The sequence below is a fragment of the Mycobacterium sp. IDR2000157661 genome (genome assembly GCF_022317005.1).
GTDB lineage: Bacteria > Actinomycetota > Actinomycetes > Mycobacteriales > Mycobacteriaceae > Mycobacterium.
Genome location: NZ_CP081006.1, coordinates 1,827,827 through 1,883,223 on the forward strand (window position 1 = coordinate 1,827,827; position 55,397 = coordinate 1,883,223).

General features: G+C 68.5%; 58 protein-coding genes and 2 pseudogenes (2 of these 60 running past the window's edge). 29 read left to right on the forward strand and 31 right to left on the reverse strand.

Going from position 1 to position 55,397, the window contains the following annotated elements:
- Together K3G64_RS09805 and K3G64_RS09810 are read right to left on the reverse strand one after the other, a co-directional pair.
- Positions 1-68, reverse strand: partial view of an NDMA-dependent alcohol dehydrogenase gene (locus K3G64_RS09805; RefSeq protein ID WP_238949467.1) — the start only. The gene continues 1,057 nt to the left of window position 1, outside the view; 68 of the gene's 1,125 nt are visible here — the first part of the coding sequence; its start codon is at positions 66-68; its stop codon lies beyond the left edge, outside the window.
- Positions 69-217: 149 nt separating this feature from the next.
- A complete protein-coding gene (locus tag K3G64_RS09810) occupies positions 218-1,210 on the reverse strand; it encodes a sigma-70 family RNA polymerase sigma factor (protein ID WP_370647134.1) in 993 nt (330 codons plus the stop codon).
- Positions 1,211-1,292: 82 nt separating this feature from the next.
- Here K3G64_RS09810 and K3G64_RS09815 point away from each other — a divergent pair, with 82 nt between their 5' ends.
- Genes K3G64_RS09815 through K3G64_RS09830 form a run of 4 tightly spaced genes read left to right on the forward strand, consistent with a single transcriptional unit; the run spans position 1,293 to position 4,372 of the window.
- Positions 1,293-2,132, forward strand: a complete 840-nt coding sequence (locus K3G64_RS09815) for an alpha/beta hydrolase (RefSeq protein ID WP_238949470.1) — start codon at positions 1,293-1,295, stop codon at positions 2,130-2,132.
- Positions 2,129-3,115, forward strand: coding sequence for a hypothetical protein (locus K3G64_RS09820; RefSeq protein ID WP_238949477.1), 987 nt, complete (start codon positions 2,129-2,131; stop codon positions 3,113-3,115). Before K3G64_RS09815 ends, K3G64_RS09820 begins: the two co-directional genes overlap by 4 nt.
- Positions 3,116-3,131: 16 nt before the next feature.
- Positions 3,132-3,881 carry a DUF2786 domain-containing protein gene (locus K3G64_RS09825; RefSeq protein ID WP_238949479.1) on the forward strand — a complete coding sequence of 250 codons (750 nt, stop codon included), beginning with the start codon at positions 3,132-3,134 and terminating at the stop codon, positions 3,879-3,881.
- Complete coding sequence (locus K3G64_RS09830) at positions 3,878-4,372, forward strand: TIGR04338 family metallohydrolase (RefSeq protein ID WP_238949480.1); 495 nt, start codon at positions 3,878-3,880, stop codon at positions 4,370-4,372. The genes K3G64_RS09825 and K3G64_RS09830 overlap by 4 nt, the downstream gene beginning before the upstream one ends.
- Here the strand turns inward: K3G64_RS09830 and K3G64_RS09835 are convergent.
- From K3G64_RS09835 to K3G64_RS09855, 5 genes are all read right to left on the reverse strand, one after another.
- Positions 4,369-4,701, reverse strand: coding sequence for a YbaB/EbfC family nucleoid-associated protein (locus K3G64_RS09835; protein ID WP_238949482.1), 333 nt, complete (start codon positions 4,699-4,701; stop codon positions 4,369-4,371). The two genes, K3G64_RS09830 and K3G64_RS09835, sit on opposite strands and share 4 nt — an antisense overlap.
- Positions 4,698-6,251 carry a PPE domain-containing protein gene (locus K3G64_RS09840; protein WP_238949484.1) on the reverse strand — a complete coding sequence of 518 codons (1,554 nt, stop codon included), beginning with the start codon at positions 6,249-6,251 and terminating at the stop codon, positions 4,698-4,700. The genes K3G64_RS09835 and K3G64_RS09840 overlap by 4 nt, the downstream gene beginning before the upstream one ends.
- A gap of 2 nt (positions 6,252-6,253) precedes the next feature.
- Positions 6,254-7,651 (reverse strand): type VII secretion protein EccE, encoded by a 1,398-nt coding sequence (gene eccE / locus K3G64_RS09845; RefSeq protein WP_238949486.1) that lies wholly within the window; start codon positions 7,649-7,651, stop codon positions 6,254-6,256.
- Complete coding sequence (gene mycP / locus K3G64_RS09850) at positions 7,648-9,006, reverse strand: type VII secretion-associated serine protease mycosin (protein WP_305071281.1); 1,359 nt, start codon at positions 9,004-9,006, stop codon at positions 7,648-7,650. Before mycP ends, eccE begins: the two co-directional genes overlap by 4 nt.
- Positions 9,007-9,236: 230 nt before the next feature.
- Positions 9,237-9,662, reverse strand: a complete 426-nt coding sequence (locus K3G64_RS09855; RefSeq protein ID WP_238949487.1) for a DUF3224 domain-containing protein — start codon at positions 9,660-9,662, stop codon at positions 9,237-9,239.
- A 222-nt stretch (positions 9,663-9,884) separates the two neighbouring features.
- On the opposite strand from K3G64_RS09855, the gene K3G64_RS09860 reads away from it, so the two are divergent.
- Genes K3G64_RS09860 through K3G64_RS09870 form a run of 3 tightly spaced genes read left to right on the forward strand, consistent with a single transcriptional unit; the run spans position 9,885 to position 12,911 of the window.
- Positions 9,885-11,120: a glycosyltransferase family 4 protein gene (locus K3G64_RS09860; RefSeq protein ID WP_238950572.1), complete on the forward strand. Its 1,236-nt coding sequence runs from the start codon at positions 9,885-9,887 to the stop codon at positions 11,118-11,120.
- Positions 11,114-11,845: a class I SAM-dependent methyltransferase gene (locus tag K3G64_RS09865; protein ID WP_238949489.1), complete on the forward strand. Its 732-nt coding sequence runs from the start codon at positions 11,114-11,116 to the stop codon at positions 11,843-11,845. Before K3G64_RS09860 ends, K3G64_RS09865 begins: the two co-directional genes overlap by 7 nt.
- Positions 11,832-12,911, forward strand: coding sequence for a prenyltransferase (locus K3G64_RS09870; protein WP_238949494.1), 1,080 nt, complete (start codon positions 11,832-11,834; stop codon positions 12,909-12,911). The genes K3G64_RS09865 and K3G64_RS09870 overlap by 14 nt, the downstream gene beginning before the upstream one ends.
- A gap of 7 nt (positions 12,912-12,918) precedes the next feature.
- On the opposite strand, the gene K3G64_RS09875 is transcribed toward K3G64_RS09870, so the two are convergent.
- Positions 12,919-13,566 carry a class I SAM-dependent methyltransferase gene (locus K3G64_RS09875; RefSeq protein WP_238949495.1) on the reverse strand — a complete coding sequence of 216 codons (648 nt, stop codon included), beginning with the start codon at positions 13,564-13,566 and terminating at the stop codon, positions 12,919-12,921.
- 64 nt (positions 13,567-13,630) lie between these two features.
- Between K3G64_RS09875 and K3G64_RS09880 the strand changes: the two genes are divergently transcribed.
- Entirely contained in the window at positions 13,631-14,200 is a 570-nt protein-coding gene (locus K3G64_RS09880; RefSeq protein WP_238949497.1) for a TetR/AcrR family transcriptional regulator, read from the forward strand.
- 6 nt (positions 14,201-14,206) lie between these two features.
- Here K3G64_RS09880 and K3G64_RS09885 read toward each other — a convergent pair whose 3' ends face one another.
- The gene (locus K3G64_RS09885) at positions 14,207-14,815 is read right to left on the reverse strand and encodes a TetR/AcrR family transcriptional regulator (RefSeq protein ID WP_238949499.1); all 609 of its coding nucleotides are present in this window, start codon (positions 14,813-14,815) and stop codon (positions 14,207-14,209) included.
- 100 nt (positions 14,816-14,915) lie between these two features.
- On the opposite strand from K3G64_RS09885, the gene K3G64_RS09890 reads away from it, so the two are divergent.
- Together K3G64_RS09890 and K3G64_RS09895 are read left to right on the forward strand one after the other, a co-directional pair.
- A complete protein-coding gene (locus tag K3G64_RS09890) occupies positions 14,916-16,295 on the forward strand; it encodes a cytochrome P450 (RefSeq protein WP_238949500.1) in 1,380 nt (459 codons plus the stop codon).
- A gap of 9 nt (positions 16,296-16,304) precedes the next feature.
- Positions 16,305-17,645, forward strand: coding sequence for a cytochrome P450 (locus tag K3G64_RS09895; protein WP_238949501.1), 1,341 nt, complete (start codon positions 16,305-16,307; stop codon positions 17,643-17,645).
- Here K3G64_RS09895 and msrA read toward each other — a convergent pair.
- Both msrA and msrB read right to left on the reverse strand, forming a co-directional pair.
- Complete coding sequence (gene msrA / locus K3G64_RS09900) at positions 17,642-18,157, reverse strand: peptide-methionine (S)-S-oxide reductase MsrA (RefSeq protein ID WP_238949504.1); 516 nt, start codon at positions 18,155-18,157, stop codon at positions 17,642-17,644. The two genes, K3G64_RS09895 and msrA, sit on opposite strands and share 4 nt — an antisense overlap.
- Positions 18,154-18,639, reverse strand: a complete 486-nt coding sequence (gene msrB / locus K3G64_RS09905; RefSeq protein WP_238949505.1) for a peptide-methionine (R)-S-oxide reductase MsrB — start codon at positions 18,637-18,639, stop codon at positions 18,154-18,156. The genes msrA and msrB overlap by 4 nt, the downstream gene beginning before the upstream one ends.
- A 59-nt stretch (positions 18,640-18,698) precedes the next feature.
- Between msrB and K3G64_RS09910 the strand changes: the two genes are divergently transcribed.
- Genes K3G64_RS09910 through K3G64_RS09920 form a run of 3 tightly spaced genes read left to right on the forward strand, consistent with a single transcriptional unit; the run spans position 18,699 to position 20,645 of the window.
- Complete coding sequence (locus tag K3G64_RS09910) at positions 18,699-19,103, forward strand: hypothetical protein (RefSeq protein WP_238949507.1); 405 nt, start codon at positions 18,699-18,701, stop codon at positions 19,101-19,103.
- A 40-nt stretch (positions 19,104-19,143) separates the two neighbouring features.
- Positions 19,144-19,650, forward strand: coding sequence for a nuclear transport factor 2 family protein (locus tag K3G64_RS09915; protein WP_238949508.1), 507 nt, complete (start codon positions 19,144-19,146; stop codon positions 19,648-19,650).
- Positions 19,647-20,645, forward strand: coding sequence for an NAD-dependent epimerase/dehydratase family protein (locus K3G64_RS09920; RefSeq protein ID WP_238949510.1), 999 nt, complete (start codon positions 19,647-19,649; stop codon positions 20,643-20,645). Before K3G64_RS09915 ends, K3G64_RS09920 begins: the two co-directional genes overlap by 4 nt.
- A gap of 60 nt (positions 20,646-20,705) precedes the next feature.
- Here the strand turns inward: K3G64_RS09920 and K3G64_RS09925 are convergent, their stop codons facing one another.
- Together K3G64_RS09925 and K3G64_RS09930 are read right to left on the reverse strand one after the other, a co-directional pair.
- Positions 20,706-21,362, reverse strand: coding sequence for an enoyl-CoA hydratase-related protein (locus K3G64_RS09925; RefSeq protein ID WP_238949512.1), 657 nt, complete (start codon positions 21,360-21,362; stop codon positions 20,706-20,708).
- Between the two features lie 223 nt (positions 21,363-21,585).
- The gene (locus K3G64_RS09930; protein ID WP_238949514.1) at positions 21,586-22,068 is read right to left on the reverse strand and encodes an SRPBCC family protein; all 483 of its coding nucleotides are present in this window, start codon (positions 22,066-22,068) and stop codon (positions 21,586-21,588) included.
- 86 nt (positions 22,069-22,154) lie between these two features.
- Between K3G64_RS09930 and K3G64_RS09935 the strand changes: the two genes are divergently transcribed.
- From K3G64_RS09935 to K3G64_RS09945, 3 genes are all read left to right on the forward strand, one after another.
- Positions 22,155-22,532, forward strand: coding sequence for a DUF427 domain-containing protein (locus K3G64_RS09935; RefSeq protein WP_238949516.1), 378 nt, complete (start codon positions 22,155-22,157; stop codon positions 22,530-22,532).
- 9 nt (positions 22,533-22,541) lie between these two features.
- On the forward strand, positions 22,542-23,450 hold the full coding sequence (locus tag K3G64_RS09940) for a DNA-3-methyladenine glycosylase family protein (protein WP_238949518.1): 909 nt from the start codon (positions 22,542-22,544) through the stop codon (positions 23,448-23,450).
- A gap of 150 nt (positions 23,451-23,600) precedes the next feature.
- The gene (locus K3G64_RS09945; protein ID WP_238949523.1) at positions 23,601-24,140 is read left to right on the forward strand and encodes a Dps family protein; all 540 of its coding nucleotides are present in this window, start codon (positions 23,601-23,603) and stop codon (positions 24,138-24,140) included.
- 6 nt (positions 24,141-24,146) lie between these two features.
- On the opposite strand, the gene K3G64_RS09950 is transcribed toward K3G64_RS09945, so the two are convergent.
- Positions 24,147-24,950 carry a PaaI family thioesterase gene (locus K3G64_RS09950; RefSeq protein ID WP_238949524.1) on the reverse strand — a complete coding sequence of 268 codons (804 nt, stop codon included), beginning with the start codon at positions 24,948-24,950 and terminating at the stop codon, positions 24,147-24,149.
- Between the two features lie 503 nt (positions 24,951-25,453).
- Between K3G64_RS09950 and gltB the strand changes: the two genes are divergently transcribed.
- From gltB to K3G64_RS09965, 3 genes are all read left to right on the forward strand, one after another.
- Positions 25,454-30,070 (forward strand): glutamate synthase large subunit, encoded by a 4,617-nt coding sequence (gene gltB, locus K3G64_RS09955; protein WP_238949525.1) that lies wholly within the window; start codon positions 25,454-25,456, stop codon positions 30,068-30,070.
- Complete coding sequence (locus K3G64_RS09960; protein WP_238949526.1) at positions 30,063-31,529, forward strand: glutamate synthase subunit beta; 1,467 nt, start codon at positions 30,063-30,065, stop codon at positions 31,527-31,529. The genes gltB and K3G64_RS09960 overlap by 8 nt, the downstream gene beginning before the upstream one ends.
- A gap of 126 nt (positions 31,530-31,655) precedes the next feature.
- Positions 31,656-32,444: a polysaccharide deacetylase family protein gene (locus K3G64_RS09965; RefSeq protein WP_370647181.1), complete on the forward strand. Its 789-nt coding sequence runs from the start codon at positions 31,656-31,658 to the stop codon at positions 32,442-32,444.
- A gap of 401 nt (positions 32,445-32,845) precedes the next feature.
- Here the strand turns inward: K3G64_RS09965 and K3G64_RS09970 are convergent, their stop codons facing one another.
- On the reverse strand, positions 32,846-33,694 hold the full coding sequence (locus K3G64_RS09970) for an LLM class F420-dependent oxidoreductase (protein ID WP_238949529.1): 849 nt from the start codon (positions 33,692-33,694) through the stop codon (positions 32,846-32,848).
- Between the two features lie 37 nt (positions 33,695-33,731).
- The gene (locus K3G64_RS09975) at positions 33,732-35,228 is read right to left on the reverse strand and encodes a potassium/proton antiporter (RefSeq protein WP_238949531.1); all 1,497 of its coding nucleotides are present in this window, start codon (positions 35,226-35,228) and stop codon (positions 33,732-33,734) included.
- Between the two features lie 186 nt (positions 35,229-35,414).
- Here K3G64_RS09975 and K3G64_RS09980 point away from each other — a divergent pair, with 186 nt between their 5' ends.
- The 4 genes and pseudogenes from K3G64_RS09980 to K3G64_RS25670 form a co-directional block, all read left to right on the forward strand.
- A complete protein-coding gene (locus tag K3G64_RS09980) occupies positions 35,415-36,095 on the forward strand; it encodes a potassium channel family protein (protein ID WP_238950573.1) in 681 nt (226 codons plus the stop codon).
- A 30-nt stretch (positions 36,096-36,125) separates the two neighbouring features.
- Entirely contained in the window at positions 36,126-36,719 is a 594-nt protein-coding gene (locus tag K3G64_RS09985) for a TIGR03086 family metal-binding protein (RefSeq protein ID WP_238949533.1), read from the forward strand.
- A 173-nt stretch (positions 36,720-36,892) separates the two neighbouring features.
- Positions 36,893-37,897, forward strand: a complete 1,005-nt coding sequence (locus K3G64_RS09990; RefSeq protein WP_238949534.1) for a PHP domain-containing protein — start codon at positions 36,893-36,895, stop codon at positions 37,895-37,897.
- 262 nt (positions 37,898-38,159) lie between these two features.
- A pseudogene (locus K3G64_RS25670) lies at positions 38,160-38,286 on the forward strand (hypothetical protein); the annotation flags it as partial.
- A gap of 158 nt (positions 38,287-38,444) precedes the next feature.
- On the opposite strand, the gene dinB reads toward K3G64_RS25670, so the two are convergent.
- Together dinB and K3G64_RS10005 are read right to left on the reverse strand one after the other, a co-directional pair.
- A complete protein-coding gene (gene dinB, locus K3G64_RS10000; protein ID WP_238949536.1) occupies positions 38,445-39,653 on the reverse strand; it encodes a DNA polymerase IV in 1,209 nt (402 codons plus the stop codon).
- A gap of 20 nt (positions 39,654-39,673) precedes the next feature.
- On the reverse strand, positions 39,674-40,321 hold the full coding sequence (locus K3G64_RS10005) for a TetR/AcrR family transcriptional regulator (protein ID WP_238949537.1): 648 nt from the start codon (positions 40,319-40,321) through the stop codon (positions 39,674-39,676).
- Between the two features lie 79 nt (positions 40,322-40,400).
- Here K3G64_RS10005 and K3G64_RS10010 point away from each other — a divergent pair, with 79 nt between their 5' ends.
- Positions 40,401-41,876: a flavin-containing monooxygenase gene (locus tag K3G64_RS10010; protein ID WP_238949538.1), complete on the forward strand. Its 1,476-nt coding sequence runs from the start codon at positions 40,401-40,403 to the stop codon at positions 41,874-41,876.
- Between the two features lie 3 nt (positions 41,877-41,879).
- Here K3G64_RS10010 and rraA read toward each other — a convergent pair whose 3' ends face one another.
- The 6 genes and pseudogenes from rraA to K3G64_RS10040 all read right to left on the reverse strand — a co-directional run bounded on the left by rraA (position 41,880) and on the right by K3G64_RS10040 (position 45,870).
- Positions 41,880-42,359, reverse strand: a complete 480-nt coding sequence (gene rraA, locus K3G64_RS10015) for a ribonuclease E activity regulator RraA (RefSeq protein ID WP_238949539.1) — start codon at positions 42,357-42,359, stop codon at positions 41,880-41,882.
- A 9-nt stretch (positions 42,360-42,368) separates the two neighbouring features.
- Positions 42,369-43,124 (reverse strand): MerR family transcriptional regulator, encoded by a 756-nt coding sequence (locus K3G64_RS10020; RefSeq protein ID WP_238949540.1) that lies wholly within the window; start codon positions 43,122-43,124, stop codon positions 42,369-42,371.
- Between the two features lie 308 nt (positions 43,125-43,432).
- A pseudogene (locus K3G64_RS25675) lies at positions 43,433-43,580 on the reverse strand (hypothetical protein); the annotation flags it as partial.
- A 183-nt stretch (positions 43,581-43,763) separates the two neighbouring features.
- Positions 43,764-44,678, reverse strand: a complete 915-nt coding sequence (locus tag K3G64_RS10030) for a copper resistance D family protein (protein ID WP_238949543.1) — start codon at positions 44,676-44,678, stop codon at positions 43,764-43,766.
- Between the two features lie 5 nt (positions 44,679-44,683).
- Positions 44,684-45,202, reverse strand: coding sequence for a copper resistance CopC family protein (locus K3G64_RS10035; protein WP_238949544.1), 519 nt, complete (start codon positions 45,200-45,202; stop codon positions 44,684-44,686).
- An 11-nt stretch (positions 45,203-45,213) separates the two neighbouring features.
- On the reverse strand, positions 45,214-45,870 hold the full coding sequence (locus K3G64_RS10040; RefSeq protein WP_238949545.1) for a DUF6474 family protein: 657 nt from the start codon (positions 45,868-45,870) through the stop codon (positions 45,214-45,216).
- 277 nt (positions 45,871-46,147) lie between these two features.
- Here K3G64_RS10040 and K3G64_RS10045 point away from each other — a divergent pair, with 277 nt between their 5' ends.
- Together K3G64_RS10045 and K3G64_RS10050 are read left to right on the forward strand one after the other, a co-directional pair.
- Positions 46,148-46,639, forward strand: a complete 492-nt coding sequence (locus K3G64_RS10045) for a DUF955 domain-containing protein (protein ID WP_238949549.1) — start codon at positions 46,148-46,150, stop codon at positions 46,637-46,639.
- Entirely contained in the window at positions 46,636-47,787 is a 1,152-nt protein-coding gene (locus K3G64_RS10050; protein WP_238949552.1) for a hypothetical protein, read from the forward strand. Before K3G64_RS10045 ends, K3G64_RS10050 begins: the two co-directional genes overlap by 4 nt.
- A gap of 30 nt (positions 47,788-47,817) precedes the next feature.
- Here K3G64_RS10050 and K3G64_RS10055 read toward each other — a convergent pair whose 3' ends face one another.
- The 4 genes from K3G64_RS10055 to K3G64_RS10070 form a co-directional block, all read right to left on the reverse strand.
- On the reverse strand, positions 47,818-48,216 hold the full coding sequence (locus tag K3G64_RS10055; protein ID WP_238949554.1) for a helix-turn-helix domain-containing protein: 399 nt from the start codon (positions 48,214-48,216) through the stop codon (positions 47,818-47,820).
- 442 nt (positions 48,217-48,658) lie between these two features.
- Positions 48,659-49,351, reverse strand: a complete 693-nt coding sequence (locus K3G64_RS10060; RefSeq protein WP_238950574.1) for a TMEM165/GDT1 family protein — start codon at positions 49,349-49,351, stop codon at positions 48,659-48,661.
- A gap of 283 nt (positions 49,352-49,634) precedes the next feature.
- Positions 49,635-50,168 carry a peptidase gene (locus K3G64_RS10065; RefSeq protein ID WP_238949555.1) on the reverse strand — a complete coding sequence of 178 codons (534 nt, stop codon included), beginning with the start codon at positions 50,166-50,168 and terminating at the stop codon, positions 49,635-49,637.
- 125 nt (positions 50,169-50,293) lie between these two features.
- Positions 50,294-50,635: a S26 family signal peptidase gene (locus tag K3G64_RS10070; RefSeq protein WP_370647135.1), complete on the reverse strand. Its 342-nt coding sequence runs from the start codon at positions 50,633-50,635 to the stop codon at positions 50,294-50,296.
- Positions 50,636-50,658: 23 nt separating this feature from the next.
- Between K3G64_RS10070 and sodN the strand changes: the two genes are divergently transcribed.
- Complete coding sequence (gene sodN, locus K3G64_RS10075) at positions 50,659-51,081, forward strand: superoxide dismutase, Ni (protein WP_238949557.1); 423 nt, start codon at positions 50,659-50,661, stop codon at positions 51,079-51,081.
- Between the two features lie 61 nt (positions 51,082-51,142).
- Here sodN and K3G64_RS10080 read toward each other — a convergent pair whose 3' ends face one another.
- The gene (locus tag K3G64_RS10080; RefSeq protein WP_238951055.1) at positions 51,143-51,298 is read right to left on the reverse strand and encodes a hypothetical protein; all 156 of its coding nucleotides are present in this window, start codon (positions 51,296-51,298) and stop codon (positions 51,143-51,145) included.
- A 475-nt stretch (positions 51,299-51,773) separates the two neighbouring features.
- On the opposite strand from K3G64_RS10080, the gene K3G64_RS10085 reads away from it, so the two are divergent.
- Complete coding sequence (locus K3G64_RS10085) at positions 51,774-52,805, forward strand: DUF4328 domain-containing protein (protein WP_238949559.1); 1,032 nt, start codon at positions 51,774-51,776, stop codon at positions 52,803-52,805.
- Positions 52,806-52,809: 4 nt separating this feature from the next.
- Positions 52,810-53,658, forward strand: a complete 849-nt coding sequence (locus K3G64_RS10090) for a glycerophosphodiester phosphodiesterase (protein ID WP_238949561.1) — start codon at positions 52,810-52,812, stop codon at positions 53,656-53,658.
- Between the two features lie 9 nt (positions 53,659-53,667).
- Here K3G64_RS10090 and K3G64_RS10095 read toward each other — a convergent pair whose 3' ends face one another.
- Together K3G64_RS10095 and K3G64_RS10100 are read right to left on the reverse strand one after the other, a co-directional pair.
- Positions 53,668-54,927 carry an LCP family protein gene (locus tag K3G64_RS10095; RefSeq protein ID WP_238949563.1) on the reverse strand — a complete coding sequence of 420 codons (1,260 nt, stop codon included), beginning with the start codon at positions 54,925-54,927 and terminating at the stop codon, positions 53,668-53,670.
- A gap of 31 nt (positions 54,928-54,958) precedes the next feature.
- Positions 54,959-55,397: the 3' portion of a CPBP family intramembrane glutamic endopeptidase gene (locus K3G64_RS10100; protein WP_238949564.1), read on the reverse strand. The gene runs 323 nt beyond the window's last position; the window shows 439 of its 762 coding nt (coding positions 324-762); its start codon lies off the right edge, out of view; it ends in the stop codon at positions 54,959-54,961.

Sequence of the window (55,397 nt, forward strand, 5' to 3'; positions counted from 1 at the left end):
CCGATGTCGATCTCGTCGACGCGGAACGGCGAGTTCAGCTCCCACAGCAGGGCACCCTTGGTCTTCATGACCGGCGATCATAGAACACGTTCCAGAAGCGGGGCCAACCAGCGCGTTGAGCAGCGACGACAGCGACTACTGTGCGTCGATCGTCGGGCTGTGTGACGCCTGTGGACGAATAGCGTGTCAGAACGCGACACCCGGGCGCTAGAGGGGCCTACAGCGAGGCCGGCAGGCCGTACTTCTCGAACGAGGTCATGTGAAACGCCACCACATGGGTGATCCCGTCGGCGCCGACGGCCAGCACGTGCATCTGGAACGGCTCGTGCACACCCGTCTCGCGGTTCAGCATGTACAGCGCGCCGGCGGGCTGACCATTGGCGGTGGTCCGGATGAACCGCATGTCGCCCGGGCCCCCGGCCGGGCAGTGCGTCTTCGACAGCAGCACGATGTTCTCCGGGCCTTGATACCAACCGTCGAACGGCGGCATCTCCCACACCGCGTCGGCGGTGAACAACTCGACCAGCTTGTCGATGTCGTAGCTCTCGAACGCTTCGATGTAGCGGCTCAGCCGGTCCTGGGCCTCGGGAGACTCCGGCGGCTTGAGGTCGTCGTCCTCGCTGGGGCCGACGGCGTCGAGCTGCGCGCGTGCCCGCTGCAGCAGGCTGTTCACCGCGGCCGTCGACGTGCCGATCGCCTCGGCCACCTCGGCGGCCTTCCACTGCAACACCTCGCGCAACACCAGCACCGCCCGCTGCCGAGCCGAGAGGTGCTGCAACGCCGCGACGAACGCCAACCGCACCGACTCCCGCGACCCGACGATGACAGCTGGATCAGCCGGGTCGTCGGCCTGATCCGGCAGCGGCTCCAGCCACGGCACCTCGTCACGCGCGGTGATGTCGTCGATCGGATCCGAACTCGGCGCGCCGAGACCCGTCGGCAGCGGCCGGCGCTGGCGGCCCTCGAGTGCGGTCAGACAGGTGTTGGTGGCGATCCGGTACAGCCACGTGCGCAGCGAGGACTTGCCCTGGAACCCCTGGTACGACTTCCAGGCGCGCAGATACGTCTCCTGCACCAGATCCTCGGCGTCGTGCGCGGAACCGGTCATCCGGTAGCAGTGCGCCAGCAGTTCGCGGCGGTACTGCTGGGCGTCGGCCAGGAAGGCATTCTCGGCGCGCCTGTCGTCAAGGTCGTGGGCCAGAACCGTCACGTCGCCGAGCTTAACCAGTAGGAGTGACAAGCCGGGGCCAACCGACGCCGGTGAATCCGTACCCGCCCGATACTCTCCCTGGGTGGTCACAACCCGCAGCGAACGCAGCTTCGACGGCGTCGGCGGGGTTCGCATCGTCTACGACGTGTGGACCCCGGACACCGAGCCCCGTGGCGTGGTGGTGCTCTGCCACGGCTACGCCGAGCACGCCCGCCGCTACGACCATGTCGCCGAGCGGTTCGGCGAGGCCGGCCTGCTCACCTACGCCCTCGATCTGCGCGGCCACGGCCGCTCCGGTGGCAAACGCGTATACCTGCGCCAGATCGGCGAGTACATCGGTGACTTCCACGGCCTCGTCGGCGTCGCCGCCGCCGATCACCCCGACCTGCCTCGCGTCGTCCTGGGCCACAGCATGGGCGGCGGCGTGGTCTTCACCTACGGCGTCGAGCACCCCGAGGACTACACCGCGATGGTGCTGTCGGGGCCTGCGGTGTACGCGCAGGACGCGGTCTCGTCGTTCATGATCGGGGTCGCCAAACTGGTCGGCAGCATCCTGCCGGGTCTGCCGGTCGAGCAGTTGCCGACCGAGGCGGTGTCCCGCGACCAGGAGGTCGTCGCGGCCTACATGGCCGATCCGATGGTGCACCACGGCAAGCTGCCCGCCGGGATCGCCAAGGCGTTGATCAGTGTCGGCGAGACGATGCCGAAACGCGCCGGGTCGCTGAGCGCGCCGCTGCTGGTTGTGCACGGCGACCAGGACAAGTTGATCCCCGTCGCGGGTAGTCGCCGCCTGCTCGAGTGCGCGGGCTCGACCGACGCACACCTGAAGGTCTACCCCGGGCTCTACCACGAGGTGTTCAACGAGCCCGAGCGGGCGCTGGTGCTCGACGACGTCACCTCCTGGATCGCGACCAAGCTTTGAAAACCCTTGCTGCGCTGCTCTGTTCGTTGCTCCTGGTGGCCGGATGCGCGAGGAGCGACGGTGTGCGGTGGGTCGACGAGGAGGTCACCTTCACCGACTCGCAAGCCGGGGCGGGGTTGACCGTTCACGGCACCTACCGCCACCGGGAAGGCGGCTCAGGGCCCGCCGCCCTGCTGATCTCCGAGAGCGGTGCCACCGACCGCGACGGTGACAACGCCGTCGCGGGCCCCGTCGGCAACATGCGCCAGCTGGCCGAGCTGCTGTCCGACCGCGGGGTCGCCAGCCTGCGCTACGACAAGATCGGCACCGGTCAGACCGGACTGGGCCCGTACGCGCAGCGGCCGACCGAGGTCGTCAGCGCTGTCTACACCTCCAATGCCGCAGCGGCCCTGCGCTATCTGGCCGACCAGCCCGGCACGGAAAACGCCGAGATCTCTGTCTACGCGCTCGGCGAGGGCACGGTGCACGCGATGACCCTCGCCACCTCCGCGGACCTGCCGAAAGTCCACGCGCTGGGCCTGTTCCAGCCGCTTCCCGGCCGCTACCTCGACATCATCACGAACCGGGTGCGGGCCAACGCCAGCCCCGAGGCGCTGACGACCTGGCTGGCCGCCGTCGAGCAGGTCCGCCGCACCGGCACCGTCGCGCCGAATCTGCCCGAGGGCCTGGGCGCGCTGCTGAACCCCGGCAACGTCAACGCGGTGGTCGAAGCGGACAAGATCGACCCGGTGGCGGTGGCCGCCGAACTGCCCGCCGGCATGCCGGTGCTGGTGACGTGTTCGGACTCCGACGCCCAGGCCACCTGCGACACGGTGCGCCCGCTGGTCGAAGCCCTCCGGCACACGGACCTCACGCTGGTGGAACTCGAGGGTGTCAACCACGTGCTGCGCGACGACCCGACCGACAACGTCGCCAACTACGCGTCCCGAGACCCGCTTTCTCCACAGGTCGTCCAGGCGCTGGACGGGTTTGTCGCCGAGTAGCCATAGTCTGGCCGGCATGAGTGACGACAAGATGCTGGCGCGCATCGCCGCCCTGCTGCGCCAGGCCGAGGGCACCGACAACCCGCACGAGGCCGACGCGTTCATGGCGGCCGCGCAACGGCTCGCCACCGCGACGTCCATCGATCTCGCCGTCGCGCGTTCGCATACCGACCAGCGCGCCAGGGGGCAGCTGCCGGTGCAGCGCACCATCACGATCGGCGACGCGGGCACCCGCGGCCTGCGCACCTACGTGCAGTTGTTCACCGTGATCGCGCACGCCAACGACGTCAAGTGCGACGTCGCATCCAACTCGACGTTCGTCTACGCCTACGGCTTCGGTGAGGACATCGACGCCAGCCACGCGCTCTACGCCAGCCTGGTGATGCAGATGGTCAAGGCGTCGCAGAACTACATCGCCTCGGGCGCACACCGCCCGACGCCCACCATCACCGCGCGGATCAACTTCCAACTGGCCTTCGGCGCGCGTATCGGGCAGCGGCTCGCGCAGGCCCGCGAGGAGGCTCGCCGCGACGCCACCAATGGGCGGGACAGCCAGCCGGGAACCGCGATCGCGTTGCGGGACAAGGAGCTCGAGCTCAAGGACTTCTACCGCGAGACGTCGCAGGCGCGCGGCACCTGGCGGGCCACGAGCGCAACCGCCGGCTACTCGTCGTCGGCACGCCGTGCCGGCGACCGCGCCGGCCGCACCGCGCGGCTGGGCCCGAGCACCGAACTCGCGGGTGCGCGGGCCTCGCTGGAGAAGTGAGCGCCAGGGACACCCAACGGGCGAAGGTCTACGCGGCCGAGGACTTCGTCCGGACCCTGTTCGACCGGGCCGTCGAGCGCGGCAATCGCGTCGTGGACTTCTTCGGCGCCCAGCTGACCCTGCCACCGGAGGGCCGCTTCGCGACGGTGGACTCGGTGCAGCGCTACGTCGACGACGTGCTCGCCATGGCGGCCGTGCGGCAGCGGTGGCCCCAGCGCGGCCCGCTGCGCGTGCGGCCCCGGCGCGGGGTCACCGCCGCCCACTACGAGCTGCACGATGACGACGCCATCATCGCCGTACCTGAGCGTGGAAGTCGTTGGGCACTAAGGGAGTTGGTGGTTCTGCACGAGATCGCCCACCACCTGTGCCAGACGCCGCCTCCACACGGGCCGCAGTTCGTCGCCACCTTCTGCGAGCTCGCCGACGCGGTGATGGGCGCGGAGGCCGGTCACGTGCTGCGAGTGGTCTACGCCAAAGAGGGTGTGCGCTAACCCGTCGGATCGGAGGCGATCCGGGAGACGGCCTCGTCGATGCGCCCGCGGTCGGCCTCGACCGATGCGGTCGCGGCCGCCGTCGCGTTTCGTAGCGCCTCGTTGAGCCGCTGCTGGACGGTCTGCACCCCTAGTCGCAGCAGGCCGTCGGTGATGACGGCCCCGATCAGCTGATGGTGGCCATCGAGCGTCACTTCCACGGTCTCGGACTCGTCTGTGCCGGTGAAGGTCTGGGTTGCCATGCGATGCAACTGCTCGTCCATGAGCGACTGCAACCGCTGCGCCTGCCGGAGCACGGCGGCCACCTGCGGATGCATCTCCTCGCTCACTGCGAGTCGCCGCCCTCGCTGCCGCCTTCTGCGATCTTCTCGTGAGCGTCCCGGCGGCGCCGCTGCTGCCCGACGACGGCCTCGGTCCACGGCCGGTCCTCGGTGTACAGGTCCTCATCGGGCGCCAACCGCGGATCGCGGCGCTTCTCCTTGCCCTGCCGAGCACCGGCGCCGTGGGCCATCGGAGCCATGCCCGCACCCATGCCGCCCATGGCCGCGCCGCCCGGGAAACCCGGAGCCGCCCCTGCAGCGGCGGGAACCGTGGGTGCGGGAGCGACCGTCTCGGCCTTCACCGCCGCCGACATCGGCGCAGGCGGCAGCCCGCCGGCGCTTCCGCCTGCCCCGCCACCTGCGCCACCGCTCGACCCGCCGCCGCCGGAGGCCGCTGCCGGTCGCAGGCGCGGATCCGTCGGCGTCCGCGGAGCCGTCGTTGGCGGTGTGCCCGTGGGTGATCCGGCCGGCGTCGCACCGCCACCGCCCCCGGCACCGGTCGGAGCGCCCCCGCCGGCGGGCGCGCCCGTACCCGCGGGAGGGCCGGAAGCGGCGGGCTGACCCAGCGACTGCGCCATCCGGTCGGCCATCGCGGCCGGGTCGCCACTGAGCGGACCACCGCGTGCACCGCCTGCACCGTTCCCACCGCTCGCGCCCGAAGGGTGCGCCGTGCCGGATGGCGCTGAGAACGGCGGCTGCCCCACCTGTACCGGATCGAAGGTCGCGTTGTCGGCGTACTCCTCGCGCACCTCGTCGGACCGGCGTTGCAGGTCCGCCATCTCCCGGCCGATCCTCGCCATCTCGGTTCGCGTCGCGGCCGCGTTGGCCGTGCTCATCTGCGCGGCCAACTCCTGCATCCGAGCCTCTAGGAACTTGTAGCGGGTATGGATGTTCGTGTGCTCGGCCAGCGCCGCGGCATGGGAGGCCCGCACGCGCCCCGCGGCCGCCGACAGGCGCTGCCAGGCGACCGACAACTCCTGCAGCCAGGCGCTGAACGTGGTCATTCGCTCGCGTGCGGCGTCGGCCGCGTCACCTTCCCAGTTCGTCACCTTGGCAGGCGCGGCGTGGCCCTGCGCACTGCGGGCGGCCAACCCCCAGTGCACTTGCGCGACGTCCAGCGAGGCGCCGTGGTCGCCGCCGCTCAGCAGCCGCTGGGTGGTGTCGACGTCGCTGTAGTCACCGGCGCTCAGCGGCTGCATGGCCGCAGGCGCGTCCGGCAGCGGCGGCATCGGGGTGGACGGCACGGGCACCGAAACGGCCTCGAGCGCGGCCGTCCTGGCCGGGTCGTCGAAACGGTCGGCGTACCTCGTGTCGATGTCGTCGTAGGCCCGGGCCGCGATGCGCAGCATCTCTGCGGTGCGCCGGTTCTCGGCCTCGGCCCACCGCCGGTACTGCTCGAGGACGCGGGCGTTGGCGTTGAGGTTGGCCGCGGCGGCCTGGGCGACGGGGAGGTCGTCGGCCGCGGCGACCTGAATCGACGGCGCGAACCACGGATTCTCCGACATGGCGTTGGCCAAGCCGTCCAATTCGGCTGTGAGGACGCCCAATCCGCTTCCCATGGCTACCCCTCCAACACCATCTGGTAGCGGCTCTCCTCCCGCGGCTTGATCAACCGGATGGGCAGTCGCCGATGACGCGGGGTGTCGATGAAGTTGTCGCGTAACACAACTCGGCCGACGCCGGGATGCGGACCGAGATAGGTGGTGGCTCCGGGCCACGACACCTTCGCCACCTTGCCGATGCGCGCGTTGACGTGTTGTGCGAACTCGTCGAACTGGGGCACCAGAGTGACGACCGCCCCGGCCGCCGCCGACCGGACGATGAACTGGGTGAACAACCGAGCGTCGGGAAGGTTGATGCTGACGTCGACGTCGTCGAACGGCATGTACACCGGGTAGCGGTCGGCCGTCTCGCCGACCAGGACCCCGGCCGAGCCGATCGGCAGTTCGTAGTGCCGGTCGGTCACCGGGCTGATCCCGTGCAGCGCCGCCCGCTGCCCACCGAACAGGCACGAAAAGCCGCGTGGGGTCGTCGGATTCGCCAATGTCGTCAGCAGAATCGTCGACGTCGGCGCCGCGCCGCGCCGGATTCGGACCCGCGTGATGGTGTGGTCGGCGCGTGCCGACCACCACACGTCCGGACCACCCGGTGCCGAGTAGGCGGCGGTAAAGGTACTGCGGCCCTTGATCGCCGACCACGTCTCGCGTTCGAAACTGATCTCGGTCGCACGGTCGAGGTCGTCGAAGCTGCGCATCGGCCGCGCGTCGATCCCGTTGCTCGCCAACTGATCTGCGACCCGGGTGGCGGAGGCCACCAGATACCGCGCCAGTCCGGCGACGCCGGCGTCCCGGCGCTGCGCCGACCTGCTGGTGTGTTCCGGATCGGCCCGCAACACGATCCAGGTGCGCCGGCTGGCCGGCGCCGGGTACGGCCCGACCACCTGCTCGTAGAGCGACACCAGTGTCGCGGGCGCGGTCTTGCCGACGCGGTAGCCGGCCGACACCACATCGACCTCCAGGTCGGGGCAGTGCGCCTCGACGAGCTGCTCGACCAGGCGGGTGTGCACCACGTCGTCGGTGAACGCCTCGCCGTTGACGATCACGGTCGGGGTGAACGGCCGGGGTACCAGCTCGATGGCCGACACCAGGTGGTCGTCCTGCCATCGCACGGCGACGTGGTCACCGGGCATCACCGTCGCCCCCACGGCGGGTGCCGAGGGGCGTTGCGGCTCGCTGCGGTGCCGCCTGCGCAAGGCGAACAGCGCGGCGAGCCAGCCGGTGGCCCGCCGCCCGCGGATGGTCAGCACCGACCCCAGTGCGACGAGCACCGCCAGCGCGACGCCCAGCCACACCAGGTCGAGCCGGGCGAACAGCACGATCGCCGCCGGTATCAGCGCCGCCGCCCAGATGGCGTGCCCGGTGGTGAAGCGCAGCCCGAGAAACTCCACGAAGCGGTTCATCGTCGCCTCAGCGCGCGTCGCGCCAGCGCGCCCACCCCGAGCAGCGCCGCGAGGCCGACGCCGGTGAGCAGCACCGCCGTGATCGGGCCCCGGTCGGGCGGGGGGATGTGGACCGGCGGGGGGACCTCCTTTACCTGGTACGGCGCGTTCTCCGGACCCGAGGGCACGTCCCAGGTGAGCGCTGCGACCGGATCGATGACCCCCGCACCCACGTAGTTGTCGACGCCACCGCCCGGATGCCGGGCCGTCGCGGTGATCCGGTTGACGAGTTGAGCCGGCGTCAGACCCGGGAAGCGCTGTTTGAGCAGCGCCGCCAGGCCGGAGACGTAGGCCGCGGCGAACGACGTGCCGCCGATCGGGATCGGGCCGTCCTCGCCCTGTAGCGCGTTGACCGGGTTGCCGTCGTAACCCAGCGCGGTGAGGTTCTCGGCAGGCGCCGCTGCACCCACCCACGGCCCCGACATCGAGAAGTTGCTCGGCTGGCCGTTCGGGCCGATGCCGCCGACGGTCAGCACCAGCGGGGAGTACCACGCCGGGCTGACGATGGTCTGCACCTCCTGCCAGCCCCTCGGGTCGGCGGGCACCGCCGGGTCCGGCGGCGGGTTCTGCGAGCAATCCTGGCCGGTGTTGCCCGCGGCCACGACGATGACCGCGCCCTTGACGTCGACCGCGTAGTTGATCGCCGCGCCGAGCCCGGTTTCGTTGATCGGGCGGGTGACCTTGTAGCAGGCCGCCTCGCTGATGTTGATGATCTGCGCCCCGATGTTGGCGGCGTGCACCACCGCGCGGGCGAGGCTGCGCAGCGACCCGGCGGTCTGGGTGGTGTTCGCATCGTTGGGATCCTGCCGTGCGCCGAGCGGCTGGAAGGCCTCGGAAGTCTGGCGCAACGACAGAATGCGGGCGTCGGGGGCGACGCCGACGAACCCGTCGGCGGGGGCGGAGCGGCCCGCGATGATCGATGCGGTCAACGTGCCGTGGGCGTCGCAGTCCGACATGCCGTTGCCGGCCTGGTCGACGAAGTCGCCGCCCGGTTCGGCAGGCACCCGCGGCGACCCGATGACGCCGGTGTCGATGACCGCCACCGTCACCCCTGCGCCCGTCGCGAACTTCTGCGCCTCGGCCACCCGCAGGTAGTCGTTGGCCCACGGACGGTCGGCGAAATTGGAGTTCGGGAAGACCGTCGGCGCCGCGCAGACCCGGTGCTGTTCCATCGGCTGGTCCGGGCCGGTCTCATCCGGCGGTACGGCCCCCGGATCGATCGCCGGGGGCTCGATCCCACCCGCCGGCGGAGCGCTGAACAACGCCAGCAGCAGTGCCGCCAGCAGCACTGTGGCGCGCTGGAAGATGCGCTGCACGCGCTATGCACCTCCCAGGTCACGGGCTCGGCGGGCGCTGTGCGAATCCGTCCACAGCAAACTTCGCGCCGGCCGCTGCGCTGCGCATATCGTCACGTCAAGCCAATCGGCCGATTTCACGCAGCCAATCTTAAGGGGCGGCCGGAGCCCCTCATTGCGCTAATCGGCGCGCGAACATGAGCCACCCCGTAGGGACGTCGACACGGCGACGGGGAACCGCAGGTCGGCGGCTACCGGCGGCTACTGCGCGAAGAGTCCGCGATCGCGGTGTCGAGCCCGTCGAGATCGAGGGTGATGCTGCCCGCCGGGTCAGCCCGGAACTTGCCACCGCCCGCGGCGTCGGCCAACTCACCGGTGCCGGAGGCGATTCGCACGTCGGCGCTGGCGACCCCGTCGCGGTAGGAGCCGTCGTGCAGCAGCACCAGACCGCCGGTGTGGCCGCCGATGGCGCCCGTGATGTGCTCGATCCCGACGAACAGCGCGCTGCGGTCCGGTGCGTAGGCCAGCAACCACTTCGTGGTCGACGTGCCCTTGATGTCGCCCTCGTAGCGCTTGTTGACGAGTGCCTCGGTCAGCCTGGTCGAATCGTCACCGTCTTCGAACGGCGTCTCGTCCCAACTGCCGATCTGGAACGTCGCTTCGATGTGTCTGCTCATTCCAGGCGGATACCCCCTGCGCGCTGCCGGAATCAACAGGTCGCAGCGCGCGGGTCCGGGGGACTGTGATAGTCAAGTGCACAACGGCCGCGTTGCGTCCGATAGCACGTCAAACTATAGTCTGGACACATGTCCAGAGGGTTCGGAGTTGTTGCGTGACACGATTTGGCCAGCCCAAACGCCCTGGATGTGCCCTTCTCCGCGCGTCGTCGTGAGCTGATGATGCGCATCGCTTTGTTGTCGTATCGGAGTAAGACCCACTGCGGGGGTCAGGGCGTGTACGTCCGCTACCTCAGCCGGGGGCTCGTCGAACTGGGCCACGACGTCGAGGTGTTCTCCGGCCAGCCTTATCCGGAGGGACTGGACCCGCGCGTGCGGCTGACCAAGGTGCCCAGCCTGGACCTGTATCGCGAGCCCGACCCCTTCCGTGTTCCCTGGCCCAACGAGATCAGGACCCGCATCGATCTCCTGGAGCTGTTGACCACCTGGACCGCCGGCTTCCCAGAACCGCGCACGTTCTCCATGCGCGTCGCCCGTCTGCTGGCCGAGCGGCGCGACGAGTTCGACGTCGTGCACGACAACCAGTGCCTGGGCACGGGGTTGCGCAGGATCGCCGAACTGGGGTTGCCGGTGGTGGCCACCGTGCATCACCCGATCACCCGCGACAAGGTCGTCGACGTGGCCGCGGCCAAATGGTGGCGTAAACCGCTGGTGCACCGCTGGTACGGCTTCGCCGAGATGCAGAAGCAGGTCGCTTGCGAGATCCCCGAACTGCTCACCGTCTCCTCGACCTCGGCGGCCGACATCTCCGAGGACTTCGGGGTGGCGCCCAGTCAGTTGCAGGTGGTCCCGCTCGGCGTGGACACCGCGGTGTTCAAGCCCGCACCGCACCGGGTGCGCAACCGCATCATCGCGATCGCCAGCGCCGACGTGCCGCTCAAGGGCGTCAGCCACCTGCTGCACGCCGTCGCCCGGCTGCGCGTGGAGCGCGACCTGGAACTGCAACTGGTCGCCAAGCTCGAACCCAACGGTCCGACCGAGAAGCTGATCGCCGAACTCGGCATCTCCGACATCGTGCACAGCTCCAGCGGGTTGACCGACAGTGAGTTGGCCGACCTCCTCGCCTCGGCTGAAATCGCCTGCATCCCTTCGCTGTACGAGGGTTTCTCGCTGCCTGCGGTGGAGGCGATGGCCAGCGGAACGCCGATCGTCGCGAGCCGCGCAGGCGCGCTGCCCGAGGTGGTCGGCGCCGACGGCGAGTGTGCGCGGCTGGTCCGGCCCGCTGACGTCGACGAGCTCACCGCGGTGCTCGGTGAGCTGCTTGACTCGCCGCGCGAACTGGCCCGCCTCGGCGCCAACGGTCGCAAGCGCGCGCTGGAGGTGTTCAGCTGGGAGTCCGTCGCCGCCCAGACGGTCACGGTCTACGAGCGGGCGCGCAAGCGGGTCGGCGCATGCTGACGGTGGACTTCGACCGGCTCGCAGTCGGCGAGGGCACGAAGGTCATCGACGTCGGCTGCGGTGCGGGCAGGCACAGCTTCGAGGCGTTCCGCCGCGGCGCGGACGTCATCGCATTCGACCAGAACGCCGCCGACCTCAACGACGTCGACGAGATCCTCACGGCGATGCGCGAGCAGGGCGAGGCGCCGCGGTCGGCCAGGGCCGAGGCGGTCAAGGGCGACGCACTCGACTTGCCGTATGACGACGCGACTTTCGACTGCGTCATCGCCTCGGAGATCCTCGAGCATGTGCCGACCGACGACGAGTTGATCGCCGAACTGGTGCGCGTGCTCAAGCCGGGCGGCGCGCTGGCGATCACGGTGCCGCGCTGGCTGCCCGAGAAGCTGTGCTGGGCGCTGTCCGACGAGTACCACGCCAACGAGGGCGGCCACGTGCGTATCTACCACGCCGACCGTCTGAGCGACAAAGTTCTGGCTCACGGGCTGACGCTGACTCACACTCACCATGCGCACGCGCTGCACTCGCCGTACTGGTGGCTCAAATGCGCTGTAGGCAGCGAGAAGTCGGACCATTACGCCGTCAAGGCGTATCACCGGATGCTGGTGTGGGACATGATGAGCCGACCCTGGCTCACGCGCACCGCCGAGTCGCTGCTCAACCCGCTGATCGGCAAGAGCATCGCGCTGTACTTCTCCAAGCCGGTGGTGGTCGGTGCGGCTACCTGACTGGACCGGCGTGCCCGGTGTCCCAGGCGTTCTGACGCCGGACGAGTGTCGCCAGACCGCGAAGTCGATTGCCGCCGCCCAGGAATCATCGGGCGCCATTCCCTGGTTCGAGGGCGGCCACACCGATCCGTGGGACCACATCGAGAACGCGATGGCGCTGACCGTGGCGGGTCTGTTGGAACCGGCGCGCGCAGCGTTCCGGTGGTCGCGTGTCACGCAACGGAACGACGGGTCGTGGCCAATCCAGTTCCGAGACGGGGTCGTCGAGGACGCCAACAGCGACAGCAACTTCTGCGCCTACATCGCGACGGGGGTCTGGCATCACGTGCTGGCCACCGGCGACCGCCGGTTCGCCGAGACCATGTGGCCCGTGGTCACCAGGGCCGTCGACTTCGTGCTCGACATGCAACTGTCGGGTGGTGAAATCGCCTGGGCCAGAAGCGCTTCCGGACTCGAGCCGGAGGCGTTGATGACCGGCTGCGCCAGCGTCTATCACAGCCTGCGCTGCGCGTTGGCGCTGGCCGACTACTTCGACGACCCGCAGCCCGAGTGGGAGGTCGCGGTGGGCCGGCTCGGGCACGTGATCGCCGCTCACCCCGATGCGTTCGCCGTCAAGGACCGATGGTCGATGGAGTGGTACTACCCGGTGCTCGGCGGCGCGGTGCACGGTGCGGCGGCCCACGAGCGCATCAACGAGCGGTGGGACGACTTCGTCGTGCCGGGCCTGGGTATCCGTTGCGTCGACGACCGGCCGTGGGTGACCGGAGCTGAGACCTGCGAACTGGTGATGGCACTGGACGCGATGGGCGACACGGCCCGCGCGCACGAACAATTCGCCGCGATGCACCATCTGCGCGAGCGCGACGGCTCCTACTGGACGGGCCTGGTGTTCGCCGACGGCAAGCGCTGGCCGGAGGAGCGCACCACCTGGACGGGGGCGGCGATGATCCTGGCCGCCGATGCGCTGTCGCGCACGACGGCCGCCAGCGGAATCTTCCGCGGTGTGGGGCTGCCGCGGGGCCTGGAAGGCGAGTACGACTGCGAATGCGCCACCAGCGACCGGTGATCGGTAGCTAGATCGGCTGGCCCACCGTGCCGCCGGTGCGTTCCAGCACCCGCATCGACCCGGTGGCCGACACCTCGTGGAAGTCGCCGGTGTCCAGTGCCCGGCGGTAGACGTGGAACGGCGCCTGACCACCCTCGTCCGGTGTGGTGAAGACGTCGTGGATGACCAGCGCGCCGCCGACCTCGACCCAGCGTGCCCAGCCGTCGAAGTCGCGCTGGGCGGCCTCTTCGGTGTGGCCGCCGTCGATGAACAACAGCCGCAACGGAGTTCGCCAACCCCGCGCCACCACGGGTGATCTTCCGACGACCGCCACGACGTGGTCGTCCAGACCCGCCGCATCGAGGGTGTGCCGGGCGGTCGGCAGCGTGTCGAACAGCCCGGTGACGGCGTCGACCATCGATTCGTCGTGGTACTCCCACCCGGGCTGGTGCTCCTCCGAGCCGTGGTGGTGATCGACGGTGTAGATCACGCCACCGGTCTGCTGCGCGGCGGCGCCGAGCAGGACGGTCGACTTGCCGCAGTAGGTGCCGATCTCTACGCCGACACCCGCGGCGAGGTACTTCACTGCGGTGTCGAACAGGGCGCGGCCCTCGTCGGCGGGCATGAATCCGGTGACCTGTTCGGCCAGGGCGAAAAGTTCTTCGGTGGTGCTCATCGACCATCAACCTAGTCGGACCGGCCGTTGCTGGCACCAGGTAGTTGTAGTAGCGTCCGGACATGTGTCCGACGCGGCTCTGGAGTCGACTCGGCGCCGACTGACCGCCAAACAGGCCGACACCGTCGATCGCCTGGGCCGGGCCGCGGTCGACCTGCTGCGCCGCGAGGGCTTCACCGGACTCACGGTGCGCCGAGTGGCCGCCGAGGCCGGCGTCGGCGCGGCCACCGCCTACACATATTTCTCGTCGAAGGAACACCTTGTCGCCGAGGTGTTCTGGCGCAGGCTCGCCGGATCGCCACCGGCGCCCCATGAGTCGGCCGACCGCGCGACCCGCGTCATCGAGGTGCTCCGCCACATCGCGCTGCTGGTCGCCGACGAGCCCGAGTTCGCAGGCGCGGTGACGACGGCGCTACTGGGCCGGGATCCGGACGTCGAGGTGCTGCGGGTGCGAATCGGCCGAGAGATCCGCGACCGACTGGCCGCGGCGCTGGGTGGCGAGGTCGATCCCGACGTGATCGATTCCCTGGAGATGCTGTATTCGGGCGCACTCGTGCGCGCCGGCATGGGCTACGCGTCCTACCTCGAGATCGCCGAACGGCTGGAGAAATCCGCGCGGCTGATCCTGGGTTGACCAGCGCTACCGCGGTCCCAGCATCGCCTGGGAAGCGGTGATCGCAGGCTCGATGATGCCGCGCACGTCGCGCCCGTCCTCGACGAACAGCGCCGTCAGCTCGCGCAGACCACCAAGCAGGATCAGCGCCAGGGGGCGGGTCACCGGCGGCAGTTCGGCCCGTGCGAACCCCGGGCTGTGACTCAGGTCGACGAGCATGTCGGTCAGGTTGTCCATCGCCAGCCGGTGCAGCGGCCGGGCGACCGCACCCAGGGCCGGTGCCTCGCGGATCCAGGTGAGGGTGATGGCGGGGCGCGCCGCGATGTGGTCGACGTAGGCGCTCACGGCGTTGCGGATCTGGTCTTGCCAGTCGCCGTCGGGGTCCACCGCCTCGCGGATGTTCGCGATGAGGTTGTCGTTGTTGCGCCGCAACAGCTCGATCAGACACTCCTCCTTGCTGGCGAACTGCTCGTAGAACGTGCGCTTGGAGGTGCGGGCGTGCCGGACGATATCGGCGACGGTGGTGACCCGGTAGCCGCGTTCGTTGATCGACGCGGACAGGCCGTCCAGGAGGCGGTCCTCGAACGGGTCGTCGGCGCCCGCGGCCGTCGCGCCGCTGTCCAGCGCTGTCGTCATCGGGCTCCTCCCCACACTTGCGTCCAACTGGTACCAAGCGGTACCGTACTACACACACTCACGGTACACCGTAGTACCAGGGATCCGGCTGGGGAGCGTCATGAGCGATGGGGCCACGCGCGAAGCGCAGGAGTCAACCGTCACCGAGGTCACGACGACACAGGGTCCGGCGCGGCCGGTCAGGCTGCCACCGCGGCCCAGGATCCCCAAGGCGCTGCTGGCCGTCGCCTTCTCCGTCTCGCGAAGGTGGACGGTCGCGCAGTTCGCACGCCGCTACGGGTCGGTGTTCACGCTGAACCTGCCGGTGTTCGGGCCGACCGTCGTGGTCGCCGAACCCCAGCTGGCCAAGCAGCTGTTCATGGCCAACACCGATGACGTCGGCAACATCCAGCCGAACCTGTCACGGGTGCTGGGACCCGGATCGGTGTTCGCGCTCGACAGCACCGAGCACCGCCGCAGGCGCCGGCTGCTGACGCCGCCGTTCCACGGCAAGAGCATCAAGAACTACGAAACCATCTTCGAAGAGGAAACGCTGCGCGAGATCGCGGACTGGCGACAGGGACAGGCGTTTCCGACGCTCGAACCGATGATGCGCATCACGCTCAATACGATCCTTCGCGCGGTGTTCGGAGCCGACGGCGAGCAACTCGACGAGCTGCGGCGCATCATCCCGCCGTGGGTGACGCTGGGGTCGCGGGTGGCCACGCTGCCGACGCCGTCACGGACCTACGGCCGCTACAGCCCATGGGGCCGGCTGGCCGAGTACCGCAGGCAGTACGACGCGGTCATCGACAGGCTCATCGACCGCGTGTCGGCCGATCCGGACTTCGAGAGCCGTGACGACGTGCTCGCGCTGCTGCTGCGCAGTACCTACGAAGACGGTACGGCCATGTCCCGCAACGACATCGGTGACGAGCTGCTGACCCTGCTTGCCGCGGGCCACGAGACCACCGGGTCCACCCTGGCGTGGGCCTTCGAACGCATCACCCGACACCCTCAGGTGCTGGCCAGGCTGGTCGACGAGGCAGCCGGCGACGACAATGAGTACCGCCAGGCCGTCATCAGTGAGGTGCAGCGCTCGCGCACCGTCATCGACTTCGCGGGTCGCCATGTCTATGCGCCGACGTTCGAGCTCGGCGACTGGGTGATCCCGCAGGGCTACTCCGTCCTGGCCAGCATCTCGCTGATGCACGACCGTACCGAGGAGTTCCCGCACCCAGACCGGTTCGACCCCGAGCGCTACCTCGGCACCAGACCGCCGACCTTCGCGTTCATTCCGTTCGGCGGTGGCACCCGGCGCTGCGTCGGCGCGGCGTTCGCCGGGGTCGAGATGGACATCGTGCTACGAACGGTGCTGCGGCACTTCGTGCTCCACACCACGACGGCGCCCGCGGAGAAGGTGCACTCCCGCGGCGTGGCCTACACCCCGAAGGGCGGCGGCCGCATGGTGGTGCACCGCCGCGACACCCCGTTGGCTTAGGAGGAAGCGATGACCGACGCCGCAGTCACCGAGCACGAGGCCCCGGCGACACCGGCCAAGATGCCACCGGCAGTGCCGTTGCCCAAGCCGGTTCAGCTGGTGCTGATGTCCGGCTTCCGCCGGTGGTTCCTGCGCACCGCGATGAAGCGGTACGGACAGGTCTTCGCGATCAACGTGCCGTTCTTCGGGCGCAGCGTGGTGGTCGCCGACCCGACGCTGCTGCGGCAGGTGTACCTCGCGAGCACCGACGATCTGATGAACGTGCAGCCGAACCTGAGCCGGATCTTCGGTCCCGGTTCGGTGTTCGCGCTCGACGGCGTCGAGCACCGCAAGCGGCGCAAGCTGCTAGCCCCGCCGTTCCACGGCCAGAGCATCAAGAACTACGAAAAGGTCATCGAGGAGGAGACGCTCCGCGAGATCGCCACCTGGCCCCACGGCACCGAGTTCGCGACGCTCGAGCCGATGAACCGGATCACGTTGAACGTCATCCTGCGCACCGTGTTCGGGGCCGACGGCGCCGAGCTCGACTATCTGCGCGAGATCATCCCGCCGTGGGCCAAGCTGGGCTCGCGGATGGCCACCCTGCCCGAGCCGTCGTTCTCCACCGGCCGCCGCAGCCCGTGGGGACGGCTGGCCGAGTTCCGCCGTAACTTCGACCGCACGGTGTTCACGCTGATCGACAAGGCCCAGGCCGATCCCGCGCTCGGCGAGCGCACCGACATCCTGGCGCTGCTCCTGGGCAGCACCTACGAGGACGGCACGCCGATGTCACGCCAGGACGTCTCCGACGAGTTGCTCACGCTGCTCGGCGCGGGCCACGAGACCACCGCCTCGACGCTGGGGTGGGCGTTCGAGCGTCTGCGCCGACATCCGGAGGTGCTGGCCAAGCTGGTCGAGGAGAACGACACCGGCGGCAACGAGTATCGCCGGGCGTTCATCGCCGAACTGCAGCGCAACCGGACGGTCATCGACTTCTCCGGTCGCCACGTCGCCGCCCCGCACTTCGATCTCGGACCGTGGCGGATCCCGCACGGCTACACCGTGATGGTGGCGCTGGCCAACATGCACGCCAACCCCGAGGTGTTTCCCGATCCCGAGCGTTTCGACCCGGACCGGTTCCTGGGCAAGCGGCCGCCGACGGCTTGGGTGCCGTTCGGTGGCGGCACGCGGCGCTGCATCGGCGCCGCGTTCGCCGAGGTCGAGATGGACGTCGTATTGCGAACGGTGTTGAGCCGGTTGACCGTCGACACCGACGACGCCCCGGACGAGAAGGTGCACTTCCGGGGCATCGCCTTCACTCCGAAGGACGGCGGCCGCGTCGTGGTGCGCCTCCGCCAGGCCGACCTCTAGGCCTGCTGGGTCTCGCGCTTCGGCAGCTTCCAGCCGGGCCGGGGGAAATGGCAGGTGTAGCCGCTGGGGAAGCGCTCCAGGTAGTCCTGGTGCTCGGGCTCGGCTTCCCAGAAGTCGCTCGCCGGTGTCAACTCCGTGACCACCTTGCCCGGCCACAGGCCCGAGGCGTCGACGTCGGCGATGGTGTCGAGGGCGACGCGCTTCTGCTCGTCGTCGAGATAGAAGATCGCCGACCGGTAGCTAGAGCCGACGTCGTTGCCCTGCCGGTTCTTCGTGGTCGGGTCGTGGATCTGGAAGAAGAACTCCAACAGCGCCCGGTAATCGGTCTGCGCGGGGTCGTAGACGATCTCGATGGCTTCCGCGTGGCCCGGGTGGTTGCGGTAGGTGGCGTTGGCGTTCTGGCCGCCGGTGTAGCCGACGCGCGTGGACACCACGCCGGGCTGCTTGCGGATCAGGTCCTGCATGCCCCAGAAGCAGCCGCCCGCCAGGATCGCCTTCTCGCTTGAACTCATGCCTGTGCCTCCTTGGTGAAGAGCGTCTTGTACTGGCCGTAGCCCTCGGCCTCGAGGTCGTCGAGGTGGATGAACCTCAGCGAAGCGGAGTTGATGCAGTAGCGCAACCCGCCACCGCGCACGTGCGGAGCAGTTCGGTCATCCGAGCGCGGGCCGTCGGTGAACACGTGGCCGAGGTGGCTGTCGCCGTGTGCCGAACGCACCTCGGTGCGGATCATCAGGTGCGAGAAGTCACGCTTCTGCACGACGTTGGTCGCCTCGATGGGTCGGGTGAAGCTCGGCCACCCAGTGCCGCTGTCGAACTTGTCGGTCGAGGCGAACAACGGCTCGCCGGAGACCACATCGACGTAGATGCCCGGCTCGTGGTTGTCCCAGTACTCGCCCGTGAAAGGGCGCTCGGTGCCGTTGCGCTGCGTCACGCGGTACTGCTCCGGCGACAGGGCGGCCACCGCAGCCGGGTTCTTGTTGTAGGTCTTGCTCATAGTGCCTGTATAACCGCCGGCGTAACGCTGGTGTTCCTGGCGCAGATTACGGATGTGTGATGCGCGCAATCGCCGCGGCGGCGGCTCTCGTGCTGGCCGGCGCACTTGCCCCGGTGGCGTCGGCGGAGACGGCCGTGCTGCGGGAGGTCGCGGGTGCGCCCGGCGATGGCAGGCAGTCGTTCACCGACAACCCGGCGATCGTCGACGCGCAACCGATGGCGGCCGAGTCGTTCACGCGAATCGACGACCGAAGGATCGCAGTCCACTTCACCACGGGAACGCCCGCCTGCTACGGCGTGCACGCCACCGTGCAGGAGACACCGCAGACCGTCACCGTCGAACTGCTCAGCGGCACGCTGCCCGAGGCGGTCGACCGGGCCTGCATCATGATCGCAGTGTTCGGCACCATCGACGTCGCGCTGCAGCACCCGCTGGGCGACCGCGCCGTCGTCAGCGTGTACTGACGCTCGACAAACATCAGTAGAACGTGTTCTAGTTCTGGATGTGACCGGCAGCACCTTCAGCCGCGACGAACTCGCCGCGGCGTTCGGGGACTTCGAGGCGACGGTGGACCGCGCGGCGCAGACCCGCGACTGGGATCCCTGGGTCGCGCAATACACCCCCGACGTCACCTACGTCGAGCACGCCGCGGGCACCATGCGCGGCCGCGAGGAGGTGCGCTCGTGGATCTGGAAGACGATGGAGACCTTCCCGGGCAGCTACATGACATGCTTCCCGTCGCTGTGGACGGTGGTCGACGAGCCGACCGGCCGGGTGCTGTGCGAACTCGACAACCCGATGCGCGATCCCGGCGACGGGACGATCATCAGCGCCACCAACATCTCGATCGTCACCTACGCCGGTGACGGGCTGTGGCGTCGTCAGGAGGACGTCTACAACCCGCTGCGGTTCGTGCGGGCCACCGTGAAGTGGTGCCGCAAGGCCGCCGAACTCGGCACGCTGCCGCCGGAGGCGCAAGCGTGGATGAAGCAGTTCGGAGGCGGCAAGTGAGCAAGCTGGTCATCGGCGCCAACGGGTTCCTCGGCTCGCATGTCACCCGACTGCTGGTGGGCGACGGGCACGAGGTGCGCGCGATGGTGCGGCCGAACGCCAACACCATCGGCATCGACGACCTCGCCGTCGAGCGTTTCCACGGCGACATCTGGGACGACGACACGCTGCGAGCCGCGATGTCGGGTGTCGACGACGTCTACTACTGCGTGGTCGACACCCGCGGATGGCTGCGCGACCCGGCGCCGCTGTTCCGCACCAACGTCGAGGGCACCCGCAATGTGCTCGAGGTCGCGAGCCGGGCGGAACTGCGGCGCTTCGTCTACACCAGCAGCTATGTCACCGTCGGTCGCAGGCGCGGCCACGTGGCGACCGAGCACGACGTGGTGTCCGAGCACGGGCTCACGCCGTACGTGCGATCCCGGGTGCAGGCCGAGAGCCTGGTCCTGCAATACGCCCGCGAACATGGTCTGCCCGCGGTCGCGATGTGCGTGTCGACCACCTACGGCAGCGGCGACTGGGGCCGCACTCCGCACGGCGCGGTCATCGCGGGTGCGGCGTTCGGCAAGATCCCCTTCGTGCTGGGTGGCATCGAACTCGAGGCGGTCGGTGTTGACGACGCGGCGCGGGCGCTGATCCTGGCGGCCGAGCACGGCCGCGTCGGTGACCGGTATCTGGTGTCGGAGAAGATGATCAGCAACGCCGACGTGATCACCATCGCCGCCGACGCCGCCGGTATGCCGCCACCGAGCAAGACGATTCCGCTGCCGGTGTCCTACGCGATGGCCGCCGTCGGCAGCATCAAGGCCAAGCTGCGGGGCACCGACGAGCGGCTGTCGCTGAACTCGCTTCGGCTGATGCGCGCCGAGGCGCCGGTGGACTGCGGCAAGGCCCGACGGGAACTGGGCTGGCAACCCCGGCCGGTCGAGGAGTCCATCCGCGAGGCGGCTCGCTTCTGGGCGGGTCTTCGCGACGCCCGTCTGCAACGAAACTGAACTTATGTTGCCGCGGAGACGAAATTTTGACGAAAAGCTACAGTTTCGGCGACATACGGGCTAGACGGCCTTCAGTTCGGCGATCACCTCGGCGTAGAGGCGGGCCTTGATCGCGCCGAACACCGCACCCGCCTTGCCGGCCAACTCCCCGGCGCGGGCGATCGCCGTTTCCAGCACGTCGCCCTCACCCGCGGTCGCCGCCACGATGCCCGCCGCCCGCGCGTCCTCACCGCCGTACCGGCGGGCCGTCGTCATGGCCTCGTGCGCGGTGGCGATGGGCAGCCGCGACCGGATCAGCGCGTTCATTCCCGCGGTGAAGGGGATGCCGAGGTCGACCTCCGGCAGGCAGAAGTAGCCGCGGTCACCGCGCATGACGATCTGGTCGTGCGCCAGCGCCAGCATCGCGCCCGCGGCGAAAGCGTGTCCCTGGACCGCTGCGACGATCGGCGCCGGGAACGCCAGCACACGTGCGAAAAGCCCATGTACCGAAGCAAGATTCGCTTCCGCGGCATCGGGGTTGGCGGCCATGAAATCCAGGTCCAGCCCGTTGGAATAGAACTTGCCGGCACCGGTGGTGACGACGGCGCGCGGCCCGTCGGCGGCTTCGACCTCGTCGAGCGCGGCGTTGACCGCGGTCAAACGGTCCGGATGGAAGCGGTTCTCGTCGTCGCCCAGGGTCAACACGAAGACGGCGCCGTGGCGCTGCAGGTCGGCCATCAGCCGATTACACCACTTCGCGAACCCTGCCAGAACTCGGGCGGTGGTCTGCCAGCGCGCGCTCAACGCGGCTCGTGCCTCGCCGCTTGATCGTCGTCCGACTAGACCTGACTGTCGAACTCCTCAACGCGGCTCGTGCCTCGCCGCTTGATCGTCGTCCGACTAGACCTGACTGTCGAACTCCTCAACGCGGCTCGTGCCTCGCCGCTTGATCGTCGTCCGACTAGACCTGACTGCCGGCTTCGGCCTTCTCCTTCAGCCGCTGCAGCGTCCGGCGGATGTGTTCGCTGTTGGCGCTCGCGCGGTCCTTCACGCCGGTGGCCCAGCCCGCGGGCACCCGGAACCAACCCGGCCGCCGGTCCCATGTGCTCTCGGTGACCCGGCATCCTCCGTCGCCGGTCGCGGTGATGGCGTAGCGCCAGTGCGCGACCGGAATGACTCCACTGCGCACGTCGAACGCGAACACCCGACCCGGATCGGCCTCGGTGACGGTGCACATGGTGTTCCAGGTCCGCGACCCGTTGCGATTGTGGCCCCTGAACACCGCGCCCGGTCGGGCGGCGTCGCCTTTGCGCCATTGCATGGCGTCGGCCTCCTCGGCCAGCGATGCCAGCGTGGGCAGATCGGTGATCAGGCGGTACACCGCGTCGGGGTCGGCGTCGATGGTGATGTCCAACTGCGCGGAAGCTGGTCCGGAACGGCTCATGGGCCGATCGTAGGTCGCTGGTCGGGAAGAATGAAGGCTCTGGACATGTTGGTCGAAGCAGACCCACCGGCGTCAGGAGAGCGATGATGGCCAACCGACCCGTGCTCGAGCCCACCGCCGCGCACCCCATCACCGTGGAGTCGACGGGCAGACATGTCACCGTCCTGGTCAACGGTGAACGCATCGCCGAGACCGACGACGCGCTGACGCTGCAGGAGTCCACTTACCCAGCGGTGCAGTACATCCCGTTGACCGACGTGGCGACCGAGCGGCTACGGCCCAGCGATACGCAGACGTACTGCCCCTTCAAGGGCGACGCCGGGTACTACGACGTCGTCACCGCCGACGGGGAGAGCGTCGTCGAAGACGCGGTCTGGACATACGAGAAGCCGTATCCCGCGGTGAGCCGGATCGCCGGCCACGTCGCTTTCTATCCCGACAAGGCCGACATCAGCGTCACTTAGCCTGAAGCGGTGCACGCAACGGTCAGCATCGCCTTCGGCGGGCCGGTGAGCCCGGCGCTGACATTGGCGCCGCTGCGGCGCGGCCGTCGGGATCCGTGTTTTTACGACGCACCCGACGGTGCGATCTGGCGCACCAGCCTGATGCGCAGCGGGCCGGTCACCGCGCGGATCACACAGTCCGCTGACACCGTCGATTGCGAGGCGTGGGGAAGCGGGGCAACGGAATTCGCCGAGGCGTTGCCCGCGATGATCGGTGCGTTCGACGACAGCACCGGATTCGAACCCGAGGAGCCGACGATCGCGACCGCGCACCGGCGCGTGCGTCACCTGCGGCTGGGGCGGACCGACCGCGTGCTCGAGTCGCTCGTGCCTGCGGTGCTCGAACAACGTGTGTACGGCAAGGACGCCCGTCGCGCGTGGTTCCTGCTCGTCACCAAGTACGGTGCACCCGCCCCTGGTCCGGTGCCCGCCCACATGCGCGTCCCGCCGTCCGGTGAGGTGTGGCGGCGCATCCCGTCGTGGGAGTTCCACCTGGCCAACGTCGACCCCGGCCGGGCCCGCACGGTGGTGATGTGTGCGCAGCGCGCCGACTCGCTGGAGCGGCTGGGCGCCCGGTCGCCTGCAGCCGCCCGCGCCGCGATGACGTCGTTGCCGGGGGTCGGTGAGTGGACGGCAGCCGAGACCGCCCAGCGGGCATGGGGTGACGCCGACGCGTTGTCGGTCGGCGACTACCACCTGGCCAAGATGGTCGGCTGGAGTCTGCTCGGACATCCGATCGACGATCCGGCGATGGTGCAGCTCCTCGAACCGCTGCGCCCGCACCGGCACCGCGCGGTCCGGTTGCTTGAGGTCAGCGGACTCGCCGTACTGCCGCGTTTCGGCGCGCGCCAGGCGATTCCCGATCTGTCCGATTTGTGACGTGCGCGGCGTCGTGGTTACCCATACTTTCGAGGGGGTAGCCGGACGAGCGTCACCATGATATTCAAAGCGAACGTGAGGCCACCGTGACCCTCGGCGTCAATCGGGACCACAGCGTCACGTTCGGCATTGTGTGCAAAGGAGCTTTTGATGTCTGAGTTCACCGTTCCGGGAATGACCGACAAGCAGTCCGCACAGGTCGCCGAGATCCTGCAGAAGCAGCTGAGCCGGTACAACGACCTGCACCTGACCCTCAAGCACGTGCACTGGAATGTCGTCGGCCCGAACTTCATCGGCGTGCACGAGATGATCGATCCTCAGGTCGATCTGGTGCGCGGCTACGCCGACGAGGTCGCCGAGCGCATCGCCACGCTGGGCTTCTCGCCGAAGGGCACGCCGGGCGCGATCCAGTCCGACCGGACGTGGGACGACTACTCGCTCGAGCGCGACACCGTGCAGGCGCACCTGTCTGCGCTGGATCTCGTCTACGACGGCGTCGTCGAGGACACCCGCAAGAACATCCAGGAAACCGAAGAGCTCGACCCGGTGACGCAGGACATGCTGATCAGCCATGCCGGGGAGCTCGAGAAGTTCCAGTGGTTCGTTCGGGCGCACCTCGAGAACGCGGGCGGAAAGTTGAAGCATTCCGGGGCGAAGACCGAGAAGGACGCCGCAGACAAGGCCAGGTAGTACGCATCAGCGATAGGCGGTCAGCCGCGCGATGATGGCGACCTCGCCACGGGGCCCGACGGCCTGGGCCTCGCCGACGCCCGTGCTGCGGCCGACACGCGACGCGGTGCCGACGTAGCGGGATTCGGCCCCGCTGTGAAACGGGCGCAGGAAGTTGACGCGCAGCGACGAGGTCCGCAGCGGCTGCTCGGCCCGGCCGGCGTTTACCGCGGCCGAGGCGACGAGTTCGAGCGCCGTCGCCGACACGCCGCCGTGCACGATCCCGACGCTGTTGTTGAGCACCGGATCGTCGTCCTGGACGAGTGCCGCGCCGCAACCCCCGCTCTCGGCGACGCGCACGGCCATCCGGTCGCTCAGCGTTCCGGCCGGCAGCGGGCCGGTGGGACCCTCGGGAAACGGCGCGAGATGACCGGGTGTGCGGATGTAGAACGACCGCACTGTCGCGCTGGCCAGCAGGGTCTGCCGGTGGCTGAACTCGCACAGGGCCAACGCGACGTCGCGCTTCTTGCCGAAGGGTCGCGCCCGCGCCACCACCGGCATGTCGGGGGCCGTCGCAACGACGTCGGCCGCGTCTGGGTCCAATTCGAGCGACAACTCGCTGGTGACCGTCCATTCGTCGGGCTCGCGGCGGTGGTGGTTGACCAGGCCGCCGGCATGGTCGGCGAGCATCGCCAACGGTGCGACGGTCGGGGCGCCCGTCAGCGGATTGGTCATCTCGCCGACGGGGATGGAGGCGACGCACCCGTGCGGTCCGTCGTCGGACGTCACGATGCCGAATCGGCCGAGTGGGGTGTTCAAGGGATGGGACATCGCCCTACAGCGTGACCGCAGGACTACCGGACGTATACGGGCGGGGGTAAATGACGAGGCTTGGAGGCAACCATGGGGTGCGGGAAGTTAAGAATCTGACCAAGGTTTGCTGCAAACCCTCGACGCGGACAAATCCCCGCTCCGCGGGCTGACTACTCATACACAGCAAACGTCCGATTGCGCAACTGCGCCGGGGTGATCCTGGCCACTACGCCTCGGCGTCGTCATCCATGGGCCCAAAAATGCGGCGTCTCAGCCATTTTCGCTGATCGGCAGAGGTTTTCGGCCAGCTGCGGGCCGCGCGGGCGGGCATCCGGTTAGGTTTCACTAAGTTGGCAAGTCACCCAGTGTTTGTCATATCGTTTTCTTTACTTGAGGCGAGTGGAAAAGGCCGGCGTTCGATGCTGCACGAAGGCACCTCTCCATAGCCGGGCCGGCGGACTGCCGCTGTCGACGGCTGGCAGGTGAAGCTTCGTAAGACTTGCGGAAAAGGGTAGGTGGGAATGGCGCCCCAGAATCACGGGCTGTCTTGCTCCTCGCGTGCGCAGGGGCTGTACAACCCCGCGTTCGAGCATGACGCGTGTGGCGTGGCCATGGTGGCCGACATGCACGGCCGTCGCAGCCGCGACATCGTGGACAAGGCCATCACCGCCCTGGTCAACCTCGAACACCGCGGCGCCCAGGGCGCGGAGCCGAACACCGGTGACGGCGCAGGCATCCTGATCCAGGTCCCCGACGAGTTCCTGCGGGCCGTGGTGGACTTCGAACTGCCCGAGCCGGGCAGCTATGCCACGGGCATCGCGTTCCTGCCGCAGTCGTCCAAGGACGCGGCCACCGCGTGCGAGGCAGTCGAGAAGATCGCAGAGGCCGAGGGCCTGCATGCGCTGGGCTGGCGCGATGTGCCCACCGACGAGTCGTCGCTGGGCGCGTTGGCCCGCGACGCGATGCCGACCTTCCGTCAACTCTTCCTCGCCGGCGCGTCCGGCATGGACCTCGAGCGTCGCGCCTACGTGGTGCGCAAGCGGGCCGAACACGAGCTCGGCACCAAGGGGCCGGGCCAGGACGGGCCAGGCCGCGAAACCGTCTACTTCCCAAGTCTTTCCGGTCAGACGTTCGTCTACAAGGGCATGCTGACCACGCCTCAGCTCAAGGCGTTCTACCTGGACCTGCAGGACGACCGGCTGACCAGCGCGCTCGGCATCGTGCATTCGCGGTTCTCGACCAACACCTTCCCCTCATGGCCGCTCGCGCACCCGTTCCGGCGCATCGCCCACAACGGCGAGATCAACACCGTCACCGGCAACGAGAACTGGATGCGGGCGCGCGAGGCGCTGATCAACACCGACGTCTTCGGTGGTCAGGATCTGGACAAGATCACCCCGGTCTGTACTCCTGGCGCATCGGACACCGCCCGCTTCGACGAGGTTCTCGAACTGCTGCACCTCGGCGGGCGCAGCCTGCCGCATGCGGTGCTGATGATGATTCCCGAGGCCTGGGAGCGCAACGAAAGTATGGACGCGCGTCGCAGGGCTTTTTATCAGTATCACGCCTCTTTGATGGAGCCGTGGGACGGCCCGGCGTCGATGACGTTCACCGACGGCACCGTGATCGGCGCCGTGCTGGACCGCAACGGCCTCCGACCGTCGCGGATCTGGGTCACCGCTGACGGCCTCGTCGTGATGGCGTCGGAGGCCGGTGTGCTCGACCTCGACCCGTCGACCGTGGTGAAGAGGATGCGACTGCAGCCGGGCCGGATGTTCCTGGTCGACACCTCGAAGGGCCGCATCGTCGAGGACGAGGAGATCAAGGCCGAGCTGGCCGCCGAGCATCCGTACCAGGAGTGGCTGGACGCCGGTCTGTTCGACCTCGATGAGCTGCCGCCAGGCGACTACGTGCGCATGCCGCACCACCGGGTGGTGCTGCGTCAGCAGCTGTTCGGCTACACCTACGAGGAGCTCAACCTGCTGGTTGCACCGATGGCGCGTACCGGTGCCGAACCCATCGGGTCGATGGGCACCGACACCCCGATCGCGGTGCTGTCGGCGCGGCCGCGGATGCTCTACGATTACTTCCAGCAGCTGTTCGCCCAGGTGACCAACCCGCCCCTGGACGCCATCCGCGAAGAGGTGGTGACCAGCCTGCAGGGCACCGTCGGCCCGGAGGGCGACCTGCTGAACCCGACACCGGAATCGTGCAGGCAGATCGGGCTGCGGCAGCCGATCCTGCGCAACGCCGAGCTGTCCAAGCTCATCTGCGTGGATCCCGACCACGAGATCCGCGGCCACAAGCACGAGATGCGCGCTGCGGTGATCCGGTGCCTGTACCCGGTAAACCGCGGCGGGCAGGGGCTAAAGGAAGCGCTCGACAACGTGCGGGCGAAGGTGTCGACCGCGATCCGCGACGGCGCCCGCATCATCGTGCTGTCCGACCGTGAGTCCAACGAGCAGATGGCACCGATCCCGTCGCTGCTGTCGGTCTCCGCGGTGCACCACCATCTGGTTCGCGAACGGACCCGCACCAAGGTCGGGCTGGTCGTCGAGGCCGGCGACGCCCGCGAGGTGCACCACATGGCGTGTCTCGTCGGCTTCGGCGCGGCGGCCATCAACCCCTACATGGCGTTCGAGTCGATCGAGGACATGGTCGACCGCGGTGTGATCACCGGCATCAGCAGCGATGCGGCCAAGGCCAACTACGTCAAGGCCGCGGGCAAGGGTGTGCTGAAGGTGATGTCCAAGATGGGCATCTCGACGTTGGCGTCCTACACCGGCGCGCACTTGTTCCAGGCCATCGGCGTCAGCCAGCAGGTGCTCGACGAGTACTTCACCGGGTTGACGTGCCCGGTCGGCGGCATCGAGCTCGAGGACATCGCCGACGACGTCACCACCCGCCATTCGCTGGCGTACCTGGACCGTCCCGACGAGTGGGCGCACCGCGAGCTCGAGGTGGGCGGGGAGTACCAGTGGCGCCGCGAAGGCGAGTACCACCTGTTCAACCCGGACACGGTGTTCAAGCTGCAGCACTCCACCCGCACCGGCCAGTACGAGGTGTTCAAGGAGTACACCAAGCTCGTCGACGATCAGAGCGAGCGGATCGCCTCGCTGCGCGGGCTGTTGAAGCTGCGCGAGGGGATGCGTCCCCCGGTGCCGCTCGACGAGGTGGAGCCGGCAAGCGAGATCGTCAAGCGGTTCTCCACGGGTGCGATGAGCTACGGCTCGATCTCCGCCGAGGCGCACGAGACCCTGGCCATTGCGATGAACCGCCTTGGCGGACGGTCGAACTCCGGCGAGGGCGGCGAGGACGTCAAGCGTTTCGACCGCGACGAGAACGGCGACTGGCGACGTAGCGCGATCAAGCAGGTGGCGTCCGGCCGGTTCGGCGTGACCAGCCACTACCTGAGCAACTGCACCGACATCCAGATCAAGATGGCGCAGGGCGCGAAACCCGGTGAGGGCGGGCAGCTTCCGGGCAATAAGGTCTATCCGTGGGTGGCCGAGGTGCGGCACTCCACTCCTGGCGTCGGTCTGATCTCGCCGCCCCCGCACCACGACATCTACTCGATCGAGGATCTCGCGCAGCTGATCCACGACTTGAAGAACTCCAATCCGCAGGCCCGGGTGCACGTCAAGCTGGTCTCCGAGAACGGCGTGGGAACGGTGGCCGCGGGTGTGTCGAAGGCGCACGCCGACGTGGTGCTGATCTCCGGGCACGACGGCGGCACCGGGGCCACCCCGCTGACCTCGATGAAACATGCGGGCGCGCCGTGGGAACTCGGCCTGGCCGAAACCCAGCAGACACTGCTGCTCAACGGTCTGCGCGACCGGATCGTGGTGCAGGTCGACGGTCAGCTCAAGACCGGCCGCGACGTCGTCATCGCCGCACTGCTTGGCGCCGAGGAGTTCGGCTTCGCCACCGCACCGCTGGTGGTCTCGGGCTGCATCATGATGCGCGTCTGCCACCTCGACACCTGCCCGGTCGGAGTGGCCACCCAGAATCCGTTGCTGCGAAAGCGCTTCACCGGCAAGCCCGAGTTCGTCGAGAACTTCTTCATGTTCATCGCCGAAGAGGTCCGGGAGATGATGGCGCAGTTGGGCTTCCGTACCGTCAACGAGATGGTCGGCCAGGTCGGCTCGCTGGACACCACCAAGGCCGCCGAGCACTGGAAGGCCTACAAGCTCGACTTGGCGCCGGTGTTGCACGAGCCGGAGTCGGCGTTCATGAACCAGGACCTGTACTGCAGTTCGCGTCAGGACCACGGCCTGGACAAGGCGCTCGATCAGCAGTTGATCGTGATGTGCCGCGAGGCGCTGGATTCAGGCTCTCCCGTGCGTTTCTCGACGACCATCGCCAACGTCAACCGCACTGTCGGGACCATGCTGGGCCACGAGGTCACCAAAGCCTATGGCGGACAGGGGCTTCCGGACGGCACCATCGACATCACCTTCGACGGATCGGCGGGCAACAGCTTCGGTGCGTTTTTACCCAAGGGCATCACGCTGCGGGTGTACGGCGACGCCAACGACTACGTGGGCAAGGGACTGTCGGGCGGGCGCATCGTCGTGCGCCCCTCGGACGACGCCCCGGCCGACTACGTCGCCGAGGACAACATCATCGCGGGCAACGTCATCCTGTTCGGCGCCACCAGCGGCCAGGCCTTCATCCGTGGCCAGGTCGGCGAGCGGTTCGCCGTGCGCAACTCGGGTGCGCACGCGGTGGTCGAAGGGGTCGGCGACCACGGTTGCGAGTACATGACCGGCGGCAAGATCGCCATTCTCGGACCCACGGGCCGCAACTTCGCCGCAGGCATGTCCGGCGGGATCAGCTACGTGTACGACCCGAACGGTGAGTTGCCTGCCAACCTCAACGCCGAGATGGTGGAACTGGAAGGACTCGACGACGAGGACGTCTCGTGGCTGCGGGAGATGGTGCAAGCCCATGTCGACGCCACGGACTCCGCTGTCGGAGCACGCATCCTCGATGACTGGGACAACAACGTGAAGCACTTCACCAAGGTGATGCCCCGCGACTTCAAGCGGGTGCTGGCAGCGATCGCCGAGGCCGAACAGCGCGGCCTCGACGAGGATGGCATAGACGAAGCGATCATGGCGGCCGCCGGTGCCTGATCCCCGCGGCTTCCTCAAGTACACTCATCGCGAGACCCCGCAGCGGCGGCCGGTCCCGCTGCGCCTGCGTGACTGGAAAGAGGTCTACGAGGACTTCCCCGAGGACACGCTGCGGGAGCAGGCGACCCGCTGCATGGACTGTGGAATCCCGTTCTGCCACAACGGGTGTCCACTGGGCAACCTGATCCCCGAGTGGAACGACCAGGTCCGCAGCGGCCGGTGGCACGACGCGATCGAGCGTCTGCACGCCACCAACAACTTCCCGGAGTTCACGGGCCGGCTGTGCCCGGCGCCCTGCGAAGGCTCGTGTGTGCTGGGCATAAACCAGGACCCCGTCACCATCAAGCAGATCGAGGTCGAGATCATCGACCGAGCCTTCGACGAGGGCTGGGTGGTGCCGCTGCCGCCGGACGTCAAGACCGGCAAGAAGGTGGCCGTCATCGGCTCCGGGCCGGCCGGGCTGGCCGCCGCACAGCAACTCACCCGCGCCGGGCACGAGGTGACCGTGTTCGAGCGCGACGACCGCATCGGCGGGCTGCTGCGCTACGGCATCCCCGAGTTCAAGATGGAGAAGCGCCACATCGACCGTCGTCTCGAGCAGATGGCGGCCGAGGGCACCGAGTTCTGCACCGGTGTCAACGTCGGGGTCGACATCACCGCACAGCAGCTGCGCTCCGACTTCGACGCGGTGGTCCTGGCCGGCGGCGCGACCGAGGCGCGCGATCTACCGATCCCGGGCCGCGAACTCGACGGCATCCACCAGGCGATGGAGTACCTGCCGTGGGCCAACCGGGTGCAACTCGGTGATCCGGTAACCGACGAGAACGGCCTGCCGCCCATCCACGCCAAGGGCAAGAAGGTCATCATCATCGGCGGTGGCGATACCGGGGCGGACTGCCTGGGTACGGTGCATCGTCAGGGCTGCGAGAGCGTGCACCAGTTCGAGATCATGCCGCGCCCACCGGAGACGCGCGCCGACTCGACGCCGTGGCCGGTCTACCCGCTGATGTACCGGGTCTCCTCAGCGCACGAGGAGGGCGGCGAACGGGTCTACTCGGTCAACACCGAGGAGTTCGTCGGCACCGACGGCCGGGTGACCGGTCTGCGCGGCTACGAGGTCGAGATGAAGGCGGGCAAGTTCGAGAAGGTCGAGGGCACCGACTTCCAGATGGAAGCCGACCTGGTGCTGCTCGCCATGGGCTTCACCGGTCCGGAACGTGAGGGCCTGCTGACCGATCTGCGCGTCGAGATCACCGAGCGCGGCAACGTCGCCCGCAACTCCGACTTCGCCTCGTCGGTGCCGGGCGTCTTCGTGGCCGGCGACATGGGCCGCGGACAGTCGCTGATCGTGTGGGCGATCGCCGAGGGCCGCGCCGCCGCCGCGGGTGTCGACCGCTACCTGATGGGCCATTCCGCCCTTCCGGCGCCGATCAAGCCGACCGCGGTCCCGCAGCGGTAGGCGCCCCCTCGCACCCGGAGGGAAAGCGCGCGACACGCCGCGCAATGACACCCTTTCGCCGCTGACCGCGGGACAGTAGTGCCGATGACGATCGGCCGCTACCGGAGTTCGGCCGCCGGGCCCGAGCTGAACCGGCGGCATTTCATCGCGGCCCTGTCCGCCGTCACACTGGGCGCGATCGGAGTGACCCGGTGCAGCACGGGTGGGCAACCCCAGGTGGCGGGCGTGGCGGCCGAGATTCCTCCGCCGTCGGGCCCACCGGCCGCGTTACTGCCGCCCCCGCCCGTGTCGGAGCGCATTCCGGTGCCCGCGGGCGTGCTGAGCACGTTGCCCGGTGGCGGCGACCTGCTGGCGCTGACCCTGGACGACGGGGTGAGCACCGATGTGGTGCGGGCCTACACGCAGTTCGCCAAGGACACCGGCGTGCGGCTGACGTACTTCGTCAACGGGATCTATCCGTCGTGGACCGATCACGCCGACCTGGTTCGGCCGCTCGTCGACGACGGCCGGGTCCAGCTCGCCAACCACACCTGGTCTCACCCGATGCTCACCAGGCTGCCACTGATCGAGGTCGCCGAGCAGTTCCGCCGCAATCACGAGTTCCTCTGGAAGACCTACGGCGTCGATCCGCGGCCGTACTTCCGCCCGCCCTACGGGGCACACAATGCCCACGTCGACAAGGTGGCCGGCGAACTGGGCTACACCGTCAACACGTCGTGGTCGGGCACGCTGGAGGATCACGTCTCTATCCCGGCGAGCGACATCGTCGCGATGGCCGAGCGCTATTTCCACCCGCAGGCCATCGTGATCGGTCATCTCAACCACACACCGGTCACCGAGGTATACGGGCGGCTGGTGGACGTGATTCGCGCACGCCGGCTGCGCACTGTGACGCTGAACGACGTCTTCCAATAGGCAGCGCACTGAGTCACATCAGTCACTTCTATAACAATTAAAACTTTGGAAACAATTGCGGCGAGTCGCCGTGAGTTTGCCGACACCTGGGTATCTAATGACTGCATAAGGACGCTGCGGTAAGGTTAGCCCTCGGTCAGCTATCGGTATCGACGCAGGAGTAAGTGCCGTGTACCTCAACCCGCTATCACGGTCACGGGTGAGTCGAATCGCCTGGTCAATATTGCGACATCCCCTGAAGAGCCGCGAATTTCCCGCCAGGGCGGAGCGGCTGATCACCCCCGACGAGCTCCGGCTGTACGGCATTTAGCGAACTCGCCGTCGCCTTCAGCGGCCCGCGAACCCTAAGCGAAGCCGCATTTGCCAAATCGTTACCTTCTCGTGACCATCGAATATCTTTGCTAACCCAACAACCCCGACGCTGTGATCTCGTTCGCGAGCGGTTCCAGCACAACCGGGTCGTGTGGCTGCGGCAGGTAGATGATCGCCAGGTCAAGCCCTTCTTCGCCGAGGGCCGCCGCTTCCCCGACGGCCTTGCTGTAGTTGCGGTCGTGGTCCAGTCGCACATGTGCGGAGAGCGTGATCTCCGTGGGATCCCGACCGATGTCGGCACAGTGGGCGGCGAGGACCTCGCGCTTGCGCGCGAATTCCGCAGGCGGTCCGCCGACGAAATTCCAGTGCTGCGCGTAGCGGGCGGTGATGCGCAGCGTCCGTTTCTCGCCGCTGCCGCCGATGCAGATAGGCGGGTGGGGTCGTTGCGGGCCCTTCGGCTCGTTGCGAGCGTCTTCTAGTTGGTAGTACCGCCCGTCGAACGATGTCGTTTCCTGGCTCAGCAGGCGCGTGAGAACTTCGCATGCCTCCTCGAAGCGGTCGAACCGCTCCTTGAGGCTGCCCAGCTCGATGCCGTAGGCGCCGGACTCCTCTTCGTTCCAACCTGCGCCGATGCCCAGTTCGAGCCGACCGTTGGAGATGATGTCCAGTGCCGCAACCATATTGGCGAGTACCGCCGGGTGCCGGTAGTGGATACCGGTGACGAGTACACCCACCCGTAGCCGCCTGGTGGCCTGCGCGAGCGCGCTCAGGGTGGTCCAGCCCTCGAGGCACGGTCCGGCCGGATCGGAGAAGATCGGATAGAAGTGGTCGAACGTCCATCCCGACTCGTAGACGTCGATGTCGTCGGCGGCCTGCCACACGGACAGCATGTCGGCCCACGTTGTGTTCTGCGGTGACGTCTTGAAGGCGAATCTCACTCCGTCGACCCTAGCGTCGAACGGTCCCCGCAGTCCGTCACTCGGCTTCGCCGTACTCGTCGAACCAGTGCGCCAGCTTTCCGCGCCTACTCACCGCACGCAGTCGACGCTCGGCCATGGCGCGGGTCTTGGCGGTGGTGACGATGAGCAACTCGTCGCCGACCGCGATGTGAGTGTCGGGCTGCGGAACGAACGTACGGCCGTCGCGGATGATCAGCGTGATGACGCTGGGGTCGGGCAGCCGCAGTTCGAGCACGGTGACGTTGTGCAGGCGCGAGAACGGCTGCACCGTCATCGTCAACAACTCGGCGTCGAGGACGTCGAGCGGGGCGGACTCCACCTGGATCTCACGCGCGGATTCCTTCGATATCAGGCCCAACCATCGGGCCACGATGCGCAGGCTCGGCCCCTGGATGAGCGTGAAGACCACGACCAGGATGAAGACGATGTTCAACAACCGCCCGCTGTCCGGGACTCCCGCCACGATCGGGAAGGTCGCGAGCACGATCGGCACGGCGCCGCGTAGACCGGCCCACGACAGGAAGATCTGCTCGCGCCACGGAACGCGGAAACCGGCCAGCGAGATCATGACGGACAACGGCCTGGCGACCAGCAGCAGCACCAGCCCGACCGTGACACCGGACACCAACTCGACGGTGAGGTCGCTGGGCGTGACGAGCAGACCGAGAAGGACGAACAGCCCGATCTGCGCCAGCCAACCGAGTCCCTCGGCGAACGACCGCGTCGCCGAGCGGTGCGGCAGGCCGGTATTGGCCAGCACCACCGCGGCCAGATATGCGGCGAGGAACCCGCTGGCGTGAGCGCTACCCGCTGCCGCGAAGGCAACCATGCCCAGCCCGAAGGTCGCGAGCGGATACAGCCCCGATGCCGGAAGGGCGATGCGTCGCAACGCGATAGACCCGAGAAACCCGCATCCGAGCCCGATCGCCGCGCCGACGGCCAGCTCGTAGACGACCGTGGCCAGCGTGTCCACCGGGGCCAGTTCCAGCGGCACCACGCTGAACAGCAGCACGAGGATGACGGCCGGGGCGTCGTTGAAGCCGGATTCGGCTTCGAGCAGTCCGGCGACCCGCCGCGGCAGCGGGACGACCCGCAACACGGAGAACACCGCGGCCGCGTCGGTCGAGGAGACGACCGCTCCGAGGAGCACTGCGAGCTGCCAGTCCATCCCCAGCAGCAGGTGTGCGCCCGCGGCGGTCACCACCATGCTGACGCCCACCCCGACCGTCGCCAGCGCGGCGGCCGGCGCCAGCACGTTTCGGATGTCGGAGAACCGCGTCGTCAGGCCACCTTCGACGAGGATGACGGCGAGGGCCACGGTGCCGAGATGTTCAGCGAGCTGGAAGTCGTCGAAGGCCAGACCCAGCCCGTCCTCGCCGACGATGACACCGACGCCCAGGAACAGCAGCAGGCTGGGCAGGCCGACCCGGCTGGCCGCCCGGGTGGCGATGATGCTGGCCAACAGCACCAGCCCTCCGGCCAGCAGCACCAGATACAGCTGCTGCAAGCTCATTTGGTCCCCGTTGCTCGGGCGCGCCCGGTCGTCTCGACGTGCAGTAAACACCTATCACGGCCACCGGGTAGGCCGTCCCGGTCGGTAGGTGGGCAGGGCGCCGTCCGCATGGGTCAGTATTGAGGCGTGTTCGGGCGCAGGAAGAGGTCTTCCGAGCCACCGGCTGCGGTCGAGGATCGGCCGATGATGCGCGTCGGCATCGCCGGCGCGGGCGCGGTCGGTCGCTCGGTTGCCCACGAGTTGCTCGACTACGGGCACAAGGTCCTGCTCATCGAGCACGATGTGCGGCACTACGAACCGCACACGGTGCCCGGCGCCGACTGGCTGCTCGGCGACGCGTGCGAGCTCTCCGCGCTCGAGGAGTCCGGACTGCACATCTGTGACGTGGTCATCGCCGCGACCGGTGACGACAAGGTCAACCTCGCGGCGTCGCTGTTGGCCAAGACCGAGTTCGGCGTGGGGCGGGTGGTGGCTCGCGTCAACGACATGCGCAACGAGTGGTTGTTCACCGAGTCGTGGGGTGTCGACGTCGCGGTGTCTGCGCCCAGTGCCCTGGTGGCCGCGATCGAGGGCGCCATCGACATCGGCCACGTCGTTCGATTGATGCAGCTGCGTCACGGGCAGGTCAGCCTGGCCAAACTCACGTTGCCCGAAGGGGATTCGCTCGTCGGTCAACGTATACGTGACCTTCCGCTGGCGGACAACACGATGCTGGCCGTCGTCATCCGCTCCAGTGGGATCGTGTTGCCGCAACCGGACGACGTTCTCGAGGCGGGCGACGAGATGCTGTTCCTGGCCGGCGGCACGACACAGAACGAGGTGTCGGCCCTGGTGGACGGCGCGCTGAAGCCGCTGCCCCGGCGATGAGTTCGGCCGGTCGTCGGAGTCGGTATCGACATGACCACCGACATGACCATCGACATGACCAAGGCCTGCCGCCGCACCGCTGATGTGGTGGCCGGCGTCTCCGACGAACAACTGGGCGCGCCGACACCGTGCGAGGGCCTTCCCGTCGACGAGCTCGTCGCACACCTCGGGGGACTGGCGTCCGCGTTCGCCGCCGCCGGGCGCAAGGAGTTCGGCCCGCTCACCGACACACCGCCGGAATTCGGGGCCAAGCCCGAGGCCGGCTGGCGCACCGAGTACCCGCGGCGGCTGATGGACCTGGCCGACGCCTTCGCCGACCCGCCGGCCTGGACGGGCATGTCCCGCGCCGGTGGGGTCGATTTCCCGGGTGAGGTTGCGGGCGTGGTCGCGCTGACCGAGGTGGTGGTCCACGGATGGGACCTGGCGCGCGCGACCGGGCAGCCCTACGAAGTCAACGCCGACACCGCGGCCGCGGTACTGCCGCACGTCGAACAGATCGCCGCCGAGGACCCGGTGGACGGCTTGTTTGCTGCGGCGCGGCCCGTCGCCGACGACGCACCGGTGCTGGACCGGTTGGTCGCGTTGACCGGACGGGACCCGGCCTGGGGTGCGCGCATCGCCTGAGCCGGGCGTCGCCGCGTCGTCGTTTCGCATCTACCGCCGACCAGCACATCGGCGGCCAACTACCGCCGTGGCTCCGGCGCGGTCGACCCGGCCGACGGCCTCGCACTCGATCGCCTCCCGCTTCGCGGTAACCGCCCCAACGGCATAACGCCGGCGCGGGGCAGACTGGAGCCATGGACCCTGTGCTCGCCTTGCGGCAGATCGCTTACTACAAGGACCGGGCTCGAGAAGACCCGCGCCGCGTGATGGCCTACCGCAACGCCGCCGACATCGTCGAGGCGCTTTCCGAGGCCGACCGGGAGCGCCACGGTGCGGCCAACAGTTGGCAGTCGCTGCCCGGCATCGGACCGAAAACGGCAAAGGTCATCGCCCAGGCTTGGGCAGGCCAGGAACCCGATGTACTGGCCGAACTCCGCTCGACCGCGCAGGATTTCGGTGGCGGTGACATCCGAGCAGCGCTGCGCGGTGACCTGCATGTGCACTCGAACTGGTCGGACGGGTCCGCGCCGATCGACGAGATGATGATCGCTGCAAGGGATCTGGGACATGAGTACTGCGCGCTGACCGATCATTCGCCCCGGCTGAGGGTGGCCAACGGATTGTCGTCGGAACGACTGCGCAGACAACTCGACACCATCGACGAACTCCGCGAAACGGTGGCGCCGCTGCGGATACTCACCGGAATCGAGGTCGACATCCTCGAGGACGGCTCGTTGGATCAGGAGGAGGAGCTGCTCGAGCGCCTCGACATCGTGGTCGCCAGTGTGCATTCCAAACTGGCAATGGATGCGCCGTCGATGACGCGACGCATGCTCAAGGCCGTCGCCAACCCGCACACCGATGTGCTCGGCCACTGCACCGGACGCTTGGTCACCGGCGGGCGCGGTATCCGTCCGGAGTCGAAATTCGATGCGGAGAAGGTGTTCACGGCGTGCCGGGACAACGGCACCGCGGTCGAGATCAATTCGCGGCCCGAACGGCGTGATCCGCCGACCCGGTTGCTCAACCTCGCGCTGCAGATCGGCTGCGTCTTCTCCATCGACACCGATTCGCACGCGCCCGGGCAGCTGGAGTTCCTCGGTTACGGGGCGCAGCGGGCGCTCGACGCCGAGGTGCCCGCCGAACGGATCGCCAACACCTGGCCCGCCGACAAGCTGTTGGCGTGGACCACGTCCTGACCTCGTCACACCCCGCGGTTAACGGCCTCAAAGGGGGTACACCACTTCGACAGTCCGTATAGAACTCGGCGTATTGGAGTCGACAGTGGCGAAGAGATCGATCGGTGACAGGGCCGCGGCGCTCGGACAGCGGGCGGCAGAACTGGCTACGGCCGCAGGCGGAGGCCTGGTGGCACGCGTCCGCGGGGTAGCCGGGGAAGCGGCCGGAAAGGTCGGCCTGGGGGACTCATCGAAGGACCCGGAGTCGGCACAGCGCGGCGCGCCTGCGAAGAAGGCCGCGGCGAAGAAGGCTCCCGCCAAGAAGGCGCCGGCCAAGAAGGCCCCCGCCAAGAAGGCCCCCGCCAAGAAGGCCGCCGCGAAGAAGGCCCCCGCCAAGAAGGCGCCGGCCAAGAAGGCCGCCGCGAAGAAGAGTTCCCCGCAGGGGTCGGCCAAGACGGAAGCCGCCGATCCGCCGCCTGCGCCCGCCAAGAAGGCCGCCCCCGCGAAGAAGGCCGCCCCGGCCAAGAAGGCGACGCCGGCCAAGAAGGCCCCGCCGAAAGGGTCCGGCTCAGTCGGGTAGTTGCGGCATCTCCAACCCGGGATCGCGGCCCACCAGCACGCCGCGCGTCAGTGCGGTGTTGCCGAAGCGCCGCCGCACTCCGTCGACCGCCTCATCGATCGCCGTGGTGTCGGCGTTTTCGCAGAACGGTAGCTCCATCTGCTGCGCGCCGTCGCGGTCGATATTCGAGACCGCGAATCCGACGAGCGTCAGGCCGCGTTCGGCGATCAGCGGTGCGGCGGCGGCGACCAGATCCCGTGCGGTCTGCAGGATCGCATCGGTCGACGCGGTGGCCCGCGGCATGGTGTGCGAGCGAGTTGCCCGGCCGAAGTCGTCGAACCGCAACCGGAGCACGACGGTGCGACCGGTGCGGCCTGCGGTGCGCATCCGCCGCGTGATCCGGTCGATCAGGTTCACCACGACGGCGTCGATCTCGGCCGTCGACATCGAGTTACCCGCCCGCCCCAGCGCCCGCTGCGCACCGACCGATCGGCGCCGCACTCCGGTGACCACCCGTCGGCGATCGATGTTGCGCGACAGCGCGAAGAGTCGGCCACCCATCGCCCCGCCGACCAGGGAGGACAGCGTCGTCTCGCTCAACTCGGCGACGTCGGCCACCGTCTCGATGCCGTAGGAGTGCAGCTTATCGGCCGTCTTGGCGCCGACGCCCCACAGCCGTCGCACCGGCAGGGGATGAAGGAACGCGAGCTCGCGGTCGGGCGGCACCAGCAGCAGCCCGTCCGGCTTGGCCTCCTGACTGGCGACCTTGGCCAGGAACTTCGTCCGCGCAATGCCGACCGTGATCGGCAGGCCCACGCGGTCGCGAACCCGGGCCCGGAGCGTGGCGGCGATCTGGACCGGTGTGCCCGACACCCGCCGGAGGCCCGACACGTCGAGAAACGCCTCGTCCACCGAGAGTGGCTCGACGATCGGGGTGGTGTCGCGGAAAACATCGAACACTGCCTCGCTGGCCCGCGAGTAGGCGGACATGCGCGGCGGCACGACCACGGCGTGCGGGCAGAGCGAGCGGGCCTGCCGTCCGCCCATCGCGGTGCGCACCCCGTACGCCTTGGCCTCGTAGCTCGCGGCCAGCACCACCCCGCCGCCGACGATCACCGGGCGGCCGCGCAACGACGGCTCGTCGCGCTGCTCGACCGATGCATAGAACGCGTCGAGATCCGCGTGCAGGATGCTGGCCTCCGTCCCGGACACGAACATATGTTCGCATCCGGGTACGACTACTGGAGAGTCGTCCCGTAAATGCTGGTCACCCAGATGTGCGCGAGAGTGTCGACCAGTTGAGCGGGGGCGACGGCAGGTTGTTCGGCGGCATACGCCGCGAGCATCATGCGCTCGTTCATCAAGTTCAACGACGTCGCCAGGTCCTTCGCCGGGATGGTCTGCGGTGCTGCACCGCGGGAGCGCTCGGTCTCGATGGAGACGGTGGTGTGGTCGATCCACTTCTGCATGAAGCGCGACCACAGCGCCCTGACGTCGGTGTTCGTCGGACGCGCGTCCGCGCCGGCCAGTGTGACCGCTCGGTGTGAGCCGAATGTGCTGAACAGGGCATTGATCGCCTTCCAGACACCGGCCGGATCGACGGCGGCATCCATGCCGCCCATCGCGGCGTCGGCGTTGGCGTCCGCCTCGTTGATCACCTGCTCGACGAGCGCCAGTAGGACGGCGTCCTTGGACGCGAAATAGAAGTAGAAGGTCGGCCTCGATATACCGGCGCCCTTGGCCAGGTCGTCCACCGAGATCTCGGCCAGCGGCCGTCGCTCGAGCAGCCGCTCGAGGGTGCCGAGAATGGCCTGCTCCCGGTCGTCGCCCGAGGGCCGGGTGGAGCGACGGCCGCGCGCTCCGCGGGCCTGGCTGACAGTGGTCACGGCTCCTGACTTTACACGGTGTCGAGTTTCTCGACACACTGTTGACGATGTCGACACACCGTTGATACGCTCCGGTACCATGAGTGAACACCTCGACGTCGTCATCGTGGGAGCCGGGATCTCCGGCATCAGCGCCGCCTGGCACCTGCAGGAGCGCTGCCCCGGTAGGAGCTACGCGATCCTGGAGCGCCGCGATAACCTCGGCGGCACCTGGGACCTGTTCAAGTACCCCGGCATCCGGTCGGACTCCGACATGTTCACGCTCGGCTTCCGCTTCAAGCCGTGGACATCGGAGAAGGCCATCGCCAGTGGGCCGTCGATCATGGCCTACCTCGAGGAGACCGTCGCCGAGTACGGCATCGACAAGCACATCCGCTACCGCCACCGCGTGCTCAGCGCCGACTGGTCCGACGCCGAGAACCGGTGGGCCCTGCGGGTCGAGCGGGACGGCGAGGAAGTCGAGATGACGGCATCATTCCTGTTCGCCGCGAGCGGCTACTACAACTACGACGAGGGCTACACGCCGGAATTCGTCGGCCGCGAGGACTTCGAGGGCACGATCATCCACCCGCAGCACTGGCCCGAGGACCTCGACTATCAGGGCAAGAACATCGTGGTGATCGGCAGCGGAGCCACCGCGGTCACCCTCATTCCAGCCTTGGCCGAATCGGGCGCCGGGCACGTGACGATGCTGCAGCGCTCGCCGACCTACATCGGCGCCCTGCCTGAGGTAGATCCGTTCGCGGTGCAGATGAACAAGATGCTGCCTACCAAGCCGGCTTACGTGGTGAACCGATGGAAGAGTCTGCTCTTCCAGTTGGCCCAGTACCGGGTCAGCAGGCGTTACCCAGACTTCATGCGCAGGGCGCTCATGACCATGGCACAACGGCGCTTGCCCGCGGGCTTCGACGTCGACAAGCACTTCGGTCCGAAGTACAACCCGTGGGACGAGCGGTTGTGCCTGGCCCCCAACGGCGATCTGTTCAAGACGATCAAGTCCGGCAAGGCCGATGTCGTCACCGACACCATCGAGCGGTTCACCAAGACCGGCATCCAGCTGAGCTCCGGTAAGGAGCTGGCCGCCGACATCATCATCACCGCGACGGGTCTGAACCTGCAGCTGTTCGGCGGCGCGGAGATCAGGCGCAACGGTGTGGCGATCGACCTGCACGACACCATGGCCTACAAGGGCATGATGCTCACGCACATGCCGAACATGGCGTTCACCATCGGCTACACCAATGCGTCCTGGACGCTCAAGGCCGACCTGGTCTCGGAGTTCTTCTGCCGGGTGCTCAACTACATGGACGCCAAGGGTTATGACACCGTCGAGCCGCAGCATCCTGGCAATCGCGTCGAAGAGCGCCCGCTGATGGACTTCACGCCGGGCTATGTCCTGCGCGCCTTGGACTACCTGCCCAAGGCCGGGCACGTCGCTCCCTGGCGGCTCAAGCAGAACTACCTGCTCGACCTGCGGCTGATCCGGCACGGCAAGGTCGTCGACGACTCGCTGAAGTTCTCTGAGCACCGCGCGTCGGTGACGGCTTCGGCGTAGCCGTCAGCGGGCGACCACCACGATGCCGTCGTCGTCGCTGTAGGCGAGGTGGCCGGGTTCGAACGTGACGCCGCCGAACTCGACGGCGACGTCGCGTCGGCCCTCGCCGGTCTTGCTGCTCTTACGCGGATTGGTGCCTAGCGCCTTGATGCCGATGTCGAGGGTGCGCAACACCGCCGAGTCGCGGACGGCACCATTGACGATGAGCCCCACCCAGCCGTTGTCGAGGCCCAGGGTCGCGATGACGTCGCCGATCAGCGCCGAGTGCACCGAGCCGTCGCCGTCGATGACGAGCACCCCGCCCTCTCCCGGTTCGGAGAGAACGGATTTGAGCAAGGCGTTGTCCTGGAAGCACTTCACCGTGGTGATCGGGCCTGCGAACTGCGACCGTCCGCCGAACTGGCGCAGCTGCAAATCGCAGCTGCGGACTTCCGCGCCGATGTCGTCGACCAGGTCAGCGGTGGGACGGAACTCGATGCGCACCGCTCGATGCTAGCGATCCGACCGGCCGACGATGATGTCGCGTACGTACTGCGCGAGGCCCGGCTCCGCGTCGTCGTAGTACCGGGTGAACCGCTCGTCGGCCACATACATCTCGGCCAGGCCGACGTGCATCTGGTGATCGACGTCGTAGAACCGCTCGATCGACGCACGGTGCCGTTCGGCCAGGGCGTCGGCCTCCGGTGAACCGGGCGCGATCCCGCTGCGCTTGGCGTCGGCGAGAGCCCGCAGCAGCGCGTCACCCTCGGCCTTCAGCCCGATCCAGTCCTGCTTGGTGAACGTCGCGACCCGCTGTTGCGACTGCTTCCAGGGCTCGGTATCGCCCCATCGCTCCTGGGCCTCGGCGGCGTACTCGTCACCGAACGCGGTCGAGCCGAAGATCTCGACCTGCTCTTGCGCCGTCAACTGGATGCCGCTGCGGTGTGCACTCATCAGTTCCTCCACTGCCTTGATCGTGTGTTCGAGCCGGTCGGCCTGCTCCAACAGCAACCGGTGCTGCCGCTGGAGGTGTCCGAGAACATCTGCCTGCGCATCGTCGAGCAACGTGCGGATCTCCTCGAGGGCCAACCCGACGGACCGGTAGACCAGCACCAGGTGCAGCCGCTCGATGTCGGCGTCGGTGTAGCCGCGATAGCCCGCCGGAGTACGGACGCTCGGCACCACCAGGCCGATGTGGTCGTAGTGGTGCAGCGTGCGCACGGAGACACCCGTGAGGGCGGCTACCGTGCCGACGGTGTTGGCGTCCATAGCGCCACTATCGGCCCTGACGTCGCGTGAGGGTCAAGCCGGTGTCGGTCGGCGCGGTCAGTCGTCGGCCGACCGGCGGCGCACCAACAGCACCACCAGGATCGCCAGCAGACCCACGGCGACGGCCACGGCTACCGGCGCTCGGGACGGCTCCGGGCCGATCAGAGGAACCGGTGCCGGGCCCGACACCGGGTTGCTCGCCGTGGCGACCGTCGTCTTGGCTTGCGCCGCAGTGACTCTCGCGGCGGAGGTCAGATCGTCCTCGGACTTCACCGGTTCGGTGACGGCCGTCGTCTCGGCGGGCGGCTTCTTCACCGGGGCCTTCTTGGCGGGCGGCTTCTTCGCCGGGGCTTTCTTCGCAGGCGCGGCCTTCTTCACCGCCTTCTTGGCCGGCGCCGCCTTGGCGGCTTTCTTCGCCGAGGTCTTCGCCGCCTTCTTCGCCGGGCTCTTCTTGGCGGCGGGTGGGAAGGGGTCCGGGACAGGGGGCGGCGTCGACCCGGCGGCGGGTATCGCGCCGGCCGCCTCCTCGTCGGGTCGGCCCTGCTCGTCTGCCATCGGAGGCGCTCCTTCGCAGTTTGGTGGTCCATCCGCCGGCGTGGGCCGGGGACCGGCACCCATCATGCCAGGTCGGGTGTGGCGTTATCCGGTGACGGCCAGTCCCGCCGCCAGCGCCAGCGCGACGATCATCAGCGCGGTTTCGACGCGCGAGCGCGCCCCGGACACGTCGGCCGACGCCCGGTGCGCCTGCGCAGCGGGCAACCACATCGTGCGATTGCGCCACCCCAGCAGCACGAGCAGCAGCGTCATCGCGATCTTGGCGGCCAGCAGGCGGCCGTATCCGGAGGTCAACGGCTCAGCGGCGGAACCCATCCGGACGGCGCCTCCCACCACACCCCCTAGCGTCAACACCAGCACGCACCCAAGGGACAGCTGCGAGAAACGCGGCAGCATCCGCGCCCACTGTCCGCGATGCTGGACGGTGAGAACCATGGCCGCCAGGGCTCCGCACCACAGTGCCGCGGCCAGGGTGTGCACCGTGACCGCCAAGCCCCCGACGGCGCTGGCGGCGAAGTGTCCGGTGAGCTGGCGCGTCACCACCCCGATCGCCGCGACGCCGGCCACGACCGTGTTGGCCGACATCGACCGCGGGAGCGCGACGACCAGCCCGCCGAACGCCGCGGCCGCCGCCACGGTGATCAAGCCCGCCTGCCCGGCCGCGGTGGCCGTCGCGAAGTCCACGGTGGCCTTTAGCGTGAGCTCGGGCAGCGGGACCGCCGCCGCCTTCCCGGCCGTCACGATGAGCCGCGTCAGCTCCACCAGCAGCCAGACCGCGCCGGCTGCGGTCATTGGCGCGGCGGCCCTGCGAAGCAGTTCGGCTCGGCGCCTGCCGCCGTCGAGCATCGGCAGCACCGACAAGCCGAGGCACAGCACGCCCGCACAGTCCGCGAGGGTGCGGATCACCGTCGAAGCGACGGTCGCCTGCGGGTAGGCCAGTGCCCAGGCGGCGAGGGCGGCGACCACCGCGATCAGCGCGCCGGCGGCCGGCGCGCGCATCCGGGTCACGTGCGGCGCCGCACCGCCCAGGCCGCACCGGCGGCGACGACGACGATCGCCCCGAGCAGGAACGGCCACACCGGGAGGGCCTCCTCGCCTGTCTCGGCCGGGGCCGGTTCGCTGGGGGCCGGGGGTGCGGGTGTGCCCGTACCCGCGACGGTCAGCCGGAAGGACCACGAGCCCGCGACGACGTGCCCGTCGGCCGACGTGGCGCGGTAGTTCACCGTGTACGTGCCCGACGGGCCGAGCGGTCGCACGCCGACGCTGATGACCGTGTCTTGGACCTGCGGCTCGCCGGTCGACCACAGTTCGCCGTCGGGCCCGACCACCGTCATGGCCGCGAACCGCGGCTGCATCGGCTCGCTGAACGTCGCGCTGACCCTGGTCGGGGGCTGCGGCAGCTCGGCATTCTCGCCGGGGTCGGTGGCGAGAAGGGTGGCGTGGGCGGCGGCCGGCGCGGCGGCGGCGAGTGCGGCCGTCACCAGCGCGATAGCCACGACCGCGGCCGCGACGGCGGATCGCATGGTCGCTGCGCTCAGACCAGGCCGAGGCGGGCCATCAGGTCGGCCTCGATGCCGTCGAGTTGCCGCTCGATCGCGGCGTGAGCGGACCGGCGACGCGAGACGGGCATGTTCTCGGCCGCGGTCACCCCCGTGGACAGGTCGGCGAGACGCTCGGTCATCGCGGCGACGAACTGCTTGGTCTCGGCGTCCTTCGGCTTCTTCTCTGCGACCTGGCGCAGCGACCGTTCGGCGCCTGCGATGCGTGCCGACAAGTGGGCGCCGTGCCCGGAGAACTGCCCGATCTGGCTCAGCGGAACGCCCAACCGGTCCGCGCGACGCTGGTCGACATATCCGCGGGCGGTGATGGCGCCGCGGTAGAGCACGGGCACGGCAACCGGCGCAAGCAGCCGCGTCACCGTGATAGCCCGTCGAATCCGGGTGGGCGACAACAACTTTCCTTCGCGGGCGGCTCGCAGCTGGGTCTCGGCGATTTTGAGGGCGGCTCGGTCGCTTTCGCGCTGCGCCCTCAGCTGGGCCTTGAGCGCGCGTGTCTCGGCGCGCTGCTCGGCTTTGAACCGGCGATGCTCGTTCTTGGCCGACAACCGGGCTTCGAGCCTGGCCTTGGCCTTGATCGCGCGGGCCTCGGCTCGCCGGGTGGCGCGGGTTTTGCGTCGCTTGAACGGGCTCATCCCGGCTGCCTCCCGGACTTCTCTACGGATGCGGATGTCATGAGTGCGTGGAAATGCAGCACAACACTATCGTTCGGCGGTTGGGGGCCCGCCGGTGTGTCCCAGCGGGGAGAACCCGGAGAACGGCCGTACCGACGGACCGCCCGCCTGTCACAGCCGGTCGCCTTGGCAGCGCCGGGCTCAGGGGGCATGCTGGTAGTCACGGGTGCCGGCGGCCTGAAACCGCCCGCCGACAGGGGCGGACACCGCATAGTGGACTCGTCGAAAGAGGGTTTTCATGCCTGCCAACCGCCGGGTCACCCGCGCCGTCGGTGCGGTGCTCGATCTCGCCCCCCGCCACGGTGAAGTTTCGCTCATCCGACTCGTCGACGCGGTCAGCGAAGACCGCAACCGTCCGATCGAGTTGAAGATGGCCGATCTGCCGCCCGGAGTCTGCGGTCAGTGGCGCCAGTACACCGACCGTGACGTCTTCCTCATCCAGAAGGGGCTGCCCGCGTGGGACCGCACCCTTGCGCACGAACTCGGCCACCTGGTCCTCGGTCACGAAGGCATGCCGGTGGTGGAGGCGGCCCGCCAGAACGCCGAGCTGGCCAGTTCCGACCTGATCGGCTACATGCTCAACCAGCGGACCGGTTGCATGGGCCCGGCCGGTGAGGAGGCCGAGCAGGAGGCCGAGGACTTCGCGGCCCTGCTGCTGTACCGGTTGGGCCGGCTGCCGTCGGATCGCTCCTCCATCGTCCAGGTCCGGCTCGGAGAGGCGTTTGGTTGATCGTCTGGGTGATCGCCGGTCTCCTCGGACTGGCCACCGGCGTGCGGATCGGCTGGGCTCTGGTCAACAAGCAGTCGTTGGTGAGCACCGCGATGATCCTGGCGCTGGGCAGCCTCGGCGTGGTGGCCGCGCTCAACTGGCAGCCGCTGACGCTGCTGGTCGACACGCTGCTGCGCTGGCCCAACATCTCGATGGGGTTGTCGCAGCTGGCGCTCGTCGGGTGCGCCGCGGGAAGCTGCGTGATGATCACCACGGTCGCATCGAGCCGTAAGCCGGCCACCGTCCGCAAGATCGCGATTGCGCAGTACGCGATCGCCGCCGTCATCGCGGTGGTGAGCCTGGTGGCGTTCTTATCCGCCGGCCGGCAACCCGAGATGGCTCCCGAGGAGTATCTGCGGCACAACCTCACCGGGGCGGGCAACAATCTGCCGTGGCTGCTGCCCCTGCTCTACGTGCTCTTGGCGTTGTCGCTGGTGGCGTGGGCGGGCCTGCGGTACTCCAATCGCAGCCGCCGCGGGCGTGCCCTGTTCGTCTTCACGATCGGCATCGTGCTCATGGTGGTCGCTTCGGGCTTCTTCCTGCTGCGGGCAGCCGGAACGAGGGGGCCGATCGGAGTGGGCGCCGCGGCGACGCTGCTGGGCTGCGCCATGCTGGTCGTCGCCGCGGGATCGCTGCTGCCGAGCATCGAGGACTGGTTCGGCGCGCGCCGCGAACTGCGGGTCATCGCGCCGATACTGACCGAACTCGGTCGCAGACATCCCGACATCGGCATCGGCGTGCGGCCCCGCGGGCCCCTGGTCTTCCGGGTGGCCGAGCGGATGTCGCTGATCTCCGACGCCCTGTTTCTGGAGGCCACCGCTGCCGATCACAAGCGCCGGCTTCGGGTCGATTCCTCCGGCGCGGTGTCGGACGGTGACGAGGACGACGACGCCGACCTGGAGGCACCGCAGGTAGCCCCGGAAGAACAGGCGCGCGCGATCGCGCGGTGGATCTACGCCGGCAGCGAGGCCGCGCCGGAGGCCGTGCGCGCGGAGTTCCCCGGCCCGGGCTGGATGCGTCAGCCCAGCACGTACGCCGATCGTGAGTGGATCCTGGAGATCGCACAGCAGTACCGTGCACTAGCCCGCCGCAGTGACGCGGCGGGCTAGGTGCTCGTCAGGTTCGGGTTGTGACCTCGGCTAATCGTCCAGGTTCTCGCGGCGACGCAGTTCGTCAACCTTCTGGGCGATGTCCTGCTGCGCCTCGGCGGACAGGCCGACGGTGCGAGCCGCAATCCGGCGCACACCCTCGTCGCGCATGCTCGCGAGCCAGGTCAGTTCCTTGTCCAGCTTCTCGTAGTACTCGTCGTCGGTGAAGTACGCCGGCTTGATCCGGAAGAAGTTGGCAAGGGCGGCCATGGTGGCCGCGGACGGGTTGGTGCGGTTGCCCGAGCGAAGCTGCGACAGGTACGGCGCCGACATGGTGACACCCTCCGCCTTCAGCGCAGCGATCACCTCGGCGGACGTATGCGGTCCACGTCCGGGTGGGTAGACCGTGTCGAACAGGCGGTTCAGACGGTCGGCGAACGTCGTGCTCATCGAATTGACCTCCACATGCATAGACGAGCGGACTCATAGGCGGCGTATTTGCTGATCATCGTAGCGACAGTTGGAGCAACAACCAAGTGCAAACCGCGTTAATTCTCTCGCTGAGTTCGCGCGCTCAGTGATTGCAGGTAGTGGGCCTCGTTAAGGCCGCGCTCCGCGCTGGTCGCCATGCGTCGTACGGTTTGGCAAATAATGACGGTGGTGTAAAACCACTTTTGCCGACGCGAGGGTCTCGACGGGCACTCATACCGTGCTGTCACCCCTTCGTCTCCGTTGATCGGTGACCAGCCGAGCAAGGCGATCGGGTGCTTCGTGCCCCAACGGAATGTCGCGGAATCCGATGCCTGCCGCAATAGCCGTCCGTGCCGTCGTGGGTGGCACAGCGGCAGGCATCCGAGGAGATGGCAACCTCGTCGGAGTAGCCAGCCGGTGCTCAGGACGGCTGAGGCGACGATTCGAAGGGCGTCGAGTCGGCCCTCACCTGCCGCCGACGCACGACCAGTCCTGCGATCACGGCCGACACGGCGACCGTCATGGTGGCCGCGACGGCCGCCCATCGCAACCCAAGTGCGCTGTCCAGCAGCAGCCACAGGCCGAACAGCAGGAATAGCACGCTGGCCAGACCGTGCAGAAACCGTGCGGGCAGCCGCTTGTGCATCACTCGGCCTAGCACGATCGCGACCCCGTCGGCCAGGACCATGCCCAGCGTGGCGCCGATCCAGACCCCGGCCCAGTCGTGGTCGCTGGCCAGGGTGACGGTCGCGAGCATGGTCTTGTCGCCCAACTCGGCGAGCACGAACGACGAGACGATTGCGGGGATCACGAATCGTGGTTCGGCTACCCGCACCTTCTCGCCACCGTCGCCCCCTTCGCGCCACGTCCACACCGCGAAGAGCAGAAAGGCGATGGCCGCAGCGAAGGCGATCGGGCGTTCCGGCAGTGCCAACCGGAGAAAGTGGCCGATCGCGACGGACAGGCCGTGGACGAGCAGCGAGGCGATGGCGACCCCGGACAACACCACCCACCAGCGATGGCGCAGCGAGTAGGTCATGGTGATCAACTGCGACTTGTCACCGAGCTCGGCGACGAACACGACCGCGAGGCTGATCAGGATGGCGGTGAGAATGGCACTGACCTTCCGACGGTTCGCCGACGGGTCGATTGCTCACCCGTCAGCTTTTCGTCGAAGGTCTCGCCCACCGCAACGGATCGCGGTTCGCCGGCCGGGCTGGCGCCACCGCGGTCACGGTGTGCGCGTCGCCAGTGTGTCGACTCGACGATTGCGGGCTACTCCCCTTCGCTGACGTCATCGACGATAGCGGCGACATCGCGCACCCGCTACCGCGCGGTCAGATTTCGGGTGGCCGAAATAAGCGTTCGGGCAACCGGATCCGATGCTTCGAGGCGCCTTAAGCCGCCAGCAGCATGGCGAGGATGGCGGTGTCGGGGTGGCTGATGGGATCGACGCCCACCCGGCTGACCATCGACGTCACGGTGCCGTCGGCCTCGGCCTCCACCCACGCGGCCCGGTGTTCGAGCCCCAGATGCGGGAGCCCGGGCAGCAGAACGCATCCGGACGCGGCGCCTGTGCATTCCGGCAGTGTCGGCATGGTCTCCGACGGTGGATGCAGCATCAGCAGGGCCGGCGGTTGGTGCTCGGCGAAATACCCTGGCGGCACCGCCGATTCGCCGACGACCGGACCCTCGGCGACCACCAGGCCGACGGTGTTCGGCTCCGGCTCGTCGGGTAGCTCTTCTCTCGCGCCGAATATGGTTGTGGTGGAGAGCAATCCGGGTAGCGAAGCGACGCGCACAGCGACCATCAGCAGTTGTGCCCACTCCTTGGTCGAGTCCGGCCAGCGTCCGGAGATCACGAAGCCCTTGAGGGATCCGCGGGAATGAAACGGGGCGATTTCGACCGCCCGATCGGACCCCTGCTCCATATCGCCTCCGCGCCTACGGTGTTGGACCGCGCCCAAGCCGGTTACCGGGTTGAAACCGACACGTCTGTGGATCGATTCGCTCAGGATGCGGCAGGTATCGGCTGGCACGCAAGTGGACACGACTGCTAACGGGAGAATTCGGTTCGCATCGGCCACACCACCCGATAGGTCTCGGTCGCCGAAACCGGGCCGAATTCGTGCGAGTCCGCCGACCCGATCGCGCGGGGATTGTCGGAGCGGGCGTCGAATACGGTGCCGCTGGAAGATGTGTGGACGTCGCCGACGCGCTTGACGAGCCACCGGGTCGACCGCCGCGGGTCGCGGAAGACCCGCACTTGCCCGCTTCGAACGCGCCCGCCGCGCACGGTCAGTACCCAGTCGCCGGGGCTCAGGGTGGGCCCCATCGAGTCCCCCACGACCCGGAACATTCGCAGTGGCCAGCGTCGTGGTCCGTGGTTGCGGCGCACCCCCAGAGGGTAGGTTAGGAACCATGCTGCATCGACTCCTACCCAACGCAACCCCTGCCCATGCCCACTGCGATCTGTACTGCGGTGTTTACGACCCCGCGCAGGCGAAGATCGAGGCGATGTCCTGCCTCAAGACGATTCAGAAGTACCACGACTCCGACGACGAGCACTTCAAGACCCGCTGCATCATCATCAAGGAGCGGCAGGCTGAGGAGGTCAAGCATCACCTGATGGTGCTGTGGGCCGACTTCTTCACCAAGGACCACTTCGAGCAGTTCCCGAATCTGCACCAGCTGTTCTGGGACGGCGTGCACGGGGCGGGCGACGTGAAGAAGTCGCTCGACGCCGCCGTCGCCGAGAAGCTGGTCAAGACGATCGATGAGATCGCCGACATCTTCTGGCAGACCGACAAGGGCAAGCAAATGGGCGTGTACCCGCCTGCCTGATCACCGCCGACGTGAAAGAGCCGCCGAGTCCGTGACCGGCGGCTCTTTTCGTGTCGGATGCTCAGAACAGGACGATGAGGGCGAGCACGCCCAGCAGCACCAGAGCGATCACGCCGGCGCGCAGGAAGGCCATCAGCTGGGAGCGGTTGTAGACCTGGGCCGACGAATGCCACTCCGACGGCGGCAGCGCCGAGCCCGAACCCATTGAGGACGACATCAACCCCTCCTGACCTGCACTGGAACCGCTCTCCCCCCGTGAGATGTGTCACAGCAACACGCTGTGACGCTGATCATAACCCCTTGGTGGGCCGGTCGAAAAATCGCGCTCGTCGACGCCTTCGGAGAATCGTCGCCTTATCACTGCGCGGTTAGACGGACTAGATATTTCGCTCGCGGCCTACGAGCCTGTTGATGATCTGCTCGCGGACCGCCGCGCTTGTCCACAGATTTTTCAGCTCGTAAGCAGATTTGGCGGCTCACACCGTTTTGACGCTGCTTACAGCCTGTGGATGAAGCTGTGGAAACTGTGGATAGCCGGGCATTGCTGTCGCTGCCCAGGCTCGCTTCCGGCCGACTGCATCCGCGTGCCTGCGACCGCCGTCGCTACCCTGGAGCGACAGGTTGCAGTGCGAGGAGCAGGATGATCACGCGCACGCGAGGAGCAAAATGATCACGCGTACGCGAGGAGCGAAATGATTCAAGTGTGTTCCCAGTGCGGGACGCGCTGGAACGTGCGCGACCGGCGCCGGGTCTGGTGCCCGCGCTGCAACGGCACGCTGATGGCGCCGTCGGCCCCGACGCCGGGCGCCGAGTGGAGCGTGCGGCCGTCACGCGGGACCACCGCTGCGGGTGGCCGGCCGCCCAACCGGGCGTTGCCTCCCGGGTACCGCTGGATCGCCGTGCGACCCGGTGCTGCGCCGCCGCCGCGGCGCCCCCGCCGAAGCCTCGGACCGACACCCCGCTACGACGTCATCCCGAGGTGGGGGCTTACCGAGACCTTCGAACCGGCCGACGAATCGCAGCCCGCAACCCGCACCGGTCCGTCACCGGCCATGCTGCAGGGCGCGCTGTTCCTGGCGATGGCCGCGCTCGGCGCTGCGGCGCTGATCCACCTTGTGCGCTATGTGCTGTTGATCGTCAATCGCTCGGTGCTGTTGAACCCGTGGCTGGCCGGCGGTGTCACCTGGCTGGGCGTGGCGCTCAGTGTGGTTGCGATGTTCACGGTGCTTGCCGCCGCGATCGTGTTGACCAACTGGCTCGTCGCGCGGCGGGCCGCCGCATTCGCACACCGGGAACATCAGGATCCACGTCCGGCGTGGCGGCTGCGTGCCGGCTGCCTGATTCCGTTCGTCAACCTGGCCTGGGCGCCGGTGTTCGTCCTTGAACTCGCCGCGGTCGAGGAACGACTGAGCTGGTTGCGCCGACACATCGTGGTGTGGTGGCTGGCCTGGGTGGCCAGCTATGCGGTGTCGATCTTCTCCATCGCCACCAGCTTCACCGCCAACGCCCAGGGCATCGCCGACAACACGGTGACGACCATCGTTGCCTACCTGCTAGCGCTGACCACCCTGCTGCTGGCCGCCAAGGTCGTCTTCGGGTTCGAACGGCAACCTGTCGAGCGACCCGTACGGCGTTGGATCGTTGTTCCCGAAGACGAGGCGCCGACATCCAAGCCGGAAAGCGAAGCGGCGGTTGAGTCCGAAGGCCAGAACCCGGCAGCATAGGCCTATGAATCCGGGCGACGCCGAAGCCGCCGGTGCAGCTTCCGGGCCGCCCGGCGGTCATCCGTTCGTCGTGGCACATCGCGGCGCGTCGGCTGACCGTCCAGAGCACACCCGGGCCGCATACGAGTTGGCTCTGCAGGAGGGGGCCGACGGTGTCGAGTGCGACGTGCGGCTCACCCGCGACGGTCACCTGGTGTGCGTGCACGATCGCCGCGTGGATCGCACGTCGGACGGAACCGGACTCGTCAGCGAGATGACCCTCGCCCAGTTGCGCGAGTTCGACTTCGGTGCCTGGCATCCGAGTAGGCAGCGCGGCGACGGCCAGGGCGAGACCGGGCTGTTGACCCTCGACGAACTGGTGTCGCTGGTCCTGGACTGCAATCGCCCGGTCAAGCTCTTCATCGAGACCAAACACCCGGTCCGCTACGGCGCCCTGGTGGAGAGCAAGGTGCTGGCCCTGCTGCACCGCTACGGCATCGCTTCGCCGGCGTCGGCGGATCTGTCTCGGGCGGTGGTGATGTCGTTCTCCGCCGCGGCGGTGTGGCGGGTGCGGCGCGCGGCGCCGCTGCTGCCCACGGTCCTGCTCGGTGACACGTCGCGCTACCTCGGCGGGAGTGCGGCGACGACCGTCGGCGCCACCGCCGTCGGCCCGTCGATCGCCACGCTGCGGGAGCATCCCGAGCTCGTGGACCGCGCCGCGGCGCAGGGGCGCGCGTTGTACTGCTGGACCGTGGACCATTTCGAGGACGTGCACTACTGCCGCGACCTCGGCGTCGCATGGGTGGCGACCAACCATCCCGGCCGCACCAAGGACTGGCTGCAGAACGGGCTGGCCGGCGCCGGGCGCGACTGAGCCCTGGGCCTACGGCTCGGCGTCGATCACCTCGGCGGGCACGGGCGCATCGGAGCGCAGGGCGGCGAACAACTGCCCTGCGGCGGCGTCGTTCCACACCACCACCGAGCCCGAATCGCCCGCCCCGAATTCGCCGATCGGCACCGTCGTGGTGACGACGTCCCCGCGCAGCGCCCAGGCCAGCCGCGCCAGGTCCCAGATGTGGTCGCCCTCGTCCACCGCGACCGCGTCGCCTGCGGCGTGTGCCATCGGGTACCAGCGCAGCGGGTTCAGCAGCACCGCCGGGCTGGCGGCGCGGTCGAGCAGGGCGGACATGAAGGCGCGCTGGTTGAGCATGCGGTCCAGATCGGCGCGCGGCGTCGCCCGGGTGCGCACGAAGCCCAGTGCGGTGCGTCCGTCGAGTTTCTGGCAGCCGGCCGGCAGGTCGATGCCGGCGAGCGGGTCGTTGATCGGCTCGGCCGGGCACATGGTGACGCCGCCAACGGCGTCGACCATCGTCGCGAAGCCGTCGAAGCCGACCTCGGCGTAGTGGTCGATGCGCAGCCCGGTCGCCTGCTCCACCGTCTGGGTCAACAGCGGTGCGCCGCCGACTGAGAAGGCCGCGTTGATCTTGTCGCTGCCGTAACCGGGCATCGAAACCAGTGAGTCGCGCGGAATGGACACCATCGTGGTGCTGGCGCTCGACCACGGCGCGGGGATGTGCACCATCAGGATGGTGTCGGTTCGGCCGCTGCCGACGTCGCCGCCGGTGGCCAATTGCGACTGCTGCTCAGGCGTCAGATGCAGACGACTGTCGGACCCGACGAGCAGCCAGGTGGTGCCCGCACCCGAGGCCGGCCGCTCCGGGTAGTTCAGCAGCGCCGGGATCCGGTGCAGTGCCGAGTCCATCCACAGCCCGCCCGCCACCACTGCGACGATCGACAACATCATCACCGCCAGCACGATGCGCCCCCAACGCCGTTTGCGCCGTTGTCGCTTGGGCTTCGGCGGCGCGGGCGGGCGGGGCCGGGGCGGCGCGCCTGCCGGTCTGCGTGCCGCTGGCGGCCTGCGGCCCGGGGGTGGCGCCGGCGGCGGTCTGCGGCCCGGCGGGGGCGGAGGCGGCTGCGGCCGCCGCGCGGGGGTCGGTGGATTCGGCGGCCACATGGGTGGGGGTGGCCGGTAGTTCGGATCGCGGCGGATCACCTGTGACGGCTCGGGGCGGGCGCTTCGTGGCCCGCCGGCTTGCGGCGGGGGTACGAAGCCGCGGCGCGGCTGCCGATCGTCGTTCACATCAGGGAATGTACGTGGCCGCGCGCCGGTGTCACTGCAGCCAGCTCAGGTGGTCGGCAGCCAGGGCGTAGCCGACGAACGCCACGGCGTCGATCAGGCCATGCGCGACGATGAGCGGCCACAGCCGGCCGGTGCGCACGTAGACGTAGCCGAACACCAGCCCCATCGCCAGGTTGCCCAGTCCGGCGCCGAAGCCTTGGTAGAGGTGGTAGAGCCCGCGCAGCACGCTGGAGACGACGACGGCGGCCACCGGCCCCATCCGCAACTGGCGCAGCCGGGTCAGCAGAAAGCCGACAACGACCACCTCCTCGGCCCAGCCGTTGGCGAACGCGGTGAGCAACAGCACCGGTATCCGCCACCAGGTGTCGTAGAGCTCGGCGGGTTCCACCGAGGCGTTCACCCCGAGAATTCGCGCGATCTGGTACAGCGCGAGACCCGGCACTCCGATCAGCGCTGCCAGCCCGAGACCG

What these genes read in the sequence shown, in the direction of transcription:
- K3G64_RS09825 (WP_238949479.1), top strand. Translation starts at nt 3,132, where the DNA reads ATGAGTGACGACAAGATGCTGGCGCGCATCGCCGCCCTGCTGCGCCAG.
- K3G64_RS09840 (WP_238949484.1), bottom strand. Translation starts at nt 6,251, where the DNA reads ATGGGAAGCGGATTGGGCGTCCTCACAGCCGAATTGGACGGCTTGGCC.
- eccE (WP_238949486.1), bottom strand. Translation starts at nt 7,651, where the DNA reads ATGAACCGCTTCGTGGAGTTTCTCGGGCTGCGCTTCACCACCGGGCAC.
- K3G64_RS09855 (WP_238949487.1), bottom strand. Translation starts at nt 9,662, where the DNA reads ATGAGCAGACACATCGAAGCGACGTTCCAGATCGGCAGTTGGGACGAG.
- K3G64_RS09860 (WP_238950572.1), top strand. Translation starts at nt 9,885, where the DNA reads ATGCGCATCGCTTTGTTGTCGTATCGGAGTAAGACCCACTGCGGGGGT.
- K3G64_RS09865 (WP_238949489.1), top strand. Translation starts at nt 11,114, where the DNA reads ATGCTGACGGTGGACTTCGACCGGCTCGCAGTCGGCGAGGGCACGAAG.
- K3G64_RS09875 (WP_238949495.1), bottom strand. Translation starts at nt 13,566, where the DNA reads ATGAGCACCACCGAAGAACTTTTCGCCCTGGCCGAACAGGTCACCGGA.
- K3G64_RS09885 (WP_238949499.1), bottom strand. Translation starts at nt 14,815, where the DNA reads ATGACGACAGCGCTGGACAGCGGCGCGACGGCCGCGGGCGCCGACGAC.
- K3G64_RS09890 (WP_238949500.1), top strand. Translation starts at nt 14,916, where the DNA reads ATGAGCGATGGGGCCACGCGCGAAGCGCAGGAGTCAACCGTCACCGAG.
- K3G64_RS09895 (WP_238949501.1), top strand. Translation starts at nt 16,305, where the DNA reads ATGACCGACGCCGCAGTCACCGAGCACGAGGCCCCGGCGACACCGGCC.
- msrA (WP_238949504.1), bottom strand. Translation starts at nt 18,157, where the DNA reads ATGAGTTCAAGCGAGAAGGCGATCCTGGCGGGCGGCTGCTTCTGGGGC.
- msrB (WP_238949505.1), bottom strand. Translation starts at nt 18,639, where the DNA reads ATGAGCAAGACCTACAACAAGAACCCGGCTGCGGTGGCCGCCCTGTCG.
- K3G64_RS09910 (WP_238949507.1), top strand. Translation starts at nt 18,699, where the DNA reads ATGCGCGCAATCGCCGCGGCGGCGGCTCTCGTGCTGGCCGGCGCACTT.
- K3G64_RS09925 (WP_238949512.1), bottom strand. Translation starts at nt 21,362, where the DNA reads ATGGCCGACCTGCAGCGCCACGGCGCCGTCTTCGTGTTGACCCTGGGC.
- K3G64_RS09930 (WP_238949514.1), bottom strand. Translation starts at nt 22,068, where the DNA reads ATGAGCCGTTCCGGACCAGCTTCCGCGCAGTTGGACATCACCATCGAC.
- K3G64_RS09935 (WP_238949516.1), top strand. Translation starts at nt 22,155, where the DNA reads ATGGCCAACCGACCCGTGCTCGAGCCCACCGCCGCGCACCCCATCACC.
- K3G64_RS09945 (WP_238949523.1), top strand. Translation starts at nt 23,601, where the DNA reads ATGTCTGAGTTCACCGTTCCGGGAATGACCGACAAGCAGTCCGCACAG.
- K3G64_RS09950 (WP_238949524.1), bottom strand. Translation starts at nt 24,950, where the DNA reads ATGTCCCATCCCTTGAACACCCCACTCGGCCGATTCGGCATCGTGACG.
- gltB (WP_238949525.1), top strand. Translation starts at nt 25,454, where the DNA reads ATGGCGCCCCAGAATCACGGGCTGTCTTGCTCCTCGCGTGCGCAGGGG.
- K3G64_RS09975 (WP_238949531.1), bottom strand. Translation starts at nt 35,228, where the DNA reads ATGAGCTTGCAGCAGCTGTATCTGGTGCTGCTGGCCGGAGGGCTGGTG.
- K3G64_RS09980 (WP_238950573.1), top strand. Translation starts at nt 35,415, where the DNA reads ATGCGCGTCGGCATCGCCGGCGCGGGCGCGGTCGGTCGCTCGGTTGCC.
- K3G64_RS09985 (WP_238949533.1), top strand. Translation starts at nt 36,126, where the DNA reads ATGACCACCGACATGACCATCGACATGACCAAGGCCTGCCGCCGCACC.
- K3G64_RS09990 (WP_238949534.1), top strand. Translation starts at nt 36,893, where the DNA reads ATGGACCCTGTGCTCGCCTTGCGGCAGATCGCTTACTACAAGGACCGG.
- dinB (WP_238949536.1), bottom strand. Translation starts at nt 39,653, where the DNA reads ATGTTCGTGTCCGGGACGGAGGCCAGCATCCTGCACGCGGATCTCGAC.
- K3G64_RS10010 (WP_238949538.1), top strand. Translation starts at nt 40,401, where the DNA reads ATGAGTGAACACCTCGACGTCGTCATCGTGGGAGCCGGGATCTCCGGC.
- K3G64_RS10020 (WP_238949540.1), bottom strand. Translation starts at nt 43,124, where the DNA reads ATGGACGCCAACACCGTCGGCACGGTAGCCGCCCTCACGGGTGTCTCC.
- K3G64_RS10030 (WP_238949543.1), bottom strand. Translation starts at nt 44,678, where the DNA reads ATGCGCGCGCCGGCCGCCGGCGCGCTGATCGCGGTGGTCGCCGCCCTC.
- K3G64_RS10035 (WP_238949544.1), bottom strand. Translation starts at nt 45,202, where the DNA reads ATGCGATCCGCCGTCGCGGCCGCGGTCGTGGCTATCGCGCTGGTGACG.
- K3G64_RS10040 (WP_238949545.1), bottom strand. Translation starts at nt 45,870, where the DNA reads ATGAGCCCGTTCAAGCGACGCAAAACCCGCGCCACCCGGCGAGCCGAG.
- K3G64_RS10045 (WP_238949549.1), top strand. Translation starts at nt 46,148, where the DNA reads ATGCCTGCCAACCGCCGGGTCACCCGCGCCGTCGGTGCGGTGCTCGAT.
- K3G64_RS10055 (WP_238949554.1), bottom strand. Translation starts at nt 48,216, where the DNA reads ATGAGCACGACGTTCGCCGACCGTCTGAACCGCCTGTTCGACACGGTC.
- K3G64_RS10065 (WP_238949555.1), bottom strand. Translation starts at nt 50,168, where the DNA reads ATGGAGCAGGGGTCCGATCGGGCGGTCGAAATCGCCCCGTTTCATTCC.
- sodN (WP_238949557.1), top strand. Translation starts at nt 50,659, where the DNA reads ATGCTGCATCGACTCCTACCCAACGCAACCCCTGCCCATGCCCACTGC.
- K3G64_RS10080 (WP_238951055.1), bottom strand. Translation starts at nt 51,298, where the DNA reads ATGTCGTCCTCAATGGGTTCGGGCTCGGCGCTGCCGCCGTCGGAGTGG.
- K3G64_RS10085 (WP_238949559.1), top strand. Translation starts at nt 51,774, where the DNA reads ATGATTCAAGTGTGTTCCCAGTGCGGGACGCGCTGGAACGTGCGCGAC.
- K3G64_RS10090 (WP_238949561.1), top strand. Translation starts at nt 52,810, where the DNA reads ATGAATCCGGGCGACGCCGAAGCCGCCGGTGCAGCTTCCGGGCCGCCC.